This window comes from Paraburkholderia steynii, assembly GCF_900100565.1.
Classification (GTDB): domain Bacteria; phylum Pseudomonadota; class Gammaproteobacteria; order Burkholderiales; family Burkholderiaceae; genus Paraburkholderia; species Paraburkholderia terrae.
On sequence record NZ_FNDI01000022.1, the window covers coordinates 115343 to 173013 of the forward strand.

Below are 57671 nucleotides of genomic sequence, written 5' to 3' on the forward strand. Positions count from 1 at the left end.
ATATGCATCGGCGCGACGCTATCTGGCGCATGGCGTCGCGCTGCTATCGCAAGATGCCTGGACGCAACGCTACGAGAGCACGTTCGATCTGTACCTGGCCTACTCCGAATGCGAATACCTCGCCGGCGATTTCACCGATGCCGATGCGCTGTTCGACATGCTGCTGGAGCGCGCGCGCACGAATCTGGACCGCGCGAAGGTGTTCGGCCTGCGCATGTCGGCCTACCAGGTGGCCGGGCGATTCGACGAGAGCTTCGATGTCGCGCGGCTTGCGCTGCGCGATTTCGGCGTGCTGCTTCCCGACGCCGAACACGATGTCGGGCCTGCCGTCGCTGCCGTGTTGCAGCAGATTCCGTCGTACCTCGCGGGACGGGCGATCAGCGAACTCGTCGATGCGCCCGTCGCGCAAGACCCCGCCATACGCGCGGTGGTCGATCTTCTGGTCGAAGCGATGCCGTGCGCCTTTATCGCGCGGCCTGCGTACTATCCGCTCATCACGCTGAAGGCCGTCATCCTGTCGCTGCAGCACGGCAATACCGACAACTCGAGTTTTGCCTACGGCAATTACGCGCTGATGCTGGTGTCGAGCCTCGGCGACATTCCCTCTGCCGTGCAGTTTTCCGACATGTCGCTGCGCCTGAACGAGAAGTTCGACAACCGGCGCTTCTACGGAAAGCTGTTGCACCTGCATGGCAACCACATCAACTTCTGGCGGAGGCATATCGTGACCGATCTGCCGATCCTGGAGCGCGCGAGTGTGGCGTGCCTCGAAGTGGGCGACCTCGTGTTCGCCGGATACCTCGCCTTCACGACGGTATGGCAAACCATTGAGAAAGGTGCCGTGCTCGACGAGGTTCAGCCGCTATCGGAGAAGCATGCCGCGTTCGCGCGGCAAAGTCACAACGACGCCGTGCTCGAAACGATCCGGCTCGAACAGCAGTTCGTCGCCAGCCTGCGCGGCCTCACGACTGACCCGCTCAAGCTGGGCGACGCGATGTTCGACGACGCAGCCTGTTTCCGCGCGATAGAGAAAGCGAATTTCGGCTGCGGGATTGTCTTCTATCACATCATGAAGCTGATCCTCGCGTTTCACGACGGCCGCTACGATGATGCGTCGAAGGCCGCGAGCGAAGCGGCGCCGATGCTGGGCGCAGCGATGGCGCTGCCCATCGAACCGACGTTTCACTTCTTCGACGCGCTGACGCTGGCGGCGCGCTATCCCGCTGCCAGCGTGGAAGAGCAACAGGCGTGGCGTGACCGGCTCGCGGAAAAACTGGCAAAGTTCGAATCGTGGAGCACGCATTGTCCGGAGAATTTCCGTCACCGTCATGCGCTGCTCGCCGCGGAAATTGCGCGCATCGAAGGCCGGGATTCCGATGCGATGCATTTCTATGAGGAAGCGATCCGCGCGGCGCGAGAGCACGGCTTCATCCAGTATCAGGCGCTCGCCCATGAACTGGCCGCGCAGTTTCATGCGGCGCGCGGCCTCGAAACCATCGCCGACACCTACCTTTTCAATGCGCGTTCCTGCTACGAACGCTGGGGCGCGAAAGGCAAGGTTCATCAACTGGCACGAACGTACGCTCAGTTGCGGCATGAGCCGGCGAGTCTCGAAGGCACGATCGCGACGTCGAACGAACAACTCGATCTCGCGACCGTGGTCAACGTGTCGCGCGCGATCTTCAGCGGCATCGACCTGAACGAGCTGATCCACACGCTGATGGTGCTCGCGCTCGAGCACGCGGGCGCAAATCGCGGCTTGTTGATCTTCAAGCGCGGCAACGAGTTGCGAATCGAAGCGAAAGCAACGACGGTGCATGACGGCGTGGACGTGCGCCTGCCGAAAATTCGCGCGACGGGCAGCGAGCTTCCCGAATCGGTGCTGCGCTATGTGATCCGCACGGGGGACAGCGTGCTGCTCGACGATGCATCGGCGCGCAGTCCGTTTTCGTCGGACGAGTATGTGCGCCGTCACGACTGCCGCTCGATTCTGTGCCTGCCGCTCGTCAAGCAAACGCGGCTGATCGGCGTGCTTTACCTCGAAAACAACCTGACTTCCGATGCCTTCACGCCCGCCCGCACGGCGGTGCTACGGCTGCTGGCGTCGCAGGCCGCGCTGTCGCTCGAAACGGCGCGTCTCTACGCCGATCTGCAGGATGCTGAAGCGCTGCTGGCCGACGCGCAACAGCTGAGCCACACGGGCAGCTTCGACTGGCATGTGTCGAGCGGTGAACTGATCTGGTCGAAAGAGAGCTTCCGGATTTTCGGCTTCGACGCCGGCGCCAATCCGACCGTCGACATGATGTTCGGCCGCGTGCATCCCGACGACATCACCTTCGTGCGCCTCGCCTTCGACCGCGCGACGCACGACCGCCAGCCGTTCGACGTCGAACACCGGCTGTTGATGCCCGACGGGTCGATCCGGTATCTGCAAGTGGTGGCGCGCGTCGTGGTCGACGCGGAAAACAGCTTGCGCGTGCTCGGCGCGCTCAAGGACATCACAGTGCGCAAGCGGGCGCATGCGGCGCTCGAACGCAGCGAGCACCGCTATCGCAGCCTGTTCTTCGATATGCCCGTGGGACTCTGGCAGATCGAGGCGCAGCCCTTGATGGCGCTGCTCACGGAGTTGCGCGCGCAAGGCGTCGACGATCTGTCCGCGTATATCGACGACCATCCCGGCTGGCTAGACCGTGCGATGGAAATGCTGATCGTCGAAGAGGTCAATCACCACGCGGCACAGATGTTCGGCGCGAAGGACAGGAGCGCGTTGCTCGGTCCGCTGCCGTGGGTCTGGCGGGAAAGCCCCGGGACGTTTCGGCGGGCGCTCGAAAGCCGTTATGGCGGCAAGGCGATTTTTCAGGAAACGACCAAGCTGCCCACGCTGGACGGGCGGATTATCGACGTTCTCTTTACGATCGCGCGCCCGAGTTCGGCCGAAGATCTGGGCATCGCGCTCATCAGTCTCGTCGATCTGACCGAGCGCGTGCGCGCGCAGGACATGCTGCAACGGCTCCAGGCCGACTTCGCGCACGCCGCGCGCATTTCCATGTTGGGCGAACTGACGGCTTCCGTCGCGCACGAACTGAACCAGCCGCTTTCCGCGATCGCGATGAACAGCGCGATCGGCAACCGCTGGCTCGATCGTGCCGTTCCCGACGTCGCGGAGGCGCGGCAAATCAACGTGCGCATCGGCGCCGATGCGCGGCGCGCGGTGGACATCGTCGATCGCATCCGGGGCATGGCGCTTCGGCGCGGGCCGAAGCGCGCGGTCGCGCAACTCGACGAACTGATCGACGAAGCCCTCATCTTTCTGCAGCATGAAGTGCAGTCGCGCGGCGTCATCGTGTTGCGCCAGCGTGCCGCCGTCCTGCCGATGGTGTTCGCCGATCGCATCCAGTTGCAGCAGGTGATCGTCAATCTGCTCGTCAATGCGATGCAGGCGATGGAGCAGGCGGGCAGCTCCGAGCGCAAGATCACGATCCGCACGGAAACGCGCGAGGACGCGACCGTCTACTGCGCGACGGAAGACAGCGGACCCGGCATCGCGCCGGAAGACCTCAACCGGCTGTTCCAGAGCTTTTACACGACCAAGGAAAACGGCATGGGAATGGGCTTGCCGATTTGCCGCACGATCATCGAAGCGCACGGCGGGCGCATCGCCGCCGATAACGTTTCGATGCACGGCGGCGCGCGTTTCCATTTCACGCTTCCGTCCGGCGATGCCGCTGGCTGAAGACGCATGCGTTTATCGTGCCTGCCCGTCACATACGACGGTATGAGCGCGTCATGCGATGGTGGGTCAAAGTCCAAGCAATAGTAGGCTGGTGCGCCCGTTGCGCCCTCGTTAGGCTATTCCCGTTGGATCAAGGGAAGTGAGCTAACACGAAAGACATCGACGCGAGCCCTTGCGCTCGATGGCGATTCATCGGGTGTACATCATGGACGTGGCGGATCTGAAGGTATTCGACGCTGTCGCTCGCCTCGGAAGCATGAGCCGCGCAGCGCTGGAGCTGCATACGGTGCAGTCGAATGTCACGGGACGAATCCGGTCCCTCGAAGGCGAGGTGGGTGTCGCGCTGTTCGAGCGGCATGTGCGCGGCGTGAGGATGACGCCCGCCGGGCAGCGGATGCTGCCCTATGCGGCGCGAGCGGCCCGGCTGGTCGCCGACGCGAGGCTTGCCGCACTCGACGATGGTCCGCCCTGCGGCACGCTCGCGATTGGTGCGTTATGGACCACGGGCGCGCTGCAGCTAAGCCGTGCGCTGAGTCACTTCGCGAGCCTGTATCCGCAAGTCGGATTGTCGTTGACGACGGGTACGAGCGATGGGCTGACGGACGCCGTAGCCGAGTGCCGTCTGGATGGCGCATTCGTTGCAGGCCCGCAAGACGATCCCGGCCTCGATGTCGAGACGGTCTTCCGCGAGGAACTCGTGCTCGTCACACCGGCGGCGATGCGCTCGTTGAACGAAGTGGGAAGCGTTGGAAATCTGAAGACGATCGTATTCAGTCAGGGCTGTTCGTATCGCGAGCGACTCGATTTGCTGCTCGCCGAAATGGGGATTCTGTCGGTCGCGGCGCTTGCATTCGGCTCGATCGACGCGATCCTCTCGTGCGTCGCGGCGGGTATCGGTATTACGTTGTTGCCGCGAGGAATCGTGTCGAATGCGGAGCAGAGGAATCACGTCGCGGTCCACGCGCTCGCATCCGACACGGCGCGCATGGAGACGCTGTTCGTGCGGCGGCGCGACGCTTATCTGTCGAATGCGATGCGTGCGTTTCTCGATGTAGCGCGGTCCGAGGCTGGGCCGCTGCCTTGATCTCGTGGTTGTTTTTTTAAAGCCCTCGCTACATTCAACCTGGAGCAGCGCATGATGGGAAAGGTTCGAATCCGCTCGTTGTTCGGTTTGTTGCTGACTGCCGCGATCAGCAGTGCGCCAGCTTCGGGCCAGACATGGCACGATAGCCGCGTGTCATACCGGGTCGCAAACGTGGATGGCCTGTCTATCTTTTATCGCGAAGCGGGTCCGCGCGATGCGCCCACGGTACTTCTTCTGCACGGCTTTCCTTCGTCGTCACGCATGTTCGAGCCGTTGTTGAAACGGCTCGGCGATCAGTATCATCTGGTCGCGCCCGACTTTCCCGGATTCGGACATAGCGATGCGCCCGCGCCCACTAGCTTTGCCTACACGTTCGACCATATCGCGGCCGTGACGAACCAATTCGTCGAGACGCTTGGACTCAAGTCGTATGTGATCTATATGCAGGACTACGGCGGGCCGGTCGGATTTCGCGTTGCGATGGCGCACCCTGAGCGCGTGAACGCGCTGATCATCCAGAACGCCGTCGCGCACGAAGACGGGCTTGGTCCGCTATGGAACACCCGCCGCGCGTTCTGGGCCGACCGTCAGGCGAACCAGGCAGCCGTCGAGCAAAACCTGATGTCGTTGCAGGCGGCGAAGCAGCGCCACATCGGTACCAGTCCGAACGTGGAGTCGTACGATCCCGATCTATGGACGGACGAATACGCGTTCCTTAGCCGTCCGGGACAGCGTGAAATTCAAAGCGATCTCTTCTACGACTATCGAACCAATGTAGCGTCCTATCCGCGCTGGCAAGCATGGCTGCAAAAGACGCAGCCGAGAACACTCGTCGTGTGGGGCCGTTACGATCCGTCGTTCCTGCCGGCGGAAGCGGACGCATATCGGCGCGATCTTCCAAAGGCCGAGATTCACGTTCTGGATGCGGGACATTTCGCGCTCGACGAAAAGCCCGATGAAATTGCCGAGCTGATACGCGGATTTCTTGCAGTCAAAAACCAATAAGCAAAATATAGGTTTAACGTTACGCGCCGTTGCTGCTGCAATCGCTGCGCGCATCGCGATAGCATCCAATCGTCTCTTGTTTGACGCCCGCCTCACTTTAGCTCTTCACACAGCAATCCACGCGCGACTTTGCTTTGCGCTCGTCGTCGTTTGGGACAACAATGTAGTGTGTTGCTGTATCTGCATCAGACAATCCGCAGTCTGCGAAAAGGATTCCTCACTCGTTAATAAGGAGGCGAAATGGTCCCAGGACCGAGTTCGACTTCGATCACAAGAAATGGCGAAGGCAAGCCGTCAGTCGTGTATGTCATCGACGACGATGAATCGATCCGGTTTGTGTTGAATGGGCTGGTGCGCTCGGTAGGTCTGCATGTGGAGACATTCGAGTCACCCAAGGATTTCCTCGCGTTTCCCAAGTACGACGCACCCAGTTGCCTGATTCTCGATGTCAGGCTGCGAGGCGAGAGTGGTCTTGCGTTCCAGCAGGAGGCGCATCGCTGCGGCGTGCGCATGCCGATCCTGTTCATCACGGCACATGGTGACATCGAGATGACGGTCAAGGCGATGAAGGCGGGCGCGCTGGATTTCTTCGCCAAACCATTCCGCGATCAGGACATGCTCGACGCGATCGCTCACGCGCTCAAGCGCGATGCCGAGCGACGCGAGTCGGAACACGCATTGGCGACGCTGCAAGAGTCGTATGAATCGCTGACGCAACGCGAGCGTGAGGTGATGAAGTACGTGGTGTCCGGCATGTTGAACAAGCAGATTGCCTATGAGCTGCATCTGAGCGAAATCACCGTGAAAATTCATCGCGGCCAGGTGATGAAGAAAATGGCTTCGCGCTCGCTTCCCGACCTCGTTCGAAAAGCAGAGGCGCTTGGTATCGATCAACGGCAGACGAGTTCGAACTGATTCGCGGCGCTTCGCGTCGCGCTTTACGCTGTTCGTGCTCGTTGTGCCAACACCTATTCCATCTGTTCAAAAGACAGTTTCATCTCTTTCGTCAAATTCGCGTCTACAAATGCCGGAAACGGGGCAATAATTTTGCACTCCGTTGAAATAAGGCCTGAACGGCATTTGAAGAGGTTGGAAAAGAATGAGACTGTCTCTATTCGCGTCGACATCACCGATAGCATTGCGTTTCAGACCAATATTCTTGCGCTCAATACAGCCGTGGCGCAGCCGAAGTGCGCTCGCTTGCGCAACGGTCGTCGTCCGCTTCCGTTGTGTTCTTTACATGATCCATGTTGGAGGTTGATATGAAATTCCGTTTGTCGTTCGCGTTATTTTTCGGCCTGTCGATCACGTGTATGCCGGTGCATGCGCAACAGCAGCCTCAGCCCGGATATCACTACACATTGCCGACCAGTCTCGCCGTCGAGGCAGCGCAAGAAGCGATTCGCGTGTGTGAACAGAAGCAGTACTGGGTGACTGCGACGGTGGTCGATATGGACGGTGTGCCGCAAGTCGTCATACGCGGCGATCACGCGACGGTACACACGGGCGAATCGAGTTTCAGAAAAGCCTTTACGGTCGTCACGCTGGGGCCTGAATTCGGCTTCGACCGTTCGAGCGGATTCTTCGAACTGGTCAAAACGAGTCCTTACGCACCGCAACTCGCAACGGTTCACAACGTGATTGCACTGCCAGGTGCTGTAGCGTTCAAGGCGGGCGGCGAGATGGTGGGCGCGCTGGGAATCGGCGGGGCGCCGGGCGGGGACAAGGATGAAGTGTGTGCGGCTGCGGGTGTCGCCAAAGTGGCGAACCGGCTGCCGCACTGATCGCATTGCGCGGGATGTGATGTGGTAGCGAAGCGGGCGCTTCGCTACGCGTCTTTATGCAGCCGCGAGGCCACCATCGACGAGATAAATAGCCGCCGAGAACGTGACGATCGAAAGCACCGTGCTGATGAGAATCGACGTCGCGGCTTCGCTTTGATAGGCACCCGCTTCGTTGGCGAACATCGCGGGAATGGTCGCCGACGGCAGTGCGCACAGCAGGATCATCTGTTGAGCGTAGAGACCGTGTACGCCGAGCAGGACAGTCGCCGCGAACATCAACAGCGGGTGAATGAACAGCTTGAGCCCGAGGTTGGCCCAGACTTCGCTCGACAGCTTCAGCTTGACCGACGACATGATCAGCCCGAGGCAAAGCAGCGAAACGCCTGGCGTTGCCTTGCCGAGCAGATTGAAGGCTTCGGCGAGCACGGGCGGAAACTTGATCTGCAGCAGCGAGCAGACAATGCCAAGCGCCGGTGCCCACATCAACGGACGGCGCACGGCGCTCTTGATGCTCGCCAGAAACGCCTGCGTGCCGCTTCCTTCTCCGCTTGCGACGGTCAGCAGCATGGTCGTCAACGGAATCATCACGAGGCTGGCGATGAGATTGAGAATGAGCACCGAGTAAATGCTGCCAGGACCGAACATCGCCTGCAGGATTGGAATGCCCATGAACGCCGCATCGGGATAGCCGTTGACGAAGCCTTTGAGCGTCGCCGCCTTCAGTTCGCGATAGCGCCACCAGCCGAGCAACAGCGCGATGGTGTACATGCCCATGATGCCGATGAACGTCGCAAGAATCAGTTTGAAGTCGAACAGCTGCGAGCGCGGCGTGCTCGCCATGCCGACCAGCAGCAGCGCCGGGAAAATCCAGCCGAGCACGAGCCGGCTGATCAGCAGACTGTCCGAGTGATTCAGACGTTTGCGCTTGCCGGCGATAAAGCCGAGCACGATCACAAACGCAACGGGTAAAAGCGGACCAACAATCCTGTCTAACATCTCCTGACTCCAAGTTTTGTTATGCGATGCCGTAGCGGTGTTCGTTTAAAGGTTGATGCGATAGTCGCGAATCACATCGGCGTTCGGCTCGATGCCGAGGCCGGGGCCTTGCGGCACGTCGATGCGGCCATTGCGCGGAATGATCGCGTCGCCATAGAGCTGCGCTTCGAGGTCGAAGTAGCGCCATTCGATCAGCGACTTCGGGCCGCCGAGCGCCGCGCTGGCATGCACGCTCGCGAGCAGGCCGGGGCCGTCGTAGAACGTGTGAACCATGACGGTCACGTTGTGCGCGTTCGCCAGTGCAAAGACCTTTTGCAGTTCCGTGATGCCGCCCATCTTCGCTGGGCTGGGCTGAATGAAATCGACGGAACCGGCTTCGAGCAGATGCTGAAAGTCCATCAACGTCGACGCGTTTTCGCCCGCCGCGACAGGAATGCCGCTTTGCTTGCGGACGGTGGCGAGACCCGCGTAGTTCTCGGGCGGCCACACGGGCTCTTCGATCCAGCGCAGATTGAACGGGCGGAATTGCTCGGTCATGTCGAGCGCTTCGCGGACCGTCCACGGGCAATTGACGTCGAGCGTGATCTCGATGTCGGGGCCCGCCGCTTCGCGCGCGGCGCGCACGGTTTCGACGGTGACTTCATGAAGCTTCAAGTGCCGGTAGCCGCTTTCCACCGCGCGCCGCACGTTGCGCGCAACCAGTTCCGGGTCGGCGTAACGGATCAGGCTCGCGTAACACGCCAGCGACGTCGCCTCGGCACCACCGAGAAGCTGATGAACCGGCTGGTTCGCGACCTTGCCCGCGATGTCCCACAGCGCGATATCGATCGCCGACAGGCCGTAGATAAACGCACCGCTGCGGCCGAATACGTGGAATTTCGTCTGCAACTCGAACATCGACTTCTCGCGCAGCGCGACGTCGCGGCCGATCAGTTCAGGCGCAAGCATGCCGTCGATGACGAGCTTCACGGCAGGGATCGCCGTGAAGCCGAAGGTTTCGCCCCAGCCGACAGTGCCGTCGTCCGTGGTGACCTTGACGACGAGCGAGTCGACCACTTGCAGGTCTTTGGGTCCCCACACGCCGCCCGCCGACGGTCCGCCCGTCGTAAAGGGAATGCGCAGGGGAATGGTTTCGATGCTGGCGATTTTCATCTGGAAGTACCTCGATCGGGTTGCGGAGCGGACCGGCGAAAGCCCGCCGTATGTTTTGCATGGTATGAGACATCCTGTTGTCCTTCAAGTGAACAAGTTGTTCCTTTTGTGCAAATCACTTGAGCGCGGCGCGCAACATAGGGCTTGATGGCAGGGGATTTACGTGTGCTTATGGATAAAGCGCTGCACGCGGAGAAGGGCTGCGTTTGAGTCAGGATGTAGAATAAGAAGACAAGCAACAGCCCTTACACGACCATGAGCGAACTCAACGTGCGGCGCGTCGAACGGCGGCCCCATCTCGCGGAGCACATCACACGCTCGCTGAGCGACGAGATCGCGTCCGGGCGGCTGAAGCCCGGCGACCGTCTGCCTACCGAGCACTTTCTTTCCGAGAACTTCGGGGTCAGCCGCAATGTGGTTCGGGAGGCGATTGCGAGCCTGCGTGCGCAAGGGCTGATCGAGTCGCGCCAGGGAGTCGGCGCGTTCGTCGCAGCGGCGCGCCAGCCGTCCGAACCGCTACAGCCGGTGAGTTCGCAACTGCTGGAAGGCGACGACACGATCCGCAACATGTTCGAAGTGCGGGCCGTGCTGGAGAGCCAGGCCGCCGCGCTCGCAGCCGTACACATGACGCCGCGCAGGCTCAAGCCGATTCAGGCAGCCGTCGAACGGATGCGCTACGAAGGCGCGCCGACATCGGACACCGTCAACGCGGACCTCGACTTTCATCGCGCGGTGGCGGCTGCGTCGGGCAACGACTATCTCGCCGCGATGATCCGCATCGTGCTCGAACCGATGCGCCCGCTGATCGCGGCGAACTTCGCGAGGCAAGGGCCGATGTTCGGCAAGATCCCCAATACGGCGCGCGCGGAGCACGAGACGCTGATTCAGGCGTTCATCGACAAAGACGCCGCGGCTGCGCGCGAACTGATGGGGCGACATATCGTGAGCGCCGCGTCGCGGTTCGGGTACGACATTTCGTTTTTCTGAGCCCGCGCATTTACACCGTGTAAAGAGTGATGTGAGTCACACGCCGTTCATGTCTTCGTGCGTCGAACGTATAGTCGGCCCGTGCGTCGGCGATGCGTAGCCGACTGATACGCGTGGCCCGCCGGGCCGCGCCTGATCAGATGAGGATGGAACAGCGTATGAAACTGATATTTGTCGGCGATCCGATGTGCTCGTGGTGCTATGGCTTCGGCAAGGAAATGAGCGCGATTGCGCAAAGCATGCCGGATCTGGAAGTTCAGGTTGTCGTGGGCGGCATGGCGGCGGGCTCGACCCAGGTGCTCGATGACGCAGCGAAACAGTTCAGGCTCACACATTGGGCGCGCGTCGAGCAGATGAGCGGCGCAGAGTTCAACCGCGAAGCGCTGATGGCACGCAAGGACTTCGTCTACGATACGGAGCCGGTTTGCCGGGCTGTCGTGGCGGCGCGGATGCTTGCGCCCGGCGTCGATCTGCTGAAGGTGTTCCGTGCGTTTCAACGCGCGTTTTACGTCGACGGACTCGATACGACGGATGGCGAGGTGCTCGCGGAAATCGGCGCGAAGGCGATCGCGGAGCAAGGCATCGCGGTGACAGCCGATGCGTTCTTCGAAGTGTTCAGCTCGGACGAGGCTATCGATGCCGCGCAGCAGGATTTTGCTTTGACGCGCCGCCTGGGCGTGCAAGGCTTTCCGTCGTTGTTCGTTGAAGTCGACGGAAAGATTGGCCGTCTCACTTCGGGCTATGCAACGGCCGGGCAGGTCACGCGGGCGCTCGAGTCACTGGCCGCATAGCAGCGGCGTCTAAAGCAAGTAGAGCCACGCCAGCAGCGTCACGATGGAAAACAGCGTCGTCGTCGAAATGGCGGCGCCCGTCGATGTCTTCTCGACGTCGTACTCGACCGCGAGTACGTAGGCGCTCTTGGCCGTGGGCACGGCAGCGCAGATGACTGCCGCAAGGGTCGTCGTTCTGTCCAGCCCGACCGCGACGCATAGGCCATACACGACGAGCGGCATTGCAATCAGTTTGAGTGCCGCGAGCAACGCGTAGCGGCTCAGATGGCCGCGCAGTTCGTCGATCGACAGGTCGAGGCCGATGGCGAACAGCGCGCACGGCGTCAGCGCTTCGCCGAGGATGCCGAGGTAGGTGACAGCGGGCGCGGGCAGCGTGAGCCCGCCGACCGACCACAGCAAGCCGAGGATCGTCGCAAGAATCACCGGGTTCGTGCCGATCTGCTTCGCGAGTGCGCCGCCGCGCATCTTGCGCGTACCCGTCTGCTGATCGACTTCGAGCAGCACGACGAGGGCGGGAAACATGATTGCGCCGACAAACACCGTCGCGACGGCCGCAGCGAGCACGCCATGCTGACCTTGCAGCGCTCTGAGGATGGGCAGCGCGACGAAGCCCGTGTTTGTCATCGAAACGATCGCGCCGAGCATGGCGCTTTTCCCGAGACTCGCGTGCAACACGGTGCGCGCGACGACGAGCGCGGCGGCGAAGCAGATCAGCGAGCCTGCGCCGAACGCGGCGAGGAAGCGCCACTCCAGAAGCGATTCGAGCGGTTCTTTGGCGACGGTCAGAAAGACGAGCGCCGGCATCGCGACGTAGTAGGCGAACTGCATCAGCGGCCCGGCGACCGTGTGCGGCAGATAGCCCCCTACGCGGGCGAGCCAGCCCGTCAGGATGATCGCGAAGATCGGCAATATCAGACTTGCGATGTGCATGATGGCGCTCCCTGCGTAGATGGGACGTCCGGATGCAGTTGCGTGTGCAAGATTTCGCGGGTGATGTGCCGGGCCAATCCTCAACCGTTAGACCAATGACAAAAAGGCAAGTCCGCAGGCACGATCTCGCCAGAGAAGAGTAGTCGATCTGGACGTCGGCGGAGAGCGATCCTCCGCGGTATTTCAAGTCAGCTTGAGCGTCACCACGCCGGACAGGATGACGACGGCGGCAATCGAGCGGCCATAGCCGCTGCGCTCCTTGAGAAAGAAGACGGAGATCGCGGTGCCGAAGAGAATCGCCGATTCCCGCAAGGCGGCCACCATCGCGATCGGCGCGCGCGTCATCGCCCATAGCACGAGCGCATAGGCGGCAAGCGTGCAGGCGCCTCCTAACAGCATGAGATGCCAGCGGGCGCGCAGATGTCGCCGGGCGGCTTCGCCGCGACGCGCGACCGCCCACACGAGAATAGGCGGCGCGGTAAGCGCGAACATCCACATCGTGTACGACGCAGGATTCCCGGACATGCGAACGCCCGTTCCGTCGACGAGCGTATAGACCGCCACGGTGACGGCGTTCATGAGCGCGAAACGGCTGGTGCGCGCGGTGCTGTGGCCCGCCGGGGTCACGAACAACAGGCCCAATATGCCCGCGCAGATGAGCAGGATGCCGCTCCATTCGCCCATCGTGAGCCGCTCGCCGATGATCGGACCGCTTGCGAGCGCAACGAGCAACGGCGGCGCGCCGCGCATCAATGGATACGCGTGGCTCATGTCGCCGCTGCGATACGCCGCGCCGATCAGCACGAAATAGAAGATGTGAATCACGCCCGATGCCGCGATGTAGGGCCAGCTGCTCGCAGCTGGCAACGGCAGGAACGGCAGCGCGGCCAGGCAAAAAGCGGCTGCGCTGGACGTCACGAATACGATGTCGAGAAACTTGTCCGGGCTGGACTTTACAACGGCATTCCAGCTTGCATGAAGAAACGCGGCGAAAAGCACCAGCAGCATGACGCCTGTGGACATGGTTTCGACTCTCCTGTATCTGACGGGAGAATATCTATCTTGTGACGGCCAGACAAACCAGATAAATTGGCCATTCGCGTTAAATAAACTAACCCGAATGAAGCGAGCCTTGCCCCCGCTCAATGCGTTGCGTGCTTTCGAGGCTGCCGGAAGGTTGGGCAGCTTCAAGGAAGCCGCCGCCGAATTGCACGTCACTCATGGCGCAGTGAGCCAGCAGGTGCGTCTCCTGGAGGAGTGGCTCGGCGCGCCGCTGTTCGAGCGGCACAACCGGCGCGTCGAGCTTACACCGGCCGCGAAGGCTTACCTCGATGAAGTTGGCCCCGTGTTCGAGCAGCTCGCGCAGGCCACCGCGAGATACGGCGTAGCGGGAAGGGTTTCGCGAACGCTGACCGTCAATGCCGTGGCGACCTTCACGCTGCGCTGGCTGGTGCCGAGGCTCGCGCACTTTCGTGACGCGCATCCGGGGATCGACGTGATACTGGAGACGTCGAACGAACCGCTGGAAAACCTGAAAGAGACTTACGACGTGATCATCCGGGGCGGGCCGGACACGTTCTACGGATACACGATGCGGCCGTTTCTTTCCGAGGAAAGGATTCCCGTCTGCAGTCCGGCTCTGCTTGAACGCATTCCTCTTCGGACGTTCAACGATCTACGCCAGCACACGTTGCTGCACACGTCGAGTCTGCCGCGAGTCTGGCCGAACTGGCTGGCGAAGGTAGCGATGCCCGCACTCGTACCCGCTGCCAACCTCACGTTCGATCACTTCTTCCTCGCGCTGCAGGCTGCCGTCGATGGCATCGGCATTGCAATGGGCCCGACAGCGCTGGTCGCCGACGATATCGCCACGGGCCGGCTCGTCATGCCGTTCGAACATCCGCGTTTGCCGTCGCGCAGCTATTGCACCTACGTTCCGGATGCGAAGTCGACGGATGAACTGGTCATCACGTTTTGCGCATGGCTCGAACGGGAGGGCAGTGATTCTTCGGCATTTTCGATGACGTGATCCAGATTTGCCGATTCACGTTGCCGTGTACGGCGCATACACTGCCTGTCGGAGACTCATGGCGATCAGGTGTCGATAGTGGACAGTGTCAATCTCGAAGTGTTGAAGTCCAGCGTGCGCTGGCTCGAACAGGGACATCGCGCGCTGCTTGTGACTGTGGTGAAGACGTGGGGCTCGTCGCCGCGTCCCGAAGGCGCGATGCTCGTTGTGCGCGACGATGGCGCGGTGGTCGGCTCGGTATCGGGCGGCTGCATCGAAGACGATCTGATCGATCGCGTGCGTCAGCGCGGAATCGAGCAGACGGAGCCCGAAGTCGTTAAATACGGCATCAAGGCGGAAGAGGCGCATCGCTTCGGTTTGCCGTGCGGCGGCACGATCCAGCTCGTGCTGGAGCCTTTGACGAAGGCGAGTGGCATTGCTGAACTATGCGATGCCGTTGAAGACGGACGGCTCGTTGCGCGCGCACTCGATATGCAAACGGGTATCGCGCGTTTGAATCCCGCGCAAGCAACCGACGGCGTCGAGTTCAACGGCAAGTATTTATTGACGATACACGGCCCGCGTTACCGGATGCTGGTGATCGGCGCGGGGCAACTGTCGCGCTATCTGTGCAATATCGCCGTGGGGCTCGATTATCAGGTGACGGTGTGCGATCCGCGCGAAGAATACACGGACGAATGGAACGTGCCCGGCACGAAAATCGTTCGTACGATGCCCGACGATACCGTGCTCGATATGAAGCTCGATGAACGGTGCGCCGTGATCGCGCTCACGCATGATCCAAAGCTCGACGATCTCGCGCTGATGGAAGCGTTGAAAACGCCTGCGTTTTATGTCGGCGCATTAGGCTCACGGCGCAATAACGCAGCGCGGCGCGAAAGACTCAAGGAGTTCGATCTCACCGAGACGGAACTCGCACGGCTGCATGGGCCGGTTGGGATTTATATCGGCAGCAGAACGCCGCCTGAGATCGCGGTGTCGATCCTCGCCGAAGTCACGGCCGTGAAGAACGGCGTCATCATGCCGCCGTCGTTGCAGGTCGGCGCGGCAAAGAGCGCGCAGGGCACGGCGTCATCCATCGTCGATTCAGAGCTCGCATGCTTCGCCTGACGCACGCTCCGAAGCGAACTACTTCGCGTTAGCCGCCGTATCAAATGGACTCAGTTGCGCGGCGGCGGCGAACATCTCCGTGAACTGATCGAGCGCCGCGAGCGTGTCGCGTCCGCTGCGCGTGATCCGGTAAAACGAAAACTCCACTTCCGGCCGGATCACGTCGATGCGTACCTGGTAGTGCCGGCAAATGTGCTCGCAGAACGACGGCATGATCGCGACGCCGAGTCCTTCGTGCGCCATCGCAATCGCCGTCTGCAGATGCCCGATCACCGTCCGGCGGCCTGTCGTCACCTCTTCTTTCGACAACGATGCCTCGATCAGGCGCTGTAACGGGTTGTCCTTCGGCAGCGTGATGAGCGGAAGCCCTTCGAGCGCGCGCCATTGCACGCCGTCGCGCGGCACCTTGCCGATGCCATGCGCGCTTTCCATCGTCGACGAGACCACGACGAGTCGCGTCGGAAAGATCGGCACGCGATCGATGCCGGAAAGCTGCGAAAAGAAAATCCCGAACGCAGCATCGAGATCGCCTTCCTCGACCATCTTCAGCAGTTCGCCCGGCGGACGGTCGACGAGTTCGATCTGCGCGTCGGGGTTGGTCTCCGCGAAGCGCGCGAGCACTTGCGGCATCAGGCTCGCGGCGATCATCGGCGTGCAGCCCAGCAGCAACGAGGCCTGTTTTTGCCGGCCCAGCTCGTTCAGCTCGATCACGGATTTTTCGAGCGTCTCGACGATCTTCATCGCCGTCGGGTAGAACAGGCGGCCCGCTTCCGTCAGCGCGACGGTGCGCGTGGTGCGCTCGAACAGGCGGCAGTTGAGCTGGGTTTCGAGTTCGCGAATGATCGCGCTCAGCGCGGCCTGACTCAAATGCATGCTCTGCGCGGTCTTCGTGAAGCTCGATGCGTTCGCGACGCCGAGAAAGACTTTGAGTTGTTTGAGGGACAGGTTCATCGACGGCGATCCTTGAGGCGGGGCACGGTAGGGCTGCCCGGATTCTATCGCCGTGCAGGCGTGTCCGCGACCGGGACAAGACCCGATCGCGGGCACGCTGCCGCCGTGACGCGGCGGCGGATCATGCCGCGCAAACGTTGCAACCGCGCGTGTTTCAAGCGAAAGCGCGGGCGGGCACGGCGGTTTTTACGCGAATGCGTACCGGCCTTCGTCATCACGGACGATCGTCCGCGTGGCGCCCGTATCTTCGAGCCAGCGCACGATTTCGCGGCCATCGCGCGTACCCGTTGCGGACATCAGCTCGGTAAAGCGCTTCGGGCCATCTGTGAGGGCGGCTTCGAGCGAGTCGAAGCGCGCGCCCGTGAACGCGGGCGGCGTCGGCACGCGGTGTTCGAGATCGCGCTCCTCGCCGGGACGCAGCAGCGGCAGCGTGAGATCGAAGCCCACCTTTGCCGTCACCGTCGCGCCGTCGAGCGAAGGATCGAGCGGCATCGCGCGCATGCCGCTGTGCATCACGAGATCGCGGTCGGCCTGGAAGCGCGTCGCGAGTGCCCAGTCCATCTGCTCGTCGGAGTAGATGTCGATGTCGGGATCGACGACGAACACATGCTTGACGTTCGCAAGCGACGCGAACACGGCGGCGATCGCGTTGCGCGCTTCGCCGGGCACGCGCTGTTGCATCGCGACGCGCACGTTGAACATGCCGCCCGTCGCGGGGCTCGCATACACGCTCTTGATCTCGCGCACCGCTGTTTCGAGTGCGCGCCAGACGGTCACTTCCGTGCGCAGCGCGGCGAGTTGAGCGGTATCGGTGCGCGCCATCGTGCGGCCGCCGATCGTGCATGTCTGGAACACGGCATCCTTGCGATGCGTGATGGCCGTCAGATGAAACACCGGGTTCGTCTTGATGCCGCCGTAGTAGCCGAGGAATTCGCCATACGGTCCTTCCGGCTCCGCGTGGCCGCGTTCATCCAGATAGCCTTCGAGGATGAACTCCGCGTCGGCGGGTACGAGCAGATCGTTGGTCACGCATTTGACGACACCCATCGGTGCGCCGCGCAATGCGGCGACGAGTTCGAGTTCGTCGGCGGGAATGCGCATCGTCGCGCCGACGTGGTCGATGGGATGCGTGCCGACGGCGAACGCGATCGGCAGCCGCTCGCCGCGCTTCGCGTGGGCAATGGCGATGGCGCGCAGATCCGACGGCGCGACGAGATCGACGCCCGCCGTGCGCCGGCCGCGCAGCATCAGACGGCGAATACCGACGTTGGTCCAGCCCGTGTCGGGATCGACCGCGAAGTCGATCGACGCGGAGATATACGGCGCGCCGTCCAGATCGTGCTGCAGATGCACGGGCAGCGCGGTGAAGTCGCACTCGTCGCCCGTCAGCACGACCTGTTGCACGGGCGCTTCTTCGCGGCGCACTTCGACGAGTTTGCCTTTGCTGCGCAGACGGTCGCGCACGACTTCGAGCAGTTGCGCGGGCGTGGTGTCGAAGGCTTTGGCGAGGCGCGTACGGCTTGCCGCAACGCTGCCCGCGAGCGACACCGTGCCGCCCGCCGGCTGCTGGAACCATACCGCGCGCGGGTTGCCTTCCATGATGCGGGCGATATCGGCGAGATCGACGGGCTCGTCGCGACGTTCGAGTTCCGTGTCGTCGAGCGACGCGAGAAAGCGCCGCAGTCGGAAGCGTTCGAGGTCAGGCAGTTCCGCGCCTTGCGCGGTCGAATGAATGGCTGTCTTGGGTCTCAATGTCGTGTCCTTATGTGCAGGGCGCTACGTGATGCGCGCCCTCAGAAGCGTGCTGACAGCGCAGTGGCCGCGAGGTGCGCGGCAAAGCCGCTCGAACCCGCGGCGGGCATGTCGGGCGCGAGATGCAGGAACTGCTTGACGGCGCGCAGCGTGACGGCGCTGCAGCCTAGCAGCGTGTCGGTGAGCGCATCGGCTTCGTCGTCGAGCGACGCAACGGGCACGACACGGCTCACGAGACCTGCAACGAGCGCTTCCTGCGCCGACAGCCGCACGCGGCTCAGCACCATGTGCGCGACCGTTTTCACGGGAACGCGCCCGATCAGCGCGGACATGACCAGCGTCGGCGGAATGTCGCGTTCCATTTCGGGGATCTGGAAGACGGCGTCGTCGGCGGCGAGCGCGACGTCGCACACGCCTGCCAGCGCGCAGCCGACACCGATCGCCTCGCCGCGCACCACGGACAGCACGGGCACGCGCACGGCCTTCAACGCGTCGTAAAGCGCGAGCGGCGGCGCGGCGACCACGCGCCGCAACGTTTCCGCCGACGGCTTGGCGCCTTGAGGCGGCATCGGCGACTGGCGGCCTTTGCAGAAGTCCTTGCCGCTGCTGACGATACGCACGAGCTTCGTATCGTCATCGATCGTGGTGACGGCGGCGATGATCGCATCGCTCATCGGCTGATCGATCAGGTTGCCGTTCTCGGGCCGGTCGAGCACGATGTCGAGCAGCGCGCCCTTGCGGCGGATTGCGACGGATTCAGTGGACATGTGCGCCTCCTTGAGCGCGATGAATGTATTCCCAGACTACTTTTGGCGTGGCGGGCATCGCGAGTTCGTCGTTGCCGTACTCGCGCAGCGCGTCGGCCAGCGCGTTGAAAATCGTCGCTGTGGCGGGCGTGATGCCGCTTTCGCCGCCGCCTTTCACGCGCAGCGGATTGCCATGCGTCGGGTCTTCCGTCAGTTCCACATTGAGTGGCGGAATCACGCCGGCGCGCGGCATGCCGTAGTCCATGTACGAACCCGTCAGCACCTGCCCCGTCTCGCGATCCACGTAGAAGCCTTCCGAGAGCGCCTGGCCGATGCCCTGCGCGAGCCCGCCATGCACCTGGCCTTCGACGATCAGCGGATTGATCGGCTGCCCCACGTCGTCGACGGACGTGTAGTTCACGAGTTCCACCATGCCCGTATCGGGGTCCACTTCGAGTTCGCAGATCGCGGCGCCCGTCGGATGCGCGGGAACACGCGTGTTGACTTCGGCGTGTGCGTAGAGCTTTCTCATCGATGGATCGCCGGGCACGCCGTCCTTCGAGACCTGATGCGCGACTTCCGCGAGACTGATCCGCTTGCCCGAAGCGGACGCGGTGAACGACGTATCCGCGTACTCGACTGCGGATGCGTCCACGCCAAACAGCGCGGCGGCGACCTGCTTGCCCGTCGCGATGATCTGCTGCGCGGTGTCGACGAGCAGCATGCCGCCGAGGCGCATCGTGCGGTCCGAGTGGCTACCGCCACCGACGCTCACGAAGGCCGTGTCGCCCGTGCGCAGCTTCACGGCTTCCATCGGCACGCCGAGTTGATGCGCGATGACCTGCGCGAACGTGGTTTCGTGGCCCTGGCCCGTCGACTGCGTGCCCGACACGATATCGACGCTGCCGTCCGCGCGCACCGTCAACTCGATGCGCTCGCGCGGCGCGCCGACGGGCGACTCGATGTAGTTCGCAAGCCCGATGCCGCGCAAGCGGCCATTCGCGCGCGATTGCGCGCGGCGCTCCTCGAAGCTGTCCCACTGCGCGAGCGTCAACGCACGCGCCATGTTGCGTTCGAATTCGCCGCTGTCGTACGTGAGACCCATCGGGCTGCGGTACGGCAGCTTGTCATGCGTGACGAGATTGCGCCGGCGAATTTCCGCGCGGTCGATGCCGAGTTCGGCGGCAGCGAGATCGAGCATGCGTTCGATCACATGCGTCGCTTCGGGCCGGCCCGCGCCGCGATAGGGTGCAGTCGGCACCGTGTTGGTCATGACGGCACTGACATGCACGGCGGCTACGGGCACGTCGTAGACGGTCGTCATGATGCGCGTGCCGTTCGACATCGGCACGTAGGACACCGTATGCGCGCCGACGTTGCCGATCCATTCGTTGTCGATGGCGAGAATGCGGCCGTCTTTCGAAAAACCGATTGCGGAGCGGATGATCGCGTCGCGCCCCTGATAGTCGGACAGGAATGCTTCGCTGCGGTCGCTCGTCCATTTCACCGGTCTTCCGATGCGGCGCGCCGCCCACACCACAGCCAGTTGCTCGACGTAGACGAACGAGCGCGGCCCGAAGCCGCCGCCCGTATCGGGGCAGACGACGCGCATCCGCGCAGGCGGCACCTTCAGCGCCGCAGCGAGCACTAGTTGCTGGCGCACCGCGCCCTGGCTGCCGGAGATCAGCGTGTAGACATCGTTGGCCGCGTCGTGCATGCCGATCGCGCTGCGCGGTTCCATCTGGCAATTGACGAGCCGGCTGTGATGAAACTCGCGGCGGATCACGTGATCAGCTTCCGCGAGAATCTGGCGCGCGGCTTCGCGGTCGCCGATCTGCGTCTGAAAGCACAGGTTGCCGGGCGCGCCGTCCCACAGTTGTGGCGCGTCGGGCTGCATCGCGTCCGCGCCGTTGATGACGGCATCGAGCACGTCGTAATCGACCGCGATCAGCTCCGACGCATTGCGCGCCTGCAACGGCGTTTCGGCGATCACCATCGCAATCGCCTCGCCGACGTAGCGCACGCGGTCCACGGGCAGCGGGATATGAAACTGATTGAAGATCGAGCCCGTCAGCGACGTGAGGAAGGCTTTCTTCGTGGCGTCGACGGCATCGACGGGATTCGGCACATGGTCGACGCCCTGAAAGCCGTCGTCGAGATAGTCCTGGCCGACCAGCACGGCGATCACGCCGGGCGCTTCCTGCGCGGCGCTGATATCGACAGAACGCAATCCAGCATGCGCATGAGGCGAGCGCAGAAAGGCCGCATGCAACTGGCCATCGACGCGAATGTCGTCGGTGTACTGGCCGTTGCCCGTCACGAAGCGCTGGTCTTCGACGCGAGGTATCGGTTTGCCGATCATGACGCGTGTTCCTCCATCTTCGCGAATGGCGCCTCGGGGTACATCTCGCGTGCTGCGTGACGCACTGCTTCGATGATGTTCACGTAGCCCGTGCATCGGCAGATGTTGCCTTCCAGCGCGTGACTGATGCTCGCCACGTCGAGCGCCGGTTCCTGGCGCAGATAGAACGCGCTGGCCATGATCATGCCGGGCGTGCAGAAGCCGCACTGCAGGCCGTGGCACTGCACGAACGCGTTCTGCACGGGGTGCAGCTTGCCGCCGCATTGCGCGCTCAGACCTTCGACGGTCACGACCTGTCCCCCGCTCGCCTGGGCGGCGAGCACGGTGCAGGACTTGACGGCGTTGCCGTCGAGATGAACGGTACACGCGCCGCATTGGCTCGTATCGCAACCGACATGCGTGCCCGTCAGCCGCACATGCTCGCGCAGAAATTCGACGAGCAGCGTGTTGTCGGGCACGTTGTGCGAGACGTCCGTGCCGTTCACCTGGAGTTGGACTTCAACCATGATTCACCTGTCTTTCCCGTTCATGCAGCGTGCTCATTCGGCGGCGGGTTCGTTCGCTGCGCTGAGCGTCGCGTTGAAGCGCTTGAAGAACTCGGCGGCCAGCTTGTTCGCTACCGACGTGACGAGCCGCGAGCCGATCTGCGCGAGCTTGCCGCCGACCTGCGCTTCCGCCACGTAAGTGAGCAGCGTGCCGTCTTCGGCATCGGCGAGCGTGACGGTCGCCGTCATCTTGCCGAAGCCCGCGATGCCGCCTTCGCCTTGGCCGACAATCCGGTAGCCATTCGGCGCATCGCGTTCGGACAGTTCGAGCGTGCCCTTGAAGCGCGCTTTCACGGGCCCGACGGAGGCGACCACGACGGCCTTGTACGCGTCTTCGTTTTCCGCCGTGAATGCTTCGCAGCCGGGAATGCATTCCTGCAGCACGGTCGCGTCGTTAAGTCCTTGCCATACCTGTTCGCGCGATGCCGCGATGGTTTGCGATCCGGTGAATTCCATCCTGTTCTCCTGATTTGAGCGACGTCGTTACGACGCGAGCAGCGCTTGCAACGCGCGGCGGGTATAGGTTTCGATCAGATGCGCGCGGTACGATGCCGACGCGTTGGCGTCGTCGGGCAGCATGTCGCGGTCAATCCACAGCGACGCGAGCGCGGCCTCCGACAAGTCCTGCTGCAACGCGGCCTCCGCATCGAACCAGCGGAACACCGACGCGCCCGCGCCCGTCACGGCCACACGCACGGCATCGTCGTACTGTGCGATGAACACGCCCGTCACCGCATAACCCGACGCGGGATGCCGGTACTTCGCGTAGGCGGCGCGGCGCGGAATGGCGAATTCGATCGCGGTGACGAGTTCGTCGGCTTCGAGCGTGGTTTCGAATGTGTCGATGAAATAGTCGTCGGCGGGAATGCGCCGCTGCGACGACGTGATGACGTGCGCGTTCAGTGCGAGCACGGCGGACGGATAGTCCGCTGCCGGATCGTTGTTCGCGACCGATCCGCCCATCGTGCCGCGGTTGCGCACCTGCGGATCGGCGATCACGCTGGCCAGATGCGCGAGCGCGGGAATCGCCTCGCGCACGACATCGGATGCGGCAACTTCCGCGTGCTTCATCAGCGCGCCGACATGCAGCGTGTCGCCGCGTACTTCGATGCCGCGCAGTTCGCCGATTCGCGTGAGATCGATCAGATGCGACGGCGCCGCGAGGCGTTGCTTGAGTGTCGGGATCAGCGTCATGCCGCCCGACAGTGGCCGCGCTTCGTCATGCTCGCGCAACCAGGCGACCGCTTCGGCAAGCGACGCTGCGCGCAGATAAGTCGTTTCGTACATGCTGTCTCCTGCGGCATGCGTGTGGTCTTCGCGCATGCCGGACTTCTGTGTTGACCGCGATGGCCTGTTACGGCTCCGAGAGCCAGTTCTCCAACGCAGTGGCCAGTGCGACGGGCACTTCGTACATCGCGTAATGTCCCGCGTTGCGCAGCGTTTCCAGCGTGGCGTTCGGATACCACGCGAGCCACGTGCGCGTCATCAGGTCTGCCGTGATGGTCGGATCGTGCTCGCCGACGAAAAGCTTCACGGGCGTCCGATTGCCGTCGACCTGCGCGGCGAAGTCGCCCGTGGCCCATTGCGGCAGATAGCCCGCGAACGCTTCGCGCCGCGAGTCGCGCAGCGACAGTTGCGCGAGATGCGTGCTCCATGGCGAGGCGAGCCGGCTGCCTGTCGAAAAGTGAATGATGCCTGCGCGTTTCGTCACGTCGTCGATGCAGGCGGAAAACATCGCGACGCGCGTTTCGTCCATGCGCGAGCCGCACGCGGGCACGGCGGACACGCCCGCCATTTTGACGACCCGTTCGGGCGCGGCGAGCAGCACGCGCTGCATCGCCATGCCGCCCATCGAATGGCCGATCAGGCTGAAGCGCTGCCAGTCGAGATGATCCGCGAGCGCGAGCACGTCGCGCGCGACTTCGTCGAACGTGAACGCGCCGTCGATATCACGCGAAAGCCCGTAGCCGCGATAGTCGAAGAACGCATAGGAGAAGCGTTCGGGATCGAATGCGGGCGTGAGCGCATGCCAGTCGGCCGAGCTGCCGAACCAGCCGTTCAGCGCGATTACCTTGTGCGGACCGTGTCCGAACTGCTGGAAGCCGTTGAGCGTCGTCATGATTCAGTGCTCCCCGGCGTGTGGATACGGCAGCGCGGCAGCGATACGCCCGCGGCATTCGCCGAAGCCGATCGATACGGCACCCGGCGAGCTGGCACGCGCGCTCAACACGATCTCGTCGCCGTCTTCGAGGGCGATGCGCGATTCGCCGTTCGGCAGCGCGAGCGGCTTCTTGCCCGCTTCGCTGAGTTCCGTCAGGCACGCGCGCGATGCGTCGCTGGCGCCCGAAATCGTGCCGCTGCCGAGCAGATCGCCTGTGCGCAGATTGCAGCCGTTGCTCGTGTGATGCGCGATCATCTGCGCAAAGGTCCAGTACAGATTGTCGGGATGCGTGTGCGTGATCTGCATGGCGGACATGCGATCGCTGCGCATCGCGGCGGTGGACAGATGTGCGTACAGGTCCAGATGCAGGCCGCCGTTTTGCTGATCGTGCGACCCGCGAAGATGCGGCAGGATCGCGGGGTCGCCCGCTGCGCGCGAAGGCGCGGCCTTGCGGAACGGCGCGAGCGCTTCTTCCGTGACGAGCCACGGCGACACGCTGGAATGGAAGCTTTTACCGAGGAACGGACCCAGTACCTGTTCGAACCACTGAATGCTTTTGGCCGACCAGTCGTTGAGCAGGCAGTAGCCGAAGACGTGATTACGCGCGTCGTCGATCGCAATGGGGCGCGTCAATGCATTGCCACGACCAATCACGGCCGCGAGTTCCAGTTCGAAATCGAGCATCGGCGCAGGGCCGAAACGCACGTTGCCGTCGGCGTCGCGGAACTGGCCGTATGGACGCCGGACGTCGCCGCCGCTCACGCGCAACGACGAAGCGCGGCCATGATAGGCAATCGGAAGCGACTTGAAAGCAACGGGCAGCGGATCGGCGAGACCTTTGTAGCGGCCGTGGCGCTCGGTGTGATGCAGCGAGGTCAGAAAGTCCGTGTAATCGCCGATCGCGCACGGCAGCGTCAATTCGACGTCGGCCGCGAGCGGCAGCACGGCGTCGATCGACGATGTGAGACGCGAGCGCGCGGGCGCATCGTGTTTCAGCAGATCCGACAGCGCGGCGCGCAGCGCGCTCACATGGCGCGCATCGAGCGCCATCAACGCGTTCAGCGTACTGTCACAGGCCGACGCGCAGGCGGTCGCCGCATCGCCATCGAGCAGGGCCAGATCGTGCAGCGCGCGCAGATCGACGACGCGGTCACCAATCGCCACGCCCGTGCGCGTTTCGCCGTCGCGCACGAACGCGCCGAACGGTAGATTCTGTATGGGGAAATCCGTGTCGCCGGCATTCGCCGATTCGATCCAGCTTCGCCGCGCCGGATCGTGCGTGATGTTCAGGGCACTCATGCGGGGCGTGTCTCCGATACTGCTTTATCTTTTTCAGCGGTCCAGGCGTCGAGCGCCGGCCGAGCTCGCATTTTATAGCCTGCCAGCTCTTCGACGGGCGCAACCGGGACGGTCAGCTCAACGCGCAGTCCGTTCGGATCGAAGAAATAAATGGAGCGCACGAAATGATGATCGGTGACGCCGAGCACGTCGATGCCGTGTTCGATCAGGCGCGCTTTCATCGCTTCGAGTTGTTCGAGCGTTTCGAGACGCAGCGCGATGTGATTGACCCACGACGGCGTGTTCGGCGAAGGCAAGGCAGCCGTCGCATCGCCGAGATCGAAGAACGCGATGTTCGATCCGTCGGCCATTTCGAAGAACACGTGTACGTACGGGCAGTATTCGCCCGTGCTCGGCACGCGGTCGAGGCGGATCACATGGACGAGCTGCAGGCCGAGAATGTCTTCGTAGAAGTGGCGCGTTTCTTCGGCGTCGCGGCAACGCCACGCAAAATGATGCAGGCCGAGCACGGGCGCCGGGCTGGAGTTGGACACGGTGTCTCCTTGTAATGCGGTTCGTACGGGCTGTCGCTGGATTCGGCGTGTGCCGTATCAGACTTCGACGCTATCGACGTCGTATTCGAACAGCCAGCTGTAGCGCTCTTTCACGCGCTCCTCGCTCCATTCGCGATCCACATAGGCGGCTGCGCCTTCCGCGTGCGCAAGCTGCGGATTGTGAAAGCGCGTCGCATTCGCCGCGGAGCCGCGCACCACGCGCGCCGTGCGGTCGAGCCGCAGTGCTTCATAGCGTTGCAGCGCGAGAGGCACATCGTCGACGTATCGTTCGAGGCAGCGTGCCAGCAGGTAGCCGTCTTCGATCGCCATGCCCGCGCCTTGCGCGAGAAACGGCAGGGTCGGATGACAGGCGTCGCCGAGCAGCGTTGCGTGGCCGTGGCTCCAGCGTGCCATCGGCTCGCGCACCATCAGCGCCCACTTGTACGGAATGTCGATGGCCGAGATCAGCGTGCGCACGTCTTCGTGCCAGCCGTCGAAATCGGCGAGGCATTCGTCGAGCGTGCCGCGCTCGGACCACGATTCGACCTGCCAGCCGGACTTTTCGATTGCGCCGACAAAGTTGATCAGCTTGCTGCCGCGCAGCGGATAGTGAATCACGTGCGCGCCCGGACCGACCCAATTCGCGCCGTACGACTCGCGCAAATGTTCGGGAAGCTTCGACGCGTCGATCACGCCGCGCCACGCCATCACGCCGGAAAACACCGGCTCGTCGGGACCGAACAGCGCGCGACGCACGCGCGAATGCACGCCGTCCGCGCCGATCAGCAGATCGCCTTCGCAGGTTTCGCCGCTGACGGCCTGCACGACGACCTTGCCGTTCTGCTGCGAAAACCCTTCCACCTTGTGATTGAGCCGGATCGCGTCGGGCTTGAGCGCGCGCACGACTTCGGCGAGTTTTTCATGCAGGTCGGCGCGATGCAGCGTGAAATAGGGGAAGCCATACGTCTCGCGGGATTCCGCGCCGAGGTCGAAGAGGCGCCAGGTCTGGCCGGTGTTCCAGAGCCGCACGCGCTTGCCGAGCGGCTCGCATGCAAGACCTTCGAGCGCATCGCCGACGCCCAGCCGGAACAGCACGCGCGTCGCATTCGGACTCAGCTGTACGCCCGCCCCGATTTCCTTGAGCGCCTGCGCCTGTTCGAACACCGTGACATCGAAACCTTTTTTCAATAGCGCGGCCGCAGCCGTCAATCCGCCGATACCGGCGCCTGCAATAACTATCTTCATTCGACGATTCGACCTCTTTCGTAATGGGCGCTTTTTATCGACGTTGCTTATCAATCAATCGATAATATTTGTGAGTGACTAACCCGGTGAAATCGGAAATCACTTTAAATCAGCGAATCACGCGAAAGAAGCAAATTAATCCGAATGGATCATCAATGAAATTTGATAATTCGCAGGTGCCTGGGATAAACCCTTTATCGGCGGAAAAAAGCGGATCGTTGCGCGCTCACATACCCCAGCGTTGCACCGTCGCGGTGTCGAGTCCGAACAGATCGAGCACGCGGCCGAGCGTGTGGTCGACCATGTCGGTCAGCGACTCCGGGTTCGCGTAGAAGGCGGGCACGGGCGGATAGACGATCGCGCCCGCTTCCGTCACGGCCGTCATGCTGCGCAGGTGGCCCAGATGCAGTGGCGTTTCGCGCACCATCAGCACGAGACGGCGGCGCTCCTTCAACGCGACGTCGGCGGCGCGCGACAGCAGGCCCGCCGTCATACCTGTCGCGATCTCCGACAAGGTCTTGATGGAGCAGGGCGCGACGATCATGCCCATCACGGGAAACGAGCCGCTCGAAATGGACGCGCCGATGTCGGTGTTCGAATGGCAGACGCTCGCCATCGCGCGGATGTCGGCGACGTTGTAGTCCGACTCGTGCGCGAGCGTGACCTGCGCGGAGCGGCTCATCACGAGGTGCGTTTCGATGTCGAGCTTGCGCAGCAGTTGCAGCAGCCGCACACCGTAAATGACGCCCGACGCGCCACTGATGCCGACCACCATGCGCCGTGGCGGCATGCCTCTCATATCCATAAGATTCTCCCGAATACCAATCCTGGTTCGCGTGACGCGGCGGATGTTAGCACCCGGTTTCTGCTAAAAGAAGCGTAAAAGGCGATTTAATCCCCGCTCCTGGTGTTTTTACCGATCCATTAATAGCTTTGTTCGTTTTGTTCGATTGGTTGATAAATAATTCGCGATTCAAAGCCGTAAATACGTTGGATACACTCTCGGCAACATATGGCAGACCACGGGTATCCGGTGACGGATTTGCCGGCACACGCCAGATGGGGATCAGCCGGCACGCAGCCGGCTGGCGACAATAAAGACATTGGAGACACTGGTTGAAAACGACGAGTCTGCTGGTAGGCGGTTGTGCGGTCGCGCTTAGTTGCCCCGCGTTCGCGCAGTCATCGGTGACGCTGTACGGGAGCATCGACGTCGGCGTCGATTTCGTTACGAACTCGCACGGCGCGCATCTGTATCAGGAATCGGCGGGCAAGCGCACGCCGGATCGCTTCGGGTTTTTGATCAAGGAGGATATCGGCGGCGGCAACACGGTGTTCGCGCGGCTCGAATCGGGCTTCCTGACCAACACGGGCGCGCAGATCAATCCGACGAGCTTCTTCAATCGTGATGCGTACGTGGGCATTTCGAACGACCGGTTCGGCTCGCTGAGCCTCGGCCACATTCCCGACTACGTATACGAATACGTGGGCGGACTGAACAACTCGGTGCCCGGCATCTCGTCGTTCTACACGGTCGGCAATCTGGACGGACTCGCGAACACCCGCGCGCTCGACAACTCGGTGAAGTACGAGACGATCGATTTCCGCGGCTTTCAGGCGGGCGTAATGAACAGCTTCGGCAATCAGACCAACTTCAGCGACGGGCGCCAGTACAGCATCGGCGCGCGTTACCAGAACGGCACCGTGAAACTGGGCGCGGCGTATTCGATGTCGCACAACCGCACCGCCGACCTGTTCGGCACGTTCGGCGTGACGTCGGTGCTCGGCCAGACGCTGAAGCAGGGCGTGCAGTTCAACGCGGAACGGTACAGCACGATTGCCGTCGGCGGCTCGGTCTCGGTCGGCGATTTCATCCCGCACGCAACGTTTACGGACGTGAAGCTCGAAGATCCGCAGGGTTCGGTGACGGAGCGTAACTACCAGGTCGGCGTGAACATCGATCTGAGCGGCGGCAAGCGCTTCTACGTGCTGGGGGTCTCGTACAACCGCTCGATGTTCGAAGGGCTGACGTACAACCAGTACAACCTGTTTCTGACCCATTACCTGTCCAAGAGCACGCAGGTTTACGGGGGCGTCGGCTTGCAGCGCGCGTCCGGCACGGGCGCGAAGGCCGAGCAGTTCGGTTATCAGCCTTCGAGTTCGAGCGCGCAGACGGTTGGACGCATCGGTATCAATCACATGTTCTGACGCGTGTGGCTGGAGGCGATATGGCGTGAGGACGGCTGTGGAACGGGTGAAGAAGCGGTGAAGGAGCGGGGAAGGGCAACGGGGTAGGGCTTTCTTCACCTTTTTCGATCTGATCATCGAGATTTTTTGATTCTGTCGCTTGCCGGCGGGCCGTATATTGAGGCTCCCGGTGGCGGCGCCAAAGGCAAGCAGCACGGGGTGGCGGCGCGCAGCAAACGCGTCGCCGGCCGATCAGGCACATTGGAACGCACATGCAAGCAGACCGCACATTCAACATATCGACCCTCATCGAAGAGCAAAAGACAGGACGTTTCGCCGTTGGCCTGCTGTTCTGGTGTTTCCTGATCATGCTGATGGACGGCTACGACCAGACGGCGGTTTCGTTTGCGGCGCCCGCGATCATCAAGGAGTGGCACGTCGCGCGCGGCGGCTTCGGTCCTGTATTCGGCGCGGGTTTGTTCGGCACGCTGATCGGTTCGTTCATCTTCGGCTATTTCGGTGACCGTTTCGGCCGCAAGCGGGCCATCGTGTCGGGTAGTCTGTTCTTCGGGCTGCTGACGCTGGTGTCCGTATGGGCGACGTCGTTGCACGAACTGATGCTGCTGCGATTCATCGCGGGGCTCGGCATGGGCGGCGTGGTGCCCAATTCGGTTGCGCTGGTGGCCGAATACGCACCTAAGCGTTTGCGCGCGACGTGGGTCACGCTGATGTTCTCCGGTTTCTCGATCGGCGCGGGCTCGGGCGGTCTGGTGTCGTCCGCGTTGATTCATCGCTACGGCTGGCCCGTGATGTTCGTCGTGGGCGGCGTCGGCTCGCTTGCTGTCGCGCTGCTGCTGATCGTCATGCTGCCGGAATCCGCGAAGCTGTTGGTCGTGCGTGAGCGCGGCATCGAGACGGTGCGCAAGCTGGTCGCGCGCCTGCGCCCCGATATCGCTTTGCCTGCGGATGCGCAATTCGTGCCGGGCGAAGTGCAAGAGAAGAAGCGCTTCGTGCTCAAGCTGATCTTCTCGGACGGCCTGCGCGCCATCACGCCGCTGTTGTGGATCGTCTTCATCGTCAATTCGATGGCACTGTATTTCCTGCAGAACTGGTTGCCGATCCTGATGGAAGGCGTCGGCATCAATCCGCAAAGCGCGGGCCTCATCACAACGATGTTCTCGGTGGGCGGCGTGCTCGGTGGGCTGATCCTGTGCCGCTTCGTCGATCGTCATGGCGTGCTGGCCATCATCTCGTTGCCGGCGATCGGTTGTCCTGTTGTCGCGTTGCTCGGGCACGGCATGTCCGAAGCGTGGCTGATGTTCGCAGTGTTCGCGACCGGCTTCTGCGTGGTCGGCGCGCAGTACGGACTCTATGCCGTCGCGGGCATGATCTATCCGACGTCGTTCCGCTCGGCGGGCGTGGGCAGCGCGATCTCGGTCGGCAAGATCGGCTCGGTGTCCGGTCCCGTGATAGGCGGCATTCTGCTGTCGATGCATCTGCCCTTCGCGCAGATGTTCTATGCGGCGTCTGGCCTGTTCCTCGTCGCGACCATCTTTTCGACGGTGCTGGCCGTGCTGTACAGGGCGCGGTTCGGCGAAGAGCACGGCAAGGACAACACTGCCATCAAGATGCGCTCCGCGTTGGGCGATTCCTGATCGCCGCGCGCGACTAGCAACGCGCTCGTTTTTTCTAGACTTGTCGATGCCTGATGTCAGGCTCGCTTCGGCGAGCCGGTGTCCGGCCGTCCCCGCTCGTCTTCCCGGCCTGATGCGATCTCCCTGGATAAAACAGCGATGAATACCGTCTCGCAGACCACTCGCACCATCGACGTGACCGCGCTGATCGAACGGCAAAAACTGCGCGGCTTCTCGTTGTGCCTGATCGCATGGTGTTTCCTGATCGTGCTGATCGACGGCTACGATCAGGTCGCCGCGGCGTACGCGGCGCCGACCTTGATTCGCGCGTGGCACGTGAATGCCGCTGGATTCGGGCATGTGTTCGGCGTCGGACTGTTTGGCGTGCTCGTGGGTTCATTGCTGCTCGGTTTTATCGGCGATCGCATCGGACGGCGGCTCACGATCATTTACGGCTCGCTGTGGTTCGGCATCTTGACGTACGCATGCAGTGACGCGACGTCGCTGGATCAGTTGACCGTGCTTCGATTCTTCGCGGGCATCGGCATGGGCGGCGTCGTGCCGAATACAGTCGCGCTCGTGTCCGAGTACGCGCCGAAGGCTCGCCGCGCGACGTGGATCACGCTGATGTTCTCGGGCTTTTCGATCGGCGCGGGTGGCGGCGGCGCGATTGCATCGTGGCTGCTGCCGCGTTACGGCTGGCCCGTGCTTTTCGAAGTCGGCGGCGTGGCGGCTGTGGTGGTCGCCGTCGCGTCGGTCTGGTTGTTGCCCGAATCGGTTCGCTTTCTGATACTCAATGGCCGCGCGGTGCGGCACATCTCGCGCATCGTGGGCAGGCTCGACCCGCGTATCGAACCAGGCGGCACGGACGTCCGCTATGTCGTCGACGATGAAAAGCGTGTGCGCGCGACGCCGCTTGCATTGTTCAGCAACGGCCTCGCCCGCGTGACGCCCTTGCTGTGGGTGCTGTTCGTGCTGAACTCGCTCGCGTTGCATTTTCTGCAGAACTGGCTGCCGATTCTCTTCAGCATGAGCGCGCTGCCTGCGGCCCAGGCTGCGAAAGCCGCGATGATGTTCCCGGTGGGCGGCACGGTCGGCGCGCTCGCGTTGAGTCGCTGCGTGGACCGCTACGGGGTCGCGGTGATCCTGTTGCTCGCGATGTTGGGTCTTCCTGTGTGCATATCGCTTGGCATGCCGATGCCCGCGCTCTGGCTATATGGCGCGTCGTTCATGAGCGGCGTGTGCGTGATCGGCTGTCAGTTCGCGCTTTATGCCGTGGCGGGCATGCTCTATCCGACGATGCTGCGTTCAGCGGGCGTGGGCTCCGCTATCGGCGTCGGCAAGCTCGGGTCGGTGGTCGGTTCGGTGCTTGGCGGCGTGCTGCTGGCGATGCATTTGCCCGTTGCACAGCTGTTCCTGAACGTGTCGGGTGTTTTCGTGTTCATCGCGTTGCTGTCGGTGTGGCTGGGTTGGAACCGGCGACGCGATGCAGCCCAGTCGATCGCGTGATCGCTCAGTCAAGGGTTCATACGATGCTTTCCACTCTCACCGCCGATGCCGCCGCGCTCACGTCCTCTTTCGCCGCAGCACCCGAAGCCCGGCGCAAGACAATGTCGCTGCAACAGCGCATCGTGTTGACGATGGCACTGCTGGCCTTGTTGATGACGGCCATCGGCGTGCTCGGGCTGACAGGCGCGTGGCGCGCGAACCGTGCCAACCGCGACACCTACGAGAACAAGCTGACAGCGGCCATGCATATCGGCAACGCCGAATTGCTGATCGCGCGCACGCGGCTCGTGCTCGGCGGCGCGATGGCCCAGGCGGATACCGCGCGTGCCACGGAACAGATTCGCCATGCCGACGGCTTCTTCGTGCAATCGGATGAGGAATGGCGCAGCTTCGTAGCCGGCGTGCATGAAGCGGGCGAGGCCGCGTTGATCGAAGCAGCGGGCCAGCGCCGCGATGCGCTGCGCCGTGCGATGCGCGCCTTCGTCGATGCGCTGAAAGCGGGTGACCGCGCGAGCGCCGAACGCATCGGCACGTTGCAGCTGAGCGGGCTGTTCAACGACATGAGCGCCGCCAACGACGTGCTGAAGCGCGCGCTCTTCGCGAACGCAAAGCGCAGCTACGACGATGCGGAGCGCTATTTCAGGTTGTTCGTCGTCGTGTCGTCGGCGATGATCGCGTTCGGCATCGCGGCGGCGGCATTCAGCTGGCGCTCGCTGCGCCGCGCGATCATGGCGCCGCTCGGCGACGCGCTGACGCACTTCGACGCGATCGCCGCAGGCGATCTCAGCCGCGCCATTCCACGTCATCGCGCCGACGAAATGGGACAGTTGCTCGACGGTCTGCGGCAGATGCAGGTCCGGCTCTCGCATACCGTGACGGCAGTGCGCGATAGCTGCGAATCGATTGGCACGGCGGTCGGCGAAATTGCGGCGGGCACGCTCGATCTGTCGTCGCGTACGGAAGAGCAGGCCGCCTCGCTCGAACAGACGGCGGCAAGCATGAGCGGCCTTACCGACACGGTGCGGCAGAACGCGGCGCGCGCGCGTGACGCCTACGCGATTGCCGACGAAGTGGCGAGCGCGGCGAACGAAGGCAATGTCGCAGTCGATCAGGTGAGCAGCACGATGGCGCGCATCCAGGCGAGTTCGCGCAAGATCGCGGATATCACGGGGATCATCGAGGGCATTGCGTTTCAGACCAACATACTCGCGTTGAACGCAGCGGTGGAAGCTGCAAGAGCGGGCGTACACGGACGAGGTTTCGCGGTCGTCGCGTCCGAAGTGCGTTCGCTTGCGCAGCATGCGTCGACGGCTGCCAGAGAAATCGGCGTGCTGGTGGCGGATTCCGTGGGCGCGGCGGCGGACGGATCGACGCTCGTCGCCGATGCTGAACAGTCGATCCGGGCCGTGCTCGATGCAGCCGGTCGTTTCAGGGAAATGATGAGCGGCATTGCCGCCGACGCAGAAGAACAACGCACCGGGATCGAGCAGGTGGATGCGGCGCTCGGCATGATGGACTCGATTACGCAGCAGAACGCGGCGCTCGTCGAGCAGGCCAGCGCGGCCGCTCAGCTGCTCGACGAGCAATCACGCGACCTGACCCGGCAGGTCGCGGTGTTTCGGGTGGGCGGCGTGGCCTGACGCGCGTTGTCCGCATTCGACGAACTACACCGACCGCCGGATCGCCTCTCCCAGCAACTCGAGACCCAGATCGACCTCTTCCTCGCGCACCGTCAACGGCGGCGCAATCCGGAACACGCCGCCCATGCCGGGCAACTGCACGATGTTCATGCTGAGCCCCAGATTCATGCACTCGCGTGTGATCTTCGCGCCGAGTCCATCGGCGGGTTCTTTCGTGCGGCGATCCTTGACGATCTCCATGCCCAGCAGCAAGCCGCGTCCGCGCACATCGCCGATGCACTCGAAGCGCTCCATCAGACCCAGCAGCCCGCGTCTGAGCCGGTCCCCCATAACATTGGCCCGCGCGACCAGTCCTTCACGCTGAACCACGTCGAGCACGCGCAGACCGACTGCGGCAGGCAGCGGATCGGATACGTGTGTCGTGTAGAACAGATAGCCGAGTTCGTGCGCACGCTCTTCGATTTGCGCGGACGTCACGATGGCCGCGAGCGGCAAGCCGGCGCCGAGCGTCTTCGATAGCGTGAGGATGTCCGGCGTGACGCCGTCGCGCTGGCAGGCGAACATCGTGCCCGTGCGGCCGACGCCCGTTTGCGCCTCGTCGAGGATCAGCAGCATGCCGCGCTCTTCGCATTTGCGCTTGAGCGCCGCCATATAGCCTTCGGGAAGTTCGATGATGCCGCCCGAACTCAGGATCGGCTCGGCGATAAAGGCCGCGAGGTTGCCGCTCGACTGACGATCGATCAGATCGAACGCATAGTCGAGTTCAGCGAGGTAATCGTAATGGCCGTCGCGCTCGAAGCGCGGCCGGTACAGAAACGGCGCGGGGATCGCGAACGAGCCGACGGCAGCGGGACCGACGCCCTTGCGGCCCGCGCTATAGGTGGCGGACGCGGCGGCGCCCGTCATGCCGTGCCACGACTGCGCGAAGCCGACAATTTCATACTTGCCGGTGACGAGCTTCGCCATGCGAATGGCCGCCTCGTTCGATTCCGCGCCCGTGCTGAGCAACAGCGCGCGGTCGAGTCCATCAGGTGTGATGTCGGCCAGCCGGGTCGCCAGATCGACGACCGGGCGCGAGAGCATGCCGCTGAATAGGTGGTCCAACTTGCCGGCGTACTCGCTGATCACCGACACGATCTCGGGGTGGCTATGCCCCAACACCGCGCTCATCTGTCCCGACGTGAAATCGAGGATCGCGCGACCATCCGCGTCATAGACGAAACTGCCCTGCGCGCGCTCGATGATCATCGGTTCGAACGTGCCGCCGTAGCGGATCAGGTGCTGCCTGGCGTTGTGCCAGAAGGCTGCGTCGTTGTTGTTGGACACCGTGCTTCTCCTCGCCGATGGTGGGAATAGCTTGCAGTCTAGGCGGCTCTCTGGTTTTATAGAATCGAATAGTTCTAATGTGAGATAGAAGGGGATCTAATACCTTGAGCCTTTCTCTTGAGATCGATCTGTTGCGGTCGTTTGCCGTGATCGCCGAGGTGCGGGCGCTCAGCCGCGCGGCCGGCCGCGTCGGACGAACGCAGTCGGCGTTGAGCCAGCAGATGAAGCGGCTCGAAGAAATCGTCGATCAACCGCTTTTTCAGCGCACTGGCCGGGGCGTGGTGCTGACGAATCCCGGCGAGCGTCTGCTGATTCACGCGCAACGCATCTTGCGGCTGCACGATGAAGCGATGGCCGATTTATCCGGCAAGGGGCTGTCGGGAACGATCCGCTTCGGCTGTCCGGACGATTATGCCGCTGTGTTTTTGCCGCCGTTGTTGCGGCAGTTTTCCAGTCAGCATCCGCACGCGCTGGTTGAAGTGGTGTGCGGGCCTACGCCACGATTGCTGGAACGACTGGAAAAGCGCGAGGTGGACCTCGCGATGATTTCGTTGCCCGAAGGCAGCGCGCACGACGACATCATTCGACGCGAGCAACTCGTCTGGATCGGTTATCCGGGGCTGGATTCGGCGGATTTCGATCCGTTGCCGCTGGCGCTCTCCGACCCGGACACGCTCGATCACATCGCCGCCCGCGAAGCGCTGCAACGCACGGGCAGGGCTTACCGCATCGCGTATGCGAGCAGCAGTCTTGCGGGTCTCACTGCGCTGGTTCGCTCGGGGCAGGCATTCGCCGTCATGACGCAGACGGCGGTCCCCGCGGATCTGAGCGTACTCAATGCGGATGCCGGGCTTCCGGCGTTGCCTGCTATCGGTGTTTCGCTGAAGTTTGCGAGGGCGCGTCCGTCGCTGTTGACGGCGGCGTTTGCGGAGCACATCCGGTTGATGCTGCCGGTGCTGTGATGGGCGTCCACTTACTTCGTGTCATCCATGCGTTTGAGCGTAGTCGTGTACTGCTCATACCCGGGCTTTGGGGTTGCGTCTCCGTTCTCGTCGAGATTGACAGGATCGATACCCGTCAGATGCGAAGCGATACGCGTATGCCCATTTTCGGCCACGTTGTAGAGCAGATGACCGCTGTCTTCCACAGGTTCACTGTCGCCTTTCTTCATGTTGTAAAAGCGATAAGGATGATTGGTTCGATACGTGAAGTTCTCGACCGGCCCGCTCTTCACTGGCTTGCCCGGCTTGCTGGGCGGATTGTGGTCAGTGGCAACCAGGCGATGATCCACGCCTTCGATCTTGCCTGACGACGACGTATCGAAGTGGCCGGTTTCGTTGCGAAACTTCAACTCGTCGCGCAGGGTGGCTTTGTCTTTGTCGGAAAGAACCGCCACCGTGCTATTCGTCAAACGGGGGTTGTCGGCGAGTCGCTGTTTCGCTTTTGCCTTCGCCTCGTCGTCAGTCGAAGCGAGATGCCTTTCGTCGAAATCATCGCTGACAAAGTCGCTCAATGACGTCTGGCTATCGAAATATCGCCCTTTCGGCGAGCTTGCGCGCGAATCCGATGACGACGAGAAACTCGTGCGGCGAAACGATGCCGAACTGCCGAAATCCGATTCGTCGCCGGACGATTCGGTATCGCTCGACGATGAACCTTCGGACGAGATCGAACTGGTGCTGCCTCTGCGTGCGAGCAACGGACTGAATTGCGACGGCGGAGCGGACCGTCGAGTCTGATTGTCGCGAGTCGCTTTATCGTCTTTCGTGCCGGTATGCGTTGCAGGCAGCGACGCCGGTTGTCCCGCTCCTGTGATTCGACTCTTGAACATGCCGACCTCTCTCCAAAGTAACAGCGACGTGCTGCCTTGATTGGATAGTCTTCGATTCGTAGCGATGCCAGGCGCGTCGACGCGAACGGCAGCGGCATTGCACGAAGCAAGCGCCGCTTTGCGTGTACTGGCGTTCGGCCTAAACTAGCCTCTCGCCGCCCGTTCCCGAACCCATGCCTGCTAGCCACGACCACGACGCGCACTCGCCGGCAGAACCGGTCGATGATCCATTGCAAGATCCGGCTCTGCTGCGCCGCCTGCTACGCGCCAAAGACCACATGGACGCAGCCTCGCACGAGGCCTGGCCCGTCGAACGGCTCGCAGGGATCAGCGGTGTTTCCACGGCCCATTTCGCGCGCTGCTTCAAACGAGCGTTCGGCGTTCCGCCGCACCGATACCTGCTGACACGGCGCATCGAGCAGGCCACGACGCTGCTTCGCGACACTGAGCTCACCATCACGGAAATTGCCTTTGCCACTGGCTGGGAGAGCCTCGGCACGTTCGGCCGCACGTTTCGCGACGTGACGGGTCGAAGCCCCAGCGCGATGCGCGTCGAGGCGCGCGCCAACGGGCATCAGCTTGCCCGCGTGCCGGCCTGCATTCTGAAGGCCGCGCAGCGGCCGGACCTCACCACAGCAGTTTTGGAGAAGCGTCGCCGCAAGGCCAAAGGTACATTTCGGCAACCAATCGAGGAGGGGTCGTGATGAACCAGGGAATCAACGTAGTGGGCCTGTATGTCGACGATCAGGACGAAGCACTCGCGTTCTATGTCGACAAGCTGGGATTTCGCGTCCACACGGACGTACGCAATGGCGCGTATCGGTGGCTCACCGTGCAGCATCCGGAACAGCCTTCGTTTCAACTCGGCCTGTTCACGCCCGGCCCGCCCGTGCATGACGAGGCCACGGCTCAAACTTTGCGCGCGATGGTCGCAAAGGGCGCCATGCCGCCCCTCGTGCTTTCGGTGGCGGACTGCCGCACGAGCTATGCGCAACTGAAAGCCCGCGGCGTCGAGTTCATCCAGGAGCCCGTAGAACGCTTCGGCAGCGTCGATGCGGGTTTCCGTGACCCCGCCGGCAACGGCTGGAAAATGATCCAGGCCCCCGCGACTTAGCGAGATCACGCGCGCCACGCTGGCGCCAGACGCCAGGTTTTCGCGGGCATGAACTACCACTGGTAAGCAGGTTTCGAACTCGCTCGCGGAGCAGCGGCGCACGCCGCCGTTCCGCGAGCGAAAAGACGCTTACTGAAAGCCCACCACGTCGTGCGGCACATACGGCGCTTCGAGCGACGCCAGTTCATCCGCAGTGAGCTTCACACCGAGCGCCGCGATTGCATCGTCCAGATGCTGCGGCTTCGACGCGCCGATGATCGGCGCGCTCACGCCCGCCTTGCCGATCACCCACGCCAACGCCACCTGCGCACGCGGAACGCCGCGCGCCTGCGCGATCTTCGCGACCGCTTCAATCACGCGACGATCCGCGTCCGCCGTCTTGTCGTAAAGGCTGTTGCCGAACGAGTCGGTTTGCTGGCGTTCGGTGGTCTCGTCCCAGTCGCGCGTCAGACGGCCTCGCGCGAGCGGGCTCCACGGAATCACGCCGATCCCTTCGTCCGCGCACAGCGGCAGCATCTCGCGCTCTTCCTCGCGGTACAGCAGGTTCAGGTGATTCTGCATCGTCACGAAGCGCGTCCAGCCGTTTCGCTCCGCCACGTGCAGTGCTTTCGCGAACTGCCACGCAAACATCGACGACGCGCCGATATAGCGCGCCTTGCCCGCCTTCACGACGTCGTGCAGCGCCTCCAGCGTTTCTTCGATGGGCGTTGCGTAATCCCAGCGGTGGATCTGATACAGGTCGACGTAATCGGTGCCAAGGCGCGACAGGCTCGCGTCGATCGACTGGAAAATCGCCTTGCGCGACAGGCCCGATCCATTCGGCTTCTTCGCGTCGGCGCGATTGCCCATCGGAAAGAACACCTTGGTCGCGAGCACGATTTCGTCGCGCCGTGCGAATTCCTTCAACGCGCGGCCGACAATTTCTTCCGACGTGCCGTCCGAGTACGTGTTCGCGGTGTCGAAGAAGTTGATGCCCGCTTCCAGCGCCTGGCGGATCAGCGGGCGGCTTGCGTCCTCGTTCAGCGTCCACGGGTGCGGGCCTCGCTCGGGCACGCCGTACGTCATGCATCCCAGGCAGAGCGGGGAGATATCGAGTCCGGTGCGGCCCAGCTTCACATAGTCCATCTCATACTCCGTGCGGTTCGGCATTCGATTATGTCGCAATTCGACGAAAGCCCGCTTCCGCCACGTCTTGCAGGCTGACTGAAAAGATTGCCACGCGTGCGTTTTGTGCCGTGCGAATAGAGAAATACCGGGTGGAACGAGGGGTCCGCGCGTCCCCCGGCTCCGATAATCGGTTCCATGCAGGCTGTCGATCACGACAGCGACGATCTATCCAGTCGCGCGCTGCAGGCCATCAACCGTTGACGGGCCATCGAGCGCGCGGCGCTTCATTGTTGAAGGGCCCGTGCCGTGTGCAACAACCCGATTGTCTCCATCATCGACGACGACGAGTCCGTGCGCGTCGCGACCTCCAGCCTCGTTCGGTCGCTCGGCTGGGGGGCCCGGCTCTATGCGTCGGCGGAGCAGTTCATGGCGTCGGGCAACCTCGGCGACGTGACCTGCATCATTTCAGATGTGCAGATGCCGGGCATTTCTGGCATCGACATGTACCGGCAACTCGTCGGACGCGGCGTGCTGACGCCGATCATTTTCATCTCCGCGTTCGCGTCGGAGAAAACCCGCCGGCTGGCTTTCGACGCGGGCGCCGTCTGCATGCTCAGCAAGCCCGTTGACGTCACCGATGTGACACGCTGCCTCGAATCGGTGCGAACGCACGCATCCCGCGCCTCTGCGGCGCAACCGCCGGCGGGAGCGCGATGATTTTCGACGCGTTGCCAATCTTGTCTGCAGGCCGCGTCCGGGGCACGCGCGCGCTTTATCCGGCGGCCGCTGCGATTGCAGCGGCCGTGTTCGTCATCGACGCGTTCACGATGATCGATATCGCCGTCGCCGTGCTGTACGCGACGGTGGTGCTGCTGGTCGCCTCGGCGGGCTCACGCGCGATGACGGCCAACGTCGCATGGGGTTGCGTCGCGTTGACGCTGCTGGGATTCATGTTGTCTCACGACGGGCACTACTCGGATGGCTCGGTGGCCCGCTGCGTGGTCAGTCTGCTCGCCATCGCGACCACGTCGATGCTGGCGCTGCGAAACCAGGCGAGCAACGACATGCTGCGCAAGCAGCTCGAAATGCTTGACCTCACGCATGACGCGATCATCGTCTACGACATGGACGACCACGTCACGTTCTGGAACCAGGGCGCGGAGCGACTATACGGCTGGACGGCGCAACAGGCGATGGGCCAGCCGCTGCACGAACTCACGCAAACGAAGGCGTCGACGATGCCCATCGACGAGATTCGCCGCGAGACCTTGCTTCACGGCGGCTGGCACGGCGAGCTGGAGCGCATACGAAACGACGGCGCGACGGTTTACATCTCCAGCCGCTGCACGCTGTGGCGCGACGACCGGGGCAAACCGCTCGCGATCCTCGCCACCAGCAACGACATTACCGCGCGCAAACAGATGGAAGCGGAGTTGCAGCGCCAGCAGGACGAATTGCGCGCGACGATCGACGCGATTCCCGGCATGGTCTGGAGTTCGTCGCGCGACGGTTGCCCCGATTACATGAACCGGCGCTGGAACGAGTACGGCGTGGAACTCGCCGACGACATTCGCGATATCTGGCAATCGATCGTACATTCCGACGACCTTCCCGCGATGCAGGCCGCGTGGCGCGAAGCCGTCGCCACGGGCAGCGCGCTCGAAACGACCGCGCGCATCAGGCGCAAGGACGGCGTGTACCGCTGGATGCACGTTGGCGCGGAGCCGCTGCGCGACGCGAATGGGGAAATCGTGCGCTGGTACGGCGTGAATACCGATATCGAGGAGCACAAGCAGACGCAACAGGCGCTCGAACGCAGCGAGGCGTTTTTGTCGGATGCACAGCGTTTGAGCTGCACGGGCAGCATCGCCACGCGCGTGCCGGAGTGCGACATGTGGTGGTCGGACGAGACGTATCGCATCTTCGACATACCCCGTCACGTGACGCCCAGCATCGAGCTGATCGCCGCGCGCACTCATCCCGACGATATCGACATCGTGAAGCGCACGCATGAATGGGCGCTGGCAGGCGAGTCGCACATCGACAGCGAGTTCCGGTTGCTGCTGACGGATGGCTCGGTCAAGCATGTCCATTACGTCGCGCATCTGTCGGCGCCCGCTTCCGGAAAGGTCGAGTATGTCGGCGCGTTGATGGACGTGACGGACCGCGTGACCGCGCAGGAAGCATTGGACCGCTCGACGGCCGAGCTCGCGCATGTCACGCGCGTGACGATGCTGGGCGAAATGGCCGCTTCGATTGCGCACGAGGTCACGCAACCGCTCGCCGCGATCGTCACGGCAGGCGATGCGGCGAAGCGCTGGCTCAACCGGCCGCGCCCCGATCTCGACGAGGTCGGGCTGTCGATCGGCAACATGACGCGCGACGCGAAACGCGCCACCGACATCATCCGGCAGATCCGCGCGATGGCGCAGAAACGCGATCCGAGTCCGATGCCGCTCGATCTGAATGCGCTCGCGCGAGAGGCGATCGAACTGTTGCGGCGTGAACTGGAAGCGCACGCAATCGAAGTCGAGACAGGCAATCTGCAGCATGTTCTGCGCGTGTCCGTCGACCGTGTGCAGATCCAGCAGGTCGTCATCAACCTGATGATGAACGCGGTGCAGGCGATGTCGGCCGTGAAGAACCGCGCGCGCCGGTTGAAGATCGTCACGCACAAGGTCGATGACGGGCATGCGCAATTGAGCGTCGAAGACTCGGGCACGGGCATCAGCGAAGAGAACAGCCGGCGTCTGTTCAGCCCGTTCTTCACGACGAGGAAGGAAGGCATGGGCATCGGGCTGTCGATCTGCCGTTCGATTGTCGAAGCGCATGGCGGGCGCATCTGGGCCGAATCGCAGGAAGGCGAAGGCACGACGATGCAATTCATCCTGCCGCTGGACGAAGTGGTGAAGGTCGAAAGCTGAAGGATCAGGCGTGCGCTGGTTGGCGAAGAGAAGAGAAAGGACGCACATCAGCGGCGGCTTCGAAGCGAAGCGGGCCGCTGGTTAAAGAGTGATTCATGTCCAACGCGAGACCGCGCATCGACGATCAGCTGCCGAAGTAGATGTTGCAGTAGCTGGTGGGGCCGACGCACGAATTGGCGCCCGTGTTGTGCTTGTGGAGCAGGCCACGCGAGCCCGCTTGCGACGTACCCGAAGCAACACCGCCATACGACGTTGCGCCCGTATCGCCACCTTCTGCCATCGTCGCAGCCGGACCGCGTTCCGATGCCGGTGCGCCGGCGATCGGGTTGTAGTAAGGAGCCGGACCGAATCCGCTTGCGAAGACGGGAGCGGATACGAAGGCCGTAGCGGCGAGAAGAGCGGCGGCGACAAGTTTGGTTTTCATGGCTGGTACCTCCAGAATCAGTTAAGGGATCGAAAGTTCGTTGAACGAATGTGCGTCAACGTCGGAACCAGTCTATTCGGCGAAGCCGAGGAGAATAAGGGCGCTGGCGGGAAGGATGACTTGCCGGATTTGTGTTTAATCCACAAATGGAAATGACATGCGAGACATTGTTGCGTCTGCGTATCTGCGGAAAGGTCGAACTGATGGCCCGGCTCGGTGAGTCCTTCGCGTCGCCGTCAGTCGGAAGTAATTTGCAAGCTTCACGCTTCCGGCGGGCCGAGAGCCTTGTCGCACGGGGCTATTGCCCGCTATAACCGTTCCGCCCTGGTACATTCCCTACAAAACCGCTAGAACAGCTCGGGTCCCTCGCGCCCTATTCCCCCGCCGCCGGGCGCGTCATTCGCCCGCAAACCCCCGCCCCATCTCGAAGCGCGAGTCGTTGCACCGTCGAATGCACGCTCTCGCACCCAATGCACGAAAACCTTGCATTACCTGAGGTATGGGAAAGAGCGCAGAAAATGTAGCTGGATGAAGCAAATTGTCTTGATACGCTGCACTTCATGCATTAAGCCCGCGGTTCGCCGGATGTGACGCACGAATCTTCTGCTCGTCAGAAGTTGAGCGGCATATCGTGCGGAGAAACCCGGGTTCGCAATCGAGTGCTGCCGCATATCAAGCAAACGCAATGCGCGGCGCCGATTTCCTGAACTCGCCAGTTGGGATGACAGAATGACGCCAAACCTGACATTCGCGCCGGACAGCATGGTCCATCCGGGTGCCTTCGGAGCGGAAGAGGTTTCCGCAGCGGCGAAACCCGTCGCTATCTCCGGGACCGATATTCTCACGGTCAAGAACCTGTCGAAGATCTTCGGACCGAAGCCCGAGCGTGCCGCTGAACTGATCAGGCAAGGTCTCGGCCGCAACGAAATCTTCGAGCAGACGGGCAACATGGTTGCCGTCAACGACGTGAGCCTCAGCGTCAAGGCAGGCGAGATTTTCGTCGTCATGGGCCTGTCCGGTTCCGGCAAGTCGACGCTGGTGCGTCTGCTCAACCGGCTGATCGAGCCGACCTCAGGCCAGGTGATCCTCGAAGGCCGCGACATCGCACCGATGTCGACGCCGGAATTGCGCGATGTGCGCCGCAAGAAGATGGCGATGGTGTTCCAGTCGTTCGCGCTGCTGCCGAACCGCACGGTGCTCGACAACATTGCGTACGGACTGGAAGTCGCGGGCCTCAAGAAGGCCGAGCGATACGAGATTGCGCGCACCGCGCTGACGCGGGTCGGCCTCGGTTCGTATGAAAAGCTGCTGCCGGGCGAACTCTCCGGCGGCATGCAGCAACGGGTCGGCCTCGCTCGCGCCCTTGCGGTGAATCCTTCCGTGCTGTTGATGGACGAAGCCTTCTCGGCGCTCGATCCGCTGATCCGCTTCGAAATGCAAAGCGAGCTGCTGCGGCTTCAGAAAGAAGAGCAGCGCACCATCGTGTTCATTTCGCACGACATCGAAGAAGCGATCAAGATCGGTGGCCGTATCGGCATCATGAAAGATGGCTGCCTGATTCAGGTTGGCACGCCGGCCGAACTGATCCAGTCGCCCGCCGATGCCTACGTGCGCGACTTCTTCCGCAACGTTGACGTTTCGCGCTTCCTGAAGGCGTCGAGCCTGATGACGTCAGTGGAACGCGGACTGATTTCCTGCGACGTTGCCGCGCCTTCGGAGCGCTACCTGAATCAGCTTATCGATAGCGGCGTGGAATGCGGCTACGTGTGCGACGAAGCGGGTCGATATCTGGGCTGCGTCACGCCGGCTTCGCTGCACAAGACGGGTACTCATTCGATTCGGGAAGCGTTCGTGAACGACGTGAACGCTGTCCCGCTGGATACGGATCTGCATCAACTGGCCACGATCGCCTTGAGCCAGCAACACGACGTACCCGTCACCGATACAGCCGGCAGGCTCGCAGGCGTCGTGTCCTGCCGGACGATTCTCAAGCAGGTCATGGAACGGAGAGCAGCATGAACTCGTCAGTCATCGGGAAGTTTGCGGAAAACGCTGTCAACTTTCTATTTCAGCATTTCCGGGGCGGCTTCGACGCTTTCTCCGCCGCATTGGGCGCAGTCATCAAGCTGCTGGAAGACGGACTCGCTGCCGTGCCGTTCGTCGCGATGCTCGTGCTTCTGGTCGCGTTCGCATTGTGGCGGCGGGGCGTCGTGTTCTCGGTCTTCGTCGGCATTGCGCTGCTGGCGATCCACTACATGGGGCTGTGGGCGCAGACGGTGTCGACGTTGGCGCTGGTGATGGCGGCGACGGTCTTCAGTCTCGTGATCGGTGTGCCGCTGGGCATCTGGGGCGCGCGCAACAAACGCGTCGAAATGGTCCTGCGCTCGCTGCTCGATTTCATGCAGACGATGCCGGCATTCGTCTATCTGATCCCCGCCGTCATCCTGTTCGGTTTGGGCCGGGTGCCCGCCGTGATCGCCACCATCGTGTTCTCGATGCCGCCCGTCGTACGCCTCACCACCTTGGGTATTCGCCAGGTGCGCGAAGAACTGCTGGAAGCGGGCCGCTCGTTCGGCAGCACGGATTCGCAACTGCTCTGGAAAATCCAGCTGCCGAATGCGCTGCCGTCGATCATGGCCGGCGTGAATCAGACCATCATGATGGCGCTTTCGATGGTCGTGGTCGCATCGATGATCGGCGCGGGCGGTCTCGGCGAGTATGTGTTGAGCGGCATCCAGCGGCTCGACATCGGAATCGGCTTCGAGGGTGGGCTGGGCGTCGTGCTGCTTGCCATCGTGCTCGACCGCCTTACGGAGAGCTTTGGCGTGAAGGCGAAGAAGGCGAAGCGCACCGTACGAACCGCAAAGCCCGGCACGAACGCGGCGGTGCGCACCTGACGCCAGCGCACACCGTCATCTCGCTGTAAAGCTACAACACACCACAACGCTAAGTTTGTCCATTTTTCTAGAATTTCCATAATCGCGTAGGAGTACTGTATGAAGATCAATCTGTTCAAGTCGCTGGTTGCGAAACTGACTGTATCGACGGTGGTTGCAGTGAGCGCTGGCCACGCCGTGGCGGCCGAACCGATCAAGATGGCCGTGACCAACTGGGCGGACGTGCTGGCCGTCGCCAATGTCGCCAAGTACGCGCTCGAGACCAGTCTCAAGCAGCCCGTCCAGTTCGTGCAGGCGGATATCGGCATCCAGTATCAGGGTGTCGCACGCGGCGATCTCGACATCATGGTCGGCGGATGGCTGCCCGTGACGCATGGCGCCTACTACGCGAAGTACAAGAACGACATGGAAGACGTCGGCGTGATCTATACGGGCGGCAAGAACGGTTGGGCAGTGCCCGCCTACATTCCCGAGTCGCAGGTTGCCACGATTTCCGACCTCGAAAAGCCGGAGGTGAAGAGCAAGCTGAACGGCACCATTCAAGGTATCGAGCCCGGCGGCGGTCTGATGCAGGCATCCGAAAAGGCCCTCAAGGCGTACGACCTGAACGGCTACAACCTGCAATCGTCGAGCGAGGCGGGCATGCTCGCGGGCGTGTCGCGCGCCTATCAGTCGAAGCAATGGATCGTCGCCACGGTCTGGAGCCCGCACTGGCTGTTCCAGAAATGGCAGATGCGCTACCTGAAGGACCCGAAAGGCACGTTGGGCGGCGAGGAGCAGGTACACGCGTTCGCATCGAAGCAGTTCGCAACGAAATTCCCCCGTGCTGACGTGTTCTTCAAGCACTTCAAGCTGAGCCTCGCCGATGTCGAGGCGATTGAATTCGAAGGCAACAGCACGAACGACTACGCGACGGCGGCGAAGAAATTCGTCGATGCACATCCGGAAAAGCTGAAGGCCTGGTTGCAGCAATAAGCCGCACAGCACCCCGTATGACATCAACCGGTTGTTGCCGTCTTGCACTACATGCCTCACGATTTTTCCCGGAGTAACCACGTGAACGAGAACTCGCGCTTTTTTGCAGAACCGCTCCAGAGCCGCGACCCTGTCATCGCATCGGAGATTGCGCTGGAGTTGCGCCGCCAGCAAACGCAGATCGAGCTGATTGCTTCCGAGAACATCGTCTCGGCGGCGGTGATGGAAGCACAGGGCACCGTGCTAACCAACAAGTACGCGGAAGGCTATCCGTCGAAGCGTTACTACGGCGGCTGCGAGCATGTGGACCGCATCGAGGCGCTCGCCATCGACCGCGTGAAGGCGCTGTTCGAAGCCGAGTTCGCCAACGTGCAACCGCACTCGGGCGCGCAGGCGAACGGGGCGGTGATGCTCGCGCTCGTCAAGCCGGGCGACACGGTGATGGGCATGTCGCTCGATGCGGGCGGCCACCTGACGCACGGCGCGCGTCCCGCGCTGTCGGGCAAGTGGTTCAACGCGGTTCAGTACGGCGTGAATCCGCAAACGTATCGCATCGACTACGAGCAGGTGCGCCGGCTGGCTGAAGAGCATCGGCCGAAGCTCATCATCGCGGGCTATTCGGCTTATCCGCGCGCGCTGGACTTCGCCGCGTTCCGCGAAATCGCCGATAGCGTGGGCGCGCTGTTGATGGTCGACATGGCGCACATCGCGGGCATCGTCGCAGCGGGGCGGCACGAGAACCCGGTTCGGTTTGCCGATGTCGTGACATCCACGACGCACAAGACGCTGCGCGGTCCGCGTGGCGGCTTCATCCTCACCAACAACGGCGACATCGCGAAGAAGATCAACTCGGCCGTTTTCCCCGGCTTGCAGGGCGGGCCGCTGATGCATGTGATCGCGGGCAAAGCGGTCGCATTCGGCGAAGCGCTTCGCCCGGAGTTCACCGCGTATATCGATCAGGTGCTGCGCAATGCACAGGCACTCGGCGATGTTCTCAAGTCGGGCGGTCTCAGCCTCGTGACAGACGGCACCGACAACCATTTGCTGCTCGTCGATCTGCGCTCGAAGGGTCTGACGGGTACGCAGGCCGAGAAGGCGCTGGAGCGGGCCGGCATCACCTGCAACAAGAACGGCATTCCGTTCGACACGCAGAACCCGACAGTCACGTCGGGCATTCGCCTCGGCACGCCGGCAGGCACGACGCGCGGTTTTGGCACCGCGCAATTCGAGCAGATCGGCCAGATGATTCTGGAAGTGTTGTCCGCGCTGGAACACGAACCGGCAGGCGACGAGCAGGTCGAGCGCGCTGTCCGTAGTCGCGTGAGAGACCTGTGCAGCCAGTTCCCCATTTACTCGCATGCCGAAGCGCTTGTGTAAAGCGATTCGCTGATTACCTACTCAAGAGAGAATCGAAATGAGCTTCGAGGGCGTACATACACCGCTCGTCACCCCGTTCAAGGCGGATGGCGAAATCGATCACACGTTGCTCGGCAAGCACGCCGCGAATCTCGCGGGCCGTGTCTCGGGCCTCGGCATTGGCGGAACGACGGGCGAATACTACGCGTTGAGTTTCGACGAACGCGTGGAGACGTTCAACACCGTCGCCGAAGCGGCGGGCGGCAAGACCTGGCTGACAGCAGGCATCAACGCGACGACGACGAAAGAAGTGATCCGCCTCGGCCAGGAAGCGAAACGCGCGGGCCTGAATGCGCTGCTGCTTGCCGCGCCGTACTACGCGCAGCCGACCCAGGACGAACTGCTGACCCATCTGCTGAAAGTGGACGACAGCCTCGACATGCCCGTCATGCTGTACAACTTTCCGGCGCGCACGGGCACTGACATCAGCGACGACGTGCTGTCGAAACTGCTCGAACGTCCCAACTTCATCGCGATGAAGGAAAGCACGGGCGATATTTCGCATCTGCATCATCTCGCCACGCACTTCAAGGAGCGACTGGTGCTGAGTTGCGGGATGGACGACCAGGCGCTCGAATTCTTCGTCTGGGGCGCAAAGAGCTGGGTGGGCGGCGCGTCCAACTTCCTGCCCGAAGCGCACACGGCGCTCTTCGACGCCTGTGTGAAGCAAGGCGACTTCACAACCGGCCGCAAACTGATGGCGCAGTTGCTGCCCGTGCTGGAACTGCTGGAACGCAGCGGCAAGTTCATTCAGTACGTCCGATACGGCTGCGAACTGGCGGGCATGCCCGTCGGTGCCGCACGCGCGCCGCTCGGCACGCTCGATGAAGACGAACGCAGCGGCTTTGCCAAGCTCGTACGCCCGTTGTTGTCTAACGCTCAGTAACGTGCATGACCTCGAAACTGGAATTCGCGCGGTTTCCCGCCCCTGACGGTGTGAACGGATGGTGGGAAAGCCTGCCGCCGCCCGCGTCTGCGGTCGCGGTGTCGTCTGAGTGCCGCTACGACTGGGTCGTGGTCGGCGGCGGCATTACGGGTTTGTGCGCGGCCCGGCGCCTGGCTGAGCTTGCGCCCGATGCGTCGATTGCGCTGGTCGAGGCGGATCGTATCGGGCGCACGACGGCCGGGCGCAATTCCGGCTTCTTCGTCGATCTGCCGCACGACATCAGCAGCGAGAGCTATTCGCGCAGCGTGGAAGCGGACAAGGCGGACGTCCGCTTCCAGCGTCACGGCATCGACTATGTGCGCTCGGTCGTGAAGGCGCACAACATCGAGTGCGACTGGCGCGACGACGGGAAATTTCACGCTTCGGTGAACCGGAAGGGACACGCGGCGCTTGCGCATTTCGCCGAAGGTCTCGAACGGATCGACGAAGCATTCGAGTGGCTCGACGCAGCCGCCATTGCAAAGGTGACGGGCACGGACTTCTACGAGGGCGCGCTCTTTACGCCTGGATGCAGCACGGTACAGCCCGCGGCGCTGATGCGCGGTCTCGCCGCGAGCTTGCCCGCGAACGTGCAGGTGTTCGAACTCAGTGCGGTAAAGCGGATAGACGATCAAGGACTTTCGAAGGTGCTGACCTTCGCGGGCGGCAAGATCGTCGCGAAGCGCGTGATTCTCTGCACCAACGCCTATGCGGCGACGTTCGGCGGACATCCGAACGGCCTGCTGCCCGTGTACACGTTCGCGTCGATGACACGCGTGATGAAGCCGGAAGAAGTCCGGCGGCTCGGCGGCACGCGCTCATGGGCGCTGATTCCCGCCGATCCGATGGGCTCGACCGTGCGTCGTCTGATTACGGACCGTATTTGTGTTCGCAATCACTTTGCTTTCCGGCCGAACCTCGAAGTATCGCCAGCCGATCTGGCGAAAGCGAAGAGCCTGCATCAACGCTCATTCGACAGGCGCTTTCCGATGTTGAAGGACGTCGAACTCGAATACACGTGGGGCGGCCCGTTGTGCCTGTCGGCGAACAACGGCGCATTGTTCGGGCGCAGGGCCGATGGCGTGTTCGAAGCGGTTGGATGCAATGGCCTGGGCTTAAGCAGAGGGTCGGCGTCAGGCAAGCTGATCGCCGAATACGCGCTCGGCCAGTCCAGCGATCTCGTACGTCAGCTTCTGAATCAGCCGCATCCGCGTTCGCTGCCCGTGCGTCCCATTGCGGACGTCGCGGTGTCGGCGGCGATCTGGGTCAAGGAATTTTCGGCCGGGGCCGAGCTTTAAATCTGTGAGGACAGGACATGACGACGTATCAGGAATGGAAGCAGAAAGCGGAAGGCTTGTCACTCGACGGCAGAGCCTTTATCGCGGGACAACGCGCGAACGCGGCATCGAATGAGACGTTTGCGACGCTCAATCCTTCGACGGGTAAAGTGCTGGCCGACATCGCGAAGTGCGATGCGAAGGATATCGACCGCGCGGTCGCGGCGGCACGAGAGGCATTCGAATCCGGCGTGTGGTCGAAGGCCGCGCCCGCGCAACGTAAAGCGGTGCTGCTGCGGCTCGCGCAACTGATCGACGACAACGCGGAAGAACTGGCGCTGCTCGAAGCACTGGAGGCCGGCAAGCCGATCAGCGAATGTCTGGGACTGGACATTCCCGAGTCGGCGGCGTGCATCCGCTGGCACGCGGAAGTCACGGACAAGCGATACGACGCGCTGTCGCCGTCGGGCGCGAGCGTCGTCAGCATGATTACGCGCGAGCCGATCGGCGTCGTGGGCGCGGTGCTGCCGTGGAATTTTCCGGCGCTCATGCTCGCATGGAAAATCGGCCCGGCGCTGTCGGTGGGCAATAGCGTGATCGTGAAGCCTGCCGAGCAGACCTCGCTGTCTACGCTGCGCATCGCCGATCTCGCGCTGGAAGCGGGCGTGCCCGCAGGCGTATTGAGCGTCGTGACCGGCCTCGGCGAAAGCGCGGGTCAGGCGCTGGGCCGTCACGCGGATGTCGATCTGGTGGCGTTCACCGGATCGACGGAAACGGGCAAGCGTTTCCTGCATTACTCGGCGGACACGAACCTGAAGCGCGTCGTGCTCGAATGCGGCGGCAAGAACCCGCAGGTCGTGCTGCCCGATGTCGCGAATCTCGATGCCGTCGCCGAGCAGGCTGTCGCCGCCGCGTTCTGGAACATGGGCGAGAACTGCAGCGCGGGCTCGCGCATTCTGGTTCCGTCGTCGCTGAAGGCGAGCTTGCTGGAGAAAATGCAAGCGGTTCTGGAGGGATGGAAAACGGGCGATCCACTCGACCCCGACGTCAAGCTCGGTTCGCTGATCGAGCAGAAGCATTACGAAAAGGTGCTGGGCCACATCGAAAAAGCGAAGGCGGAAGGCGCGCGCGTCGTATGCGGCGGCAAGGCCACGCGTACCGACTCGGGCGGCTGGTTCGTCGAACCGACGATCTTCGACAACGTGACGCCGCAAATGAGCATCGCGCGCGACGAAGTGTTCGGCCCTGTCGTGTGCTTCATCGAATATGCGGATATCGACGAAGCTGTGCAGATTGCCAACGACACCTGCTACGGCCTCGCCGCCTCGCTGTGGACCGACAACGTGAACCACGCGCACAAGATCGCGGCGCGGATTCGTGCGGGCACGGTGACGGTGAACTGCTTCGGCGAGGGCGATCTGTCCACGCCGTTCGGCGGCTTCAAGCAATCGGGCTTCGGCGGCCGCGACAAATCCGTCTATGCACACGACCAGTACTGCGAGTTGAAGACCACCTGGCTGAAGCTCGACTAAACCGGTTCGACACATCTGATGACCCAGCCATGCAGGCTGGGTCCGCATCACACACACGCGAGGCCAAATGCGAGTTGGATTCATCGGAACGGGCACGATCACACAAGCGGTCGTGACAGGCATGCTCAGATTCGGCGTGCCGTTCGAGCGGATATCGCTGTCGCCGCGCAACGCGCGAATGGCGGCGGAACTAGCCGCGCTCGACGGGCGTATCCGTGTCTGCGAAAGCAACCAGCAAGTGCTGGATAACTCGGACGTCGTCTGTCTTGCGGTTGTGCCGCAAATCGCGGCCGATGTGCTGGGCGAACTCGAATTCGGTTTGCGTCACCACGTCATCAGCTTCATGGCGGGCATTTCTCTCGATCAGTTGCGCGGCCTTGTCCGCACGAGCGGCAAGATCGCGCGTGCCGTGCCACTGCCCGCCGTCGCCGAGGGCAAGGGCAGCACCGCGATCTGCCCCGCGGATGAGGTGACCAAGGCGATCTTCGCGGCGCTCGGTGAAGCCGTCGAAGTCGACAGCGAAGACAAGTTCGATGCGCTATCCGCCGTGACAGCGACGATGGCGAGCTTCTACGCCGTGCTCGAAACCCAGGCGTCGTGGCTTGCCAGGCAGGGCATCGGCTACGCCGACGCGCGGGCATTTTTGTCTGGCTACTGTGTGGGACTCGCCAACGACACGACCCGGACGGAGCAACCGTTTTCAGCGATGGTCACGCATTGCATGACACCGGGCGGCATCAACGAACAGGTACACACCGAGCTTTCCCGCCGTGGGGCATACGCTTACTACGACGAAGCGCTCGACGGCGTGCTGCGGCGTATCAGGGGCCGCGCGTAACGGCGGGCGCGCGGATGCGCAGTGAGCGCGGCAGCAGCGGATAATCGTCAGATGCAGGCGAATACGGGAAGGGCGGCGCGGGCGCGGGCGCGGCGGATGCGGTTGCATCCTCGGGTTGCCCGCCATTGCCAGTTGCCAGGAAGAATCGCACACTATTTTTCGCGGGAGCTGTCTGCTCGACGCGCCGTCGCCGCATTGCGCATCCGCTTCACAGGTGAAAGCCATGCAAAAGAAACAGTTGTTCGCCGACCGGCTGCTCGCGCAGATGCCTTCTCTGCGGGCGCTGAGATGCTTCGTCACGGCGGCCCGATACGAGAGCTTCACGCAAGCCGCCGAAGTGCTGTGCGTCACGCAAGCCGCCATCAGCCGGCAGATCAAGGAACTGGAGGACTCGCTGGAGGTGGCGCTGTTCGAGCGGACGGGCAGACATATCGCGCTGACGGATGCCGGGCGCATTCTGTACAACGCGTCCTATCTGTCGATCATGAACATCGCCGAAGCGGCCGAAGCCGTGCGCCGCACCGACCGGCATGCGCTGACGGTGTGTGTCTCGCACACCTTCTCGGCGCTGTGGCTGTCGTTCAGGCTGCCGTCGTTTCGCAAGCGTTTTCCGGACATCCGTTTGCACGTGATGGTCACCGAGCATTTCATGGAGCTGGACGACCTCATGGAGCCCGATGTCATCATCACGAAGAATCCGCCGCGCGAGCCGGAGTACGAAATCGAGCCGCTCTTTCACGACGTGGTGTATCCCGTGTGCAGCCCGTCGTTTCATGAGCGGCATTTTCACGGCAGATCGTTGAAGCCGCTGGATCTGCTGTCGCATCCCACGTTGAATCTGTCGCTGCTGGGACGCGCGCAGGTTTGCGAGCATGTCGACTGGCGCGTGTGGCGCAACTGGTTCCAGCAAGGCGACGGTTCGGACCGTCTGGTCGACAATGAGCACCTGGAGAGCAACGATTACCGGCTGCTGGTGGCGCAGGCCGAGGCGGGCGAGGGCACGCTGCTCGGCTGGCATCATCTCGTGCATCGTCAGGTCGAGCAGGGCCGGCTGTTGCGTCCGGTGCAGGACGCGCTCGAATTCCACGACCGTCATCACTATGTGATCACGCACAAGAACGCGAAGCTGCGGCCCGAATACGTGCAGTTCCGCGAATGGCTCGGCGAAGAAGTCGGCGCGATGATGCGCGAATGGCGAAGCGTCGAAACCGAAGCAGCGAAATAGATTGACCGATACCCGTCCCGTCGACGCAGGCAATGCCATGTTGAGCGACACGCTTCACGCCGAAAGCAAAACGTCCCGGCCCTTGCGCTTTGGCATCGTATTGCTGCCGAACTTCACGTTGACGGCGTTTTCGGGTTTCGTGGACCTGCTCCGGCTGGCAAGCGATGAAGGCGACATGAGCCGGCCTGTGCGCTGTTCGTGGACCATCGTCGGGGAATCGCTCGTGCCCGTCAGGGCGAGTTGCGGCATCCAGGTCGCGCCATGGATCACGTTCGATGAAGCGGGCGCCTTCGATTACGTTGTCGTAGTCGGCGGCCTGTTGCATTCGGGGCCGTCCGCCAGCAAGGCCACGCTGCAGTTCATCCAGGACGCCGCGAAAACATCCGCGACATTGGTCGGCATATGCACGGGCGTGTTCGCGCTGATGCGAGCCGACGTGATGGACGGCTATCGCCTCTGCGTGAGCTGGTTCCACTACTGGGATTTCGTCGAACGCTTTCCGGGCGTCGACGAGCGCAATCTCGTTGCGGACCGGTTGTTCGTGATCGACGGGCGGCGCATTACCTGTTCGGGCGGGCGCGCGTCGATCGATGTCGCCGCCGCGATCCTGCTGCGGCATGTCGAGGCGACGATCGTCCAGAAGGCATTACGCATCATGCTGGTCGACGATGCGCAAAACGGAAACGCGCCGCAGCCGCATCCGCCGGGGCTCGAACCGGCAACGCACCCGAAGGTGCGGCGCGCGATCCTGTTGATGGAGCAGCATATCGGGCAGCCCTTGAGTCTCGCGGAACTGGCCCGACGGCTGGACATGTCGGTCAGGCAACTGGAGCGGCTGTTCGCAGCCGAAACGGGCAAGTCGCCGCATGCGTATGGACGGCAGATTCGCATACGCATGGCGTCGTGGCTGCTGACGAGTTCGGACCGCACGGTTGCCGATATCGCCGCGTCGTGTGGCTTTTCCGACGCTTCGCATCTTGGCCGCGAGTTCAGAAAGGAATTCGGTGAATCGCCAAACGCGTATCGCGTGGCGAGGCCACAAAGCCACTCACCCGCGTTGGCCGCAGGCTGACAGGCGCGGTGGGCACGTACAACCCGGCAAAAGGAAACACACCCCATGACGACCGCGCAACTGCGTGATGAACTGGTTCTCTTCGGCCTGAACGTCAAGGACGCGCGCCGTTGGTATTCGATCGACGAGCGCGACTGGCGCGCGATGAAGATCGGCGACACGGTGCTGCCCGGTTTCTTCTGGATTCCCGTTGCCGAAGACGAACGCGGCGCGTGGAGCAGCTACTGGATGCGTTTGCAACCGGGCGCGCGCTCTTTCGAGCATCAGCACGATTCGACCGAGCTGATCATGATTCTCGACGGCGTGTTCACTGACGACGACGGCACCGATTTTCTTCCCGGACAGACGGTCTGCTACGCGGCGGGTTCGCGGCATAGCACGTCGTCGGAAGGGGGCTGCACGGTGCTGGTGGTCGCGCATACCGGCTCGTCGATCGTTTCTCGCGCGCAAGGCTGAGCAGGAAGCAAGCTCAGTGGGTCTTGCGTCTCATGTGTCCGCAATCGGAGGTGACCCGATGGTCAATACTTCACGAAGAATTCTTCTCGCCTCGCTGACTGCCATCGCGATGACGCTTGCTAGTCATCCATGCGTTGCACAGCAGGTCGTCAAGATAGGCGTGTCGGCGCCGTTGACGGGCGTCGGAGCGGCCAACGGGAAGGACATCGAAAACGGTGTCCGGCTTGCCATCGAGGAAGCCAACACCCAGCACATCAAACTGGGCGGACAGGAGGTGCAATTCGAGATGGTCTCCGTGGATGACCAGGGCGACCCGCGCGTCGGCGTGCAGGTGGCGCAGAAACTGGTCGACGACGGCGTGGTGGCCGTGGTCGGTTACTACAACTCGGGTGTCGCATTACCCTCATCGCCGATCTTTGCCAAGGCGGGCATCCCGTTGATCGACCCCGCCGCGACCAATCCCGCGATCACGCGACAAGGCCTGAAGAACGTGTTCCGCATCATCGCCACCGATGCGCAAAACTCCGGCAATGCAGGCAAGTACGCAGTCACCGTCACCAAAGCGCAACGGATCGCCGTGATGGATGACCGCACCGCATTCGGCCAGGGCGCCGCGGACGAATTCAAGAAGGCCGCGGTGGCGGCGGGCGGCCAGATCGTCGCGTCGGAATACACGCAAGAGAAGGCCGTCGAATTTAACGCGCAGCTCACGACCATCAAGGCGGCCAATGCCGATCTGCTGTACTTCGCCGGACTCGACAATCAGGCTGCGTTGCTGACCAAGCGCATGAGACAGCTCGGCATGCGCGCGCAATTCGTCGGCAGCGGCGGCATTGCCGACAGTATCTTCCTCAGTGTCGCGGGCAGTGCGGCCGAAGGCGCGATGGCGTGGGAGTATGGGCGGCCTGTCGAGTCGCTGCCGCAAGGCAAGGCGTTCGCGGAAAAGTTCAAGAAGCGCTTCGGCGCGGACACGCTGACTTATGCGCCATTCGCCTATGACTGCGCATGGGTGGCGATCAACGCGATGAAACAGGCGAACTCCGCCAAGCCCGAGGTGTTCATGCCGACGCTGCGCACGACTCAATACGACGGGATCACCGGGAAGATCGAGTTCGACGCGTACGGTGACCTCAAGCATCCGACGTCGACGCTGTATCAGGTGAAGAACGGAAAATGGGTGCCCGTGACGACGATAAGCGCCGAATGAGTTCAGAATGAAACCGGCTGTTGCAGGGACCAAAGGATACCGGCGCCTCATTCCGTCGATGACGGCCCTCGTCGAGTTCGAATCGGTCGCGCGTCTGAGCAGTTTCACGATCGCGGCGAACGAACTCGGCGTCACGCAGGCGGCCGTCAGCAGGCAGGTCAAGTTCCTCGAAGACACGCTCGGCGTGCGGCTCTTCCACCGCCTGCATCGTTCGATCGAGCTTACCGACGAAGGCGAGGCGCTGTACCTTGTCGTCGCTGAGTCGATGCAGAAAATCGCGGGCGTGTTCGACCGGCTTTCCAGCGGCCCTGTGCAGCAGGAACTGGTGCTGGCGGCGACGTCGGCGTTCTCGCACTTTCGCCTGTTGCCGCGTCTCGCCTCGCTGAAGAAAGCGCAGCCGAATCTTCAGCTTCGCCTTTCCACGCAGATGTTCACGGCGGACCTGCGGCACAAGGAGATCGACGTCGCGGTGCGCTTCGGCAACGGACGATGGAGCGACGGCACGGCAACCTTGCTGTTCGACGAGGAAGTCTTTCCCGTGTGCTCGCCGAAGTGGGTGGAGTCGCGCGGCATGCCGCAATCTCTGCAGGACGTGGCGAACGCGGCGCTGATCGAGTCGGATTCGACGTCGGAAGGCTGGATGGGATGGGAAGCGTGGTTCAACGCCGTGGGCCTGCAGCCGCTGCGCCTGAACTTCGCGCTGCGCTGCAGCCTGTACACGGACGCGATCCAGGCCGCCCGTTATGGCGAGGGCATCGCGCTTGGCTGGGGAAGGCTCGTCCACGATCTGGTCGAAACGGGTGAACTGGTGAGGCTGCCTGTCGCGTCGTTCAAGCCGAACGATGCGTACTTCATCGTGGTGCCGCATGGGCGCAGCATCACGGCCGCCACGGACGGCCTGATCGACTGGCTGCGGCAGGATTCGCTCGCATAATCCAAAGTAATGCCAGACCGAAAATA

General features: G+C 62.8%; 51 protein-coding genes (1 of these 51 cut by a window edge). 31 read left to right on the forward strand and 20 right to left on the reverse strand.

Annotated features, from left to right (window positions below):
- The 5 genes from BLT65_RS32000 to BLT65_RS32020 all read left to right on the forward strand — a co-directional run.
- Positions 1 to 3733 carry the 3' portion of an ATP-binding sensor histidine kinase gene (locus BLT65_RS32000; RefSeq protein WP_091785561.1) on the forward strand. The gene continues 2222 nt to the left of window position 1, outside the view, so only the last 3733 of its 5955 coding nucleotides appear in the window; its start codon lies beyond the left edge, outside the window; it ends in the stop codon at positions 3731 to 3733.
- Between the two features lie 181 nt (positions 3734 to 3914).
- On the forward strand, positions 3915 to 4817 hold the full coding sequence (locus BLT65_RS32005) for a LysR substrate-binding domain-containing protein (protein WP_244186792.1): 903 nt from the start codon (positions 3915 to 3917) through the stop codon (positions 4815 to 4817).
- A gap of 51 nt (positions 4818 to 4868) precedes the next feature.
- Positions 4869 to 5822: an alpha/beta fold hydrolase gene (locus BLT65_RS32010; RefSeq protein WP_091785565.1), complete on the forward strand. Its 954-nt coding sequence runs from the start codon at positions 4869 to 4871 to the stop codon at positions 5820 to 5822.
- 240 nt (positions 5823 to 6062) lie between these two features.
- Positions 6063 to 6737, forward strand: coding sequence for a response regulator transcription factor (locus BLT65_RS32015; RefSeq protein WP_091785568.1), 675 nt, complete (start codon positions 6063 to 6065; stop codon positions 6735 to 6737).
- A 347-nt stretch (positions 6738 to 7084) separates the two neighbouring features.
- Positions 7085 to 7606 (forward strand): GlcG/HbpS family heme-binding protein, encoded by a 522-nt coding sequence (locus tag BLT65_RS32020; protein ID WP_091785571.1) that lies wholly within the window; start codon positions 7085 to 7087, stop codon positions 7604 to 7606.
- 54 nt (positions 7607 to 7660) lie between these two features.
- On the opposite strand, the gene BLT65_RS32025 is transcribed toward BLT65_RS32020, so the two are convergent.
- On the reverse strand, positions 7661 to 8602 hold the full coding sequence (locus BLT65_RS32025; RefSeq protein ID WP_007733848.1) for an AEC family transporter: 942 nt from the start codon (positions 8600 to 8602) through the stop codon (positions 7661 to 7663).
- Positions 8603 to 8647: 45 nt separating this feature from the next.
- The gene (locus BLT65_RS32030) at positions 8648 to 9754 is read right to left on the reverse strand and encodes a mandelate racemase/muconate lactonizing enzyme family protein (RefSeq protein WP_091785574.1); all 1107 of its coding nucleotides are present in this window, start codon (positions 9752 to 9754) and stop codon (positions 8648 to 8650) included.
- Positions 9755 to 10009: 255 nt separating this feature from the next.
- Between BLT65_RS32030 and BLT65_RS32035 the strand changes: the two genes are divergently transcribed.
- Together BLT65_RS32035 and BLT65_RS32040 are read left to right on the forward strand one after the other, a co-directional pair.
- Positions 10010 to 10741 carry a FadR/GntR family transcriptional regulator gene (locus BLT65_RS32035; protein WP_091785577.1) on the forward strand — a complete coding sequence of 244 codons (732 nt, stop codon included), beginning with the start codon at positions 10010 to 10012 and terminating at the stop codon, positions 10739 to 10741.
- Positions 10742 to 10899: 158 nt separating this feature from the next.
- A complete protein-coding gene (locus BLT65_RS32040; RefSeq protein ID WP_091785579.1) occupies positions 10900 to 11532 on the forward strand; it encodes a DsbA family protein in 633 nt (210 codons plus the stop codon).
- Positions 11533 to 11541: 9 nt separating this feature from the next.
- Here BLT65_RS32040 and BLT65_RS32045 read toward each other — a convergent pair whose 3' ends face one another.
- Together BLT65_RS32045 and BLT65_RS32050 are read right to left on the reverse strand one after the other, a co-directional pair.
- Complete coding sequence (locus BLT65_RS32045) at positions 11542 to 12462, reverse strand: AEC family transporter (protein WP_091785582.1); 921 nt, start codon at positions 12460 to 12462, stop codon at positions 11542 to 11544.
- A 183-nt stretch (positions 12463 to 12645) separates the two neighbouring features.
- Complete coding sequence (locus BLT65_RS32050) at positions 12646 to 13485, reverse strand: DMT family transporter (protein ID WP_091785586.1); 840 nt, start codon at positions 13483 to 13485, stop codon at positions 12646 to 12648.
- Positions 13486 to 13582: 97 nt separating this feature from the next.
- On the opposite strand from BLT65_RS32050, the gene gcvA reads away from it, so the two are divergent.
- Both gcvA and BLT65_RS32060 read left to right on the forward strand, forming a co-directional pair.
- Positions 13583 to 14491, forward strand: a complete 909-nt coding sequence (gene gcvA / locus BLT65_RS32055; protein ID WP_091785590.1) for a transcriptional regulator GcvA — start codon at positions 13583 to 13585, stop codon at positions 14489 to 14491.
- A 78-nt stretch (positions 14492 to 14569) separates the two neighbouring features.
- Positions 14570 to 15601, forward strand: coding sequence for an XdhC family protein (locus BLT65_RS32060; protein WP_091785593.1), 1032 nt, complete (start codon positions 14570 to 14572; stop codon positions 15599 to 15601).
- Positions 15602 to 15619: 18 nt separating this feature from the next.
- On the opposite strand, the gene BLT65_RS32065 is transcribed toward BLT65_RS32060, so the two are convergent.
- The 12 genes from BLT65_RS32065 to BLT65_RS32120 form a co-directional block, all read right to left on the reverse strand.
- Positions 15620 to 16552, reverse strand: a complete 933-nt coding sequence (locus BLT65_RS32065) for a LysR family transcriptional regulator (RefSeq protein ID WP_007584573.1) — start codon at positions 16550 to 16552, stop codon at positions 15620 to 15622.
- 186 nt (positions 16553 to 16738) lie between these two features.
- A complete protein-coding gene (locus BLT65_RS32070) occupies positions 16739 to 18304 on the reverse strand; it encodes a UbiD family decarboxylase (protein ID WP_091785596.1) in 1566 nt (521 codons plus the stop codon).
- Positions 18305 to 18345: 41 nt separating this feature from the next.
- Positions 18346 to 19071 carry an enoyl-CoA hydratase/isomerase family protein gene (locus BLT65_RS32075; RefSeq protein WP_091785601.1) on the reverse strand — a complete coding sequence of 242 codons (726 nt, stop codon included), beginning with the start codon at positions 19069 to 19071 and terminating at the stop codon, positions 18346 to 18348.
- A complete protein-coding gene (locus tag BLT65_RS32080; RefSeq protein WP_091785603.1) occupies positions 19061 to 21412 on the reverse strand; it encodes a xanthine dehydrogenase family protein molybdopterin-binding subunit in 2352 nt (783 codons plus the stop codon). The genes BLT65_RS32075 and BLT65_RS32080 overlap by 11 nt, the downstream gene beginning before the upstream one ends.
- Positions 21409 to 21918, reverse strand: a complete 510-nt coding sequence (locus BLT65_RS32085; protein WP_091785606.1) for a (2Fe-2S)-binding protein — start codon at positions 21916 to 21918, stop codon at positions 21409 to 21411. Before BLT65_RS32085 ends, BLT65_RS32080 begins: the two co-directional genes overlap by 4 nt.
- A gap of 33 nt (positions 21919 to 21951) precedes the next feature.
- Entirely contained in the window at positions 21952 to 22413 is a 462-nt protein-coding gene (locus BLT65_RS32090) for an SRPBCC family protein (protein WP_091785609.1), read from the reverse strand.
- A 27-nt stretch (positions 22414 to 22440) separates the two neighbouring features.
- Complete coding sequence (locus BLT65_RS32095) at positions 22441 to 23244, reverse strand: FAD binding domain-containing protein (RefSeq protein ID WP_091785611.1); 804 nt, start codon at positions 23242 to 23244, stop codon at positions 22441 to 22443.
- 67 nt (positions 23245 to 23311) lie between these two features.
- Positions 23312 to 24076 carry an alpha/beta fold hydrolase gene (locus BLT65_RS32100; RefSeq protein WP_091785615.1) on the reverse strand — a complete coding sequence of 255 codons (765 nt, stop codon included), beginning with the start codon at positions 24074 to 24076 and terminating at the stop codon, positions 23312 to 23314.
- 3 nt (positions 24077 to 24079) lie between these two features.
- On the reverse strand, positions 24080 to 25417 hold the full coding sequence (gene fahA / locus BLT65_RS32105) for a fumarylacetoacetase (protein WP_091785618.1): 1338 nt from the start codon (positions 25415 to 25417) through the stop codon (positions 24080 to 24082).
- Entirely contained in the window at positions 25414 to 25950 is a 537-nt protein-coding gene (locus BLT65_RS32110; protein WP_079491296.1) for a VOC family protein, read from the reverse strand. Before BLT65_RS32110 ends, fahA begins: the two co-directional genes overlap by 4 nt.
- A 57-nt stretch (positions 25951 to 26007) precedes the next feature.
- The gene (locus BLT65_RS32115) at positions 26008 to 27195 is read right to left on the reverse strand and encodes an FAD-dependent monooxygenase (protein WP_091785621.1); all 1188 of its coding nucleotides are present in this window, start codon (positions 27193 to 27195) and stop codon (positions 26008 to 26010) included.
- Positions 27196 to 27421: 226 nt separating this feature from the next.
- On the reverse strand, positions 27422 to 28000 hold the full coding sequence (locus tag BLT65_RS32120; RefSeq protein WP_007740728.1) for a UbiX family flavin prenyltransferase: 579 nt from the start codon (positions 27998 to 28000) through the stop codon (positions 27422 to 27424).
- Between the two features lie 311 nt (positions 28001 to 28311).
- On the opposite strand from BLT65_RS32120, the gene BLT65_RS32125 reads away from it, so the two are divergent.
- The 4 genes from BLT65_RS32125 (at position 28312) to BLT65_RS32140 (ending at position 34165) form a co-directional block, all read left to right on the forward strand.
- Entirely contained in the window at positions 28312 to 29403 is a 1092-nt protein-coding gene (locus BLT65_RS32125; RefSeq protein ID WP_042306613.1) for a porin, read from the forward strand.
- A gap of 251 nt (positions 29404 to 29654) precedes the next feature.
- Positions 29655 to 31037 carry an MFS transporter gene (locus BLT65_RS32130; RefSeq protein WP_091785624.1) on the forward strand — a complete coding sequence of 461 codons (1383 nt, stop codon included), beginning with the start codon at positions 29655 to 29657 and terminating at the stop codon, positions 31035 to 31037.
- A 138-nt stretch (positions 31038 to 31175) separates the two neighbouring features.
- Positions 31176 to 32525 (forward strand): MFS transporter, encoded by a 1350-nt coding sequence (locus BLT65_RS32135; RefSeq protein WP_091785627.1) that lies wholly within the window; start codon positions 31176 to 31178, stop codon positions 32523 to 32525.
- Between the two features lie 23 nt (positions 32526 to 32548).
- A complete protein-coding gene (locus tag BLT65_RS32140) occupies positions 32549 to 34165 on the forward strand; it encodes a methyl-accepting chemotaxis protein (RefSeq protein WP_091785630.1) in 1617 nt (538 codons plus the stop codon).
- 24 nt (positions 34166 to 34189) lie between these two features.
- Here the strand turns inward: BLT65_RS32140 and BLT65_RS32145 are convergent, their stop codons facing one another.
- Positions 34190 to 35491 (reverse strand): aspartate aminotransferase family protein, encoded by a 1302-nt coding sequence (locus BLT65_RS32145; RefSeq protein WP_091785633.1) that lies wholly within the window; start codon positions 35489 to 35491, stop codon positions 34190 to 34192.
- A gap of 104 nt (positions 35492 to 35595) precedes the next feature.
- Here BLT65_RS32145 and BLT65_RS32150 point away from each other — a divergent pair, with 104 nt between their 5' ends.
- Entirely contained in the window at positions 35596 to 36453 is an 858-nt protein-coding gene (locus tag BLT65_RS32150) for a LysR family transcriptional regulator (protein ID WP_091785635.1), read from the forward strand.
- Between the two features lie 11 nt (positions 36454 to 36464).
- Here the strand turns inward: BLT65_RS32150 and BLT65_RS32155 are convergent, their stop codons facing one another.
- On the reverse strand, positions 36465 to 37322 hold the full coding sequence (locus BLT65_RS32155) for a hypothetical protein (RefSeq protein WP_091785637.1): 858 nt from the start codon (positions 37320 to 37322) through the stop codon (positions 36465 to 36467).
- A gap of 173 nt (positions 37323 to 37495) precedes the next feature.
- Here BLT65_RS32155 and BLT65_RS32160 point away from each other — a divergent pair, with 173 nt between their 5' ends.
- Positions 37496 to 38026: a helix-turn-helix transcriptional regulator gene (locus tag BLT65_RS32160; RefSeq protein ID WP_091785640.1), complete on the forward strand. Its 531-nt coding sequence runs from the start codon at positions 37496 to 37498 to the stop codon at positions 38024 to 38026.
- Entirely contained in the window at positions 38026 to 38436 is a 411-nt protein-coding gene (locus BLT65_RS32165) for a VOC family protein (RefSeq protein WP_091785643.1), read from the forward strand. The genes BLT65_RS32160 and BLT65_RS32165 overlap by 1 nt, the downstream gene beginning before the upstream one ends.
- A gap of 129 nt (positions 38437 to 38565) precedes the next feature.
- On the opposite strand, the gene BLT65_RS32170 is transcribed toward BLT65_RS32165, so the two are convergent.
- Complete coding sequence (locus tag BLT65_RS32170; RefSeq protein WP_091785727.1) at positions 38566 to 39561, reverse strand: aldo/keto reductase; 996 nt, start codon at positions 39559 to 39561, stop codon at positions 38566 to 38568.
- 288 nt (positions 39562 to 39849) lie between these two features.
- Here BLT65_RS32170 and BLT65_RS32175 point away from each other — a divergent pair, with 288 nt between their 5' ends.
- Positions 39850 to 40260, forward strand: coding sequence for a response regulator transcription factor (locus BLT65_RS32175; protein WP_042306622.1), 411 nt, complete (start codon positions 39850 to 39852; stop codon positions 40258 to 40260).
- Positions 40257 to 42467 (forward strand): PAS domain-containing sensor histidine kinase, encoded by a 2211-nt coding sequence (locus BLT65_RS32180; protein WP_091785646.1) that lies wholly within the window; start codon positions 40257 to 40259, stop codon positions 42465 to 42467. Before BLT65_RS32175 ends, BLT65_RS32180 begins: the two co-directional genes overlap by 4 nt.
- Positions 42468 to 42591: 124 nt before the next feature.
- Here BLT65_RS32180 and BLT65_RS32185 read toward each other — a convergent pair whose 3' ends face one another.
- Entirely contained in the window at positions 42592 to 42891 is a 300-nt protein-coding gene (locus BLT65_RS32185) for a hypothetical protein (protein ID WP_042306625.1), read from the reverse strand.
- Positions 42892 to 43620: 729 nt separating this feature from the next.
- On the opposite strand from BLT65_RS32185, the gene BLT65_RS32190 reads away from it, so the two are divergent.
- The 13 genes from BLT65_RS32190 to BLT65_RS32250 all read left to right on the forward strand — a co-directional run bounded on the left by BLT65_RS32190 (position 43621) and on the right by BLT65_RS32250 (position 57645).
- The gene (locus BLT65_RS32190; RefSeq protein ID WP_091785648.1) at positions 43621 to 44910 is read left to right on the forward strand and encodes a quaternary amine ABC transporter ATP-binding protein; all 1290 of its coding nucleotides are present in this window, start codon (positions 43621 to 43623) and stop codon (positions 44908 to 44910) included.
- The gene (locus BLT65_RS32195) at positions 44907 to 45788 is read left to right on the forward strand and encodes an ABC transporter permease (protein WP_007584651.1); all 882 of its coding nucleotides are present in this window, start codon (positions 44907 to 44909) and stop codon (positions 45786 to 45788) included. The genes BLT65_RS32190 and BLT65_RS32195 overlap by 4 nt, the downstream gene beginning before the upstream one ends.
- Positions 45789 to 45887: 99 nt before the next feature.
- On the forward strand, positions 45888 to 46763 hold the full coding sequence (locus BLT65_RS32200; protein WP_091785651.1) for a glycine betaine ABC transporter substrate-binding protein: 876 nt from the start codon (positions 45888 to 45890) through the stop codon (positions 46761 to 46763).
- An 81-nt stretch (positions 46764 to 46844) separates the two neighbouring features.
- The gene (glyA, locus tag BLT65_RS32205; protein WP_091785654.1) at positions 46845 to 48140 is read left to right on the forward strand and encodes a serine hydroxymethyltransferase; all 1296 of its coding nucleotides are present in this window, start codon (positions 46845 to 46847) and stop codon (positions 48138 to 48140) included.
- 37 nt (positions 48141 to 48177) lie between these two features.
- Positions 48178 to 49065, forward strand: coding sequence for a dihydrodipicolinate synthase family protein (locus tag BLT65_RS32210; RefSeq protein WP_091785657.1), 888 nt, complete (start codon positions 48178 to 48180; stop codon positions 49063 to 49065).
- A 5-nt stretch (positions 49066 to 49070) separates the two neighbouring features.
- Positions 49071 to 50402 (forward strand): NAD(P)/FAD-dependent oxidoreductase, encoded by a 1332-nt coding sequence (locus BLT65_RS32215; protein ID WP_091785659.1) that lies wholly within the window; start codon positions 49071 to 49073, stop codon positions 50400 to 50402.
- A 17-nt stretch (positions 50403 to 50419) separates the two neighbouring features.
- Complete coding sequence (locus BLT65_RS32220; RefSeq protein ID WP_091785662.1) at positions 50420 to 51913, forward strand: aldehyde dehydrogenase; 1494 nt, start codon at positions 50420 to 50422, stop codon at positions 51911 to 51913.
- Positions 51914 to 51980: 67 nt separating this feature from the next.
- The gene (locus BLT65_RS32225; protein WP_091785665.1) at positions 51981 to 52751 is read left to right on the forward strand and encodes a pyrroline-5-carboxylate reductase; all 771 of its coding nucleotides are present in this window, start codon (positions 51981 to 51983) and stop codon (positions 52749 to 52751) included.
- Positions 52752 to 52974: 223 nt separating this feature from the next.
- A complete protein-coding gene (locus BLT65_RS32230) occupies positions 52975 to 53976 on the forward strand; it encodes a LysR substrate-binding domain-containing protein (protein WP_042306643.1) in 1002 nt (333 codons plus the stop codon).
- 37 nt (positions 53977 to 54013) lie between these two features.
- Positions 54014 to 55048, forward strand: a complete 1035-nt coding sequence (locus tag BLT65_RS32235) for a GlxA family transcriptional regulator (protein WP_091785729.1) — start codon at positions 54014 to 54016, stop codon at positions 55046 to 55048.
- A gap of 45 nt (positions 55049 to 55093) precedes the next feature.
- Positions 55094 to 55504, forward strand: coding sequence for a cupin domain-containing protein (locus BLT65_RS32240; RefSeq protein ID WP_091785669.1), 411 nt, complete (start codon positions 55094 to 55096; stop codon positions 55502 to 55504).
- A gap of 58 nt (positions 55505 to 55562) precedes the next feature.
- Positions 55563 to 56711, forward strand: a complete 1149-nt coding sequence (locus BLT65_RS32245; RefSeq protein ID WP_091785672.1) for a branched-chain amino acid ABC transporter substrate-binding protein — start codon at positions 55563 to 55565, stop codon at positions 56709 to 56711.
- 7 nt (positions 56712 to 56718) lie between these two features.
- Positions 56719 to 57645, forward strand: coding sequence for a LysR substrate-binding domain-containing protein (locus tag BLT65_RS32250; protein ID WP_091785675.1), 927 nt, complete (start codon positions 56719 to 56721; stop codon positions 57643 to 57645).
- Positions 57646 to 57671: the final 26 nt, after the last annotated feature.

Coding starts and splice junctions, on each gene's coding strand:
- BLT65_RS32005 (WP_244186792.1), top strand. CDS start 3,915: ATGGCGATTCATCGGGTGTACATCATGGACGTGGCGGATCTGAAGGTA.
- BLT65_RS32010 (WP_091785565.1), top strand. CDS start 4,869: ATGATGGGAAAGGTTCGAATCCGCTCGTTGTTCGGTTTGTTGCTGACT.
- BLT65_RS32015 (WP_091785568.1), top strand. CDS start 6,063: ATGGTCCCAGGACCGAGTTCGACTTCGATCACAAGAAATGGCGAAGGC.
- BLT65_RS32020 (WP_091785571.1), top strand. CDS start 7,085: ATGAAATTCCGTTTGTCGTTCGCGTTATTTTTCGGCCTGTCGATCACG.
- BLT65_RS32025 (WP_007733848.1), bottom strand. CDS start 8,602: ATGTTAGACAGGATTGTTGGTCCGCTTTTACCCGTTGCGTTTGTGATC.
- BLT65_RS32030 (WP_091785574.1), bottom strand. CDS start 9,754: ATGAAAATCGCCAGCATCGAAACCATTCCCCTGCGCATTCCCTTTACG.
- BLT65_RS32035 (WP_091785577.1), top strand. CDS start 10,010: ATGAGCGAACTCAACGTGCGGCGCGTCGAACGGCGGCCCCATCTCGCG.
- BLT65_RS32040 (WP_091785579.1), top strand. CDS start 10,900: ATGAAACTGATATTTGTCGGCGATCCGATGTGCTCGTGGTGCTATGGC.
- BLT65_RS32045 (WP_091785582.1), bottom strand. CDS start 12,462: ATGCACATCGCAAGTCTGATATTGCCGATCTTCGCGATCATCCTGACG.
- BLT65_RS32050 (WP_091785586.1), bottom strand. CDS start 13,485: ATGTCCACAGGCGTCATGCTGCTGGTGCTTTTCGCCGCGTTTCTTCAT.
- gcvA (WP_091785590.1), top strand. CDS start 13,583: ATGAAGCGAGCCTTGCCCCCGCTCAATGCGTTGCGTGCTTTCGAGGCT.
- BLT65_RS32065 (WP_007584573.1), bottom strand. CDS start 16,552: ATGAACCTGTCCCTCAAACAACTCAAAGTCTTTCTCGGCGTCGCGAAC.
- BLT65_RS32075 (WP_091785601.1), bottom strand. CDS start 19,071: ATGTCCACTGAATCCGTCGCAATCCGCCGCAAGGGCGCGCTGCTCGAC.
- BLT65_RS32080 (WP_091785603.1), bottom strand. CDS start 21,412: ATGATCGGCAAACCGATACCTCGCGTCGAAGACCAGCGCTTCGTGACG.
- BLT65_RS32085 (WP_091785606.1), bottom strand. CDS start 21,918: ATGGTTGAAGTCCAACTCCAGGTGAACGGCACGGACGTCTCGCACAAC.
- BLT65_RS32090 (WP_091785609.1), bottom strand. CDS start 22,413: ATGGAATTCACCGGATCGCAAACCATCGCGGCATCGCGCGAACAGGTA.
- BLT65_RS32095 (WP_091785611.1), bottom strand. CDS start 23,244: ATGTACGAAACGACTTATCTGCGCGCAGCGTCGCTTGCCGAAGCGGTC.
- BLT65_RS32100 (WP_091785615.1), bottom strand. CDS start 24,076: ATGACGACGCTCAACGGCTTCCAGCAGTTCGGACACGGTCCGCACAAG.
- fahA (WP_091785618.1), bottom strand. CDS start 25,417: ATGAGTGCCCTGAACATCACGCACGATCCGGCGCGGCGAAGCTGGATC.
- BLT65_RS32115 (WP_091785621.1), bottom strand. CDS start 27,195: ATGAAGATAGTTATTGCAGGCGCCGGTATCGGCGGATTGACGGCTGCG.
- BLT65_RS32120 (WP_007740728.1), bottom strand. CDS start 28,000: ATGGATATGAGAGGCATGCCGCCACGGCGCATGGTGGTCGGCATCAGT.
- BLT65_RS32130 (WP_091785624.1), top strand. CDS start 29,655: ATGCAAGCAGACCGCACATTCAACATATCGACCCTCATCGAAGAGCAA.
- BLT65_RS32135 (WP_091785627.1), top strand. CDS start 31,176: ATGAATACCGTCTCGCAGACCACTCGCACCATCGACGTGACCGCGCTG.
- BLT65_RS32140 (WP_091785630.1), top strand. CDS start 32,549: ATGCTTTCCACTCTCACCGCCGATGCCGCCGCGCTCACGTCCTCTTTC.
- BLT65_RS32155 (WP_091785637.1), bottom strand. CDS start 37,322: ATGTTCAAGAGTCGAATCACAGGAGCGGGACAACCGGCGTCGCTGCCT.
- BLT65_RS32160 (WP_091785640.1), top strand. CDS start 37,496: ATGCCTGCTAGCCACGACCACGACGCGCACTCGCCGGCAGAACCGGTC.
- BLT65_RS32165 (WP_091785643.1), top strand. CDS start 38,026: ATGAACCAGGGAATCAACGTAGTGGGCCTGTATGTCGACGATCAGGAC.
- BLT65_RS32170 (WP_091785727.1), bottom strand. CDS start 39,561: ATGGACTATGTGAAGCTGGGCCGCACCGGACTCGATATCTCCCCGCTC.
- BLT65_RS32180 (WP_091785646.1), top strand. CDS start 40,257: ATGATTTTCGACGCGTTGCCAATCTTGTCTGCAGGCCGCGTCCGGGGC.
- BLT65_RS32185 (WP_042306625.1), bottom strand. CDS start 42,891: ATGAAAACCAAACTTGTCGCCGCCGCTCTTCTCGCCGCTACGGCCTTC.
- BLT65_RS32190 (WP_091785648.1), top strand. CDS start 43,621: ATGACGCCAAACCTGACATTCGCGCCGGACAGCATGGTCCATCCGGGT.
- BLT65_RS32195 (WP_007584651.1), top strand. CDS start 44,907: ATGAACTCGTCAGTCATCGGGAAGTTTGCGGAAAACGCTGTCAACTTT.
- BLT65_RS32200 (WP_091785651.1), top strand. CDS start 45,888: ATGAAGATCAATCTGTTCAAGTCGCTGGTTGCGAAACTGACTGTATCG.
- BLT65_RS32210 (WP_091785657.1), top strand. CDS start 48,178: ATGAGCTTCGAGGGCGTACATACACCGCTCGTCACCCCGTTCAAGGCG.
- BLT65_RS32215 (WP_091785659.1), top strand. CDS start 49,071: ATGACCTCGAAACTGGAATTCGCGCGGTTTCCCGCCCCTGACGGTGTG.
- BLT65_RS32220 (WP_091785662.1), top strand. CDS start 50,420: ATGACGACGTATCAGGAATGGAAGCAGAAAGCGGAAGGCTTGTCACTC.
- BLT65_RS32225 (WP_091785665.1), top strand. CDS start 51,981: ATGCGAGTTGGATTCATCGGAACGGGCACGATCACACAAGCGGTCGTG.
- BLT65_RS32230 (WP_042306643.1), top strand. CDS start 52,975: ATGCAAAAGAAACAGTTGTTCGCCGACCGGCTGCTCGCGCAGATGCCT.
- BLT65_RS32235 (WP_091785729.1), top strand. CDS start 54,014: ATGTTGAGCGACACGCTTCACGCCGAAAGCAAAACGTCCCGGCCCTTG.
- BLT65_RS32240 (WP_091785669.1), top strand. CDS start 55,094: ATGACGACCGCGCAACTGCGTGATGAACTGGTTCTCTTCGGCCTGAAC.
- BLT65_RS32245 (WP_091785672.1), top strand. CDS start 55,563: ATGGTCAATACTTCACGAAGAATTCTTCTCGCCTCGCTGACTGCCATC.
- BLT65_RS32250 (WP_091785675.1), top strand. CDS start 56,719: ATGAAACCGGCTGTTGCAGGGACCAAAGGATACCGGCGCCTCATTCCG.